This window comes from Flavobacterium sp. ACN2 (assembly GCF_002303885.1).
Taxonomy (GTDB): domain Bacteria; phylum Bacteroidota; class Bacteroidia; order Flavobacteriales; family Flavobacteriaceae; genus Flavobacterium.
Genome location: NZ_MRCM01000012.1, coordinates 57,672 through 115,342 on the forward strand (window position 1 = coordinate 57,672; position 57,671 = coordinate 115,342).

General features: G+C 35.4%; 31 protein-coding genes (2 of these 31 cut by a window edge). 29 read left to right on the forward strand and 2 right to left on the reverse strand.

Annotation, left to right across the window (positions count from 1 at the left end):
- The 17 genes from BSF41_RS15190 to nagB all read left to right on the forward strand — a co-directional run.
- Positions 1-651, forward strand: partial view of a six-hairpin glycosidase gene (locus BSF41_RS15190; RefSeq protein ID WP_095930354.1) — the 3' portion only. The gene continues 1,215 nt to the left of window position 1, outside the view; 651 of the gene's 1,866 nt are visible here — the last part of the coding sequence; its start codon lies beyond the left edge, outside the window; its stop codon occupies positions 649-651.
- 256 nt (positions 652-907) lie between these two features.
- The gene (locus BSF41_RS15195) at positions 908-3,619 is read left to right on the forward strand and encodes a glycoside hydrolase family 78 protein (protein ID WP_253251841.1); all 2,712 of its coding nucleotides are present in this window, start codon (positions 908-910) and stop codon (positions 3,617-3,619) included.
- Positions 3,620-3,819: 200 nt separating this feature from the next.
- Positions 3,820-5,238 (forward strand): acetylxylan esterase, encoded by a 1,419-nt coding sequence (locus BSF41_RS15200; protein ID WP_095930355.1) that lies wholly within the window; start codon positions 3,820-3,822, stop codon positions 5,236-5,238.
- Positions 5,239-5,416: 178 nt separating this feature from the next.
- Entirely contained in the window at positions 5,417-7,867 is a 2,451-nt protein-coding gene (locus BSF41_RS15205; RefSeq protein WP_095930429.1) for a glycoside hydrolase N-terminal domain-containing protein, read from the forward strand.
- A gap of 102 nt (positions 7,868-7,969) precedes the next feature.
- Positions 7,970-9,538 carry a glycosyl hydrolase family 65 protein gene (locus BSF41_RS15210; protein ID WP_095930356.1) on the forward strand — a complete coding sequence of 523 codons (1,569 nt, stop codon included), beginning with the start codon at positions 7,970-7,972 and terminating at the stop codon, positions 9,536-9,538.
- Positions 9,539-9,611: 73 nt separating this feature from the next.
- Positions 9,612-10,700 (forward strand): hypothetical protein, encoded by a 1,089-nt coding sequence (locus BSF41_RS15215; RefSeq protein ID WP_095930357.1) that lies wholly within the window; start codon positions 9,612-9,614, stop codon positions 10,698-10,700.
- 277 nt (positions 10,701-10,977) lie between these two features.
- Positions 10,978-13,728 carry a glycoside hydrolase family 78 protein gene (locus BSF41_RS15220; RefSeq protein WP_095930358.1) on the forward strand — a complete coding sequence of 917 codons (2,751 nt, stop codon included), beginning with the start codon at positions 10,978-10,980 and terminating at the stop codon, positions 13,726-13,728.
- A gap of 143 nt (positions 13,729-13,871) precedes the next feature.
- Positions 13,872-15,017 carry an exo-alpha-sialidase gene (locus BSF41_RS15225; RefSeq protein WP_095930359.1) on the forward strand — a complete coding sequence of 382 codons (1,146 nt, stop codon included), beginning with the start codon at positions 13,872-13,874 and terminating at the stop codon, positions 15,015-15,017.
- 249 nt (positions 15,018-15,266) lie between these two features.
- Entirely contained in the window at positions 15,267-16,151 is an 885-nt protein-coding gene (locus BSF41_RS15230) for a sugar phosphate isomerase/epimerase (RefSeq protein WP_095930360.1), read from the forward strand.
- Between the two features lie 152 nt (positions 16,152-16,303).
- On the forward strand, positions 16,304-19,033 hold the full coding sequence (locus BSF41_RS15235) for a glycoside hydrolase family 20 zincin-like fold domain-containing protein (protein ID WP_095930430.1): 2,730 nt from the start codon (positions 16,304-16,306) through the stop codon (positions 19,031-19,033).
- Positions 19,034-19,398: 365 nt separating this feature from the next.
- A complete protein-coding gene (locus tag BSF41_RS15240; protein WP_095930361.1) occupies positions 19,399-22,926 on the forward strand; it encodes a malectin domain-containing carbohydrate-binding protein in 3,528 nt (1,175 codons plus the stop codon).
- Between the two features lie 159 nt (positions 22,927-23,085).
- Positions 23,086-25,491, forward strand: coding sequence for a sugar-binding domain-containing protein (locus BSF41_RS15245; protein ID WP_095930362.1), 2,406 nt, complete (start codon positions 23,086-23,088; stop codon positions 25,489-25,491).
- A gap of 301 nt (positions 25,492-25,792) precedes the next feature.
- Positions 25,793-27,004, forward strand: coding sequence for a DUF4272 domain-containing protein (locus BSF41_RS15250; RefSeq protein WP_095930363.1), 1,212 nt, complete (start codon positions 25,793-25,795; stop codon positions 27,002-27,004).
- Positions 27,005-27,191: 187 nt separating this feature from the next.
- Positions 27,192-27,749, forward strand: a complete 558-nt coding sequence (locus tag BSF41_RS15255) for a YdeI family protein (RefSeq protein ID WP_095930431.1) — start codon at positions 27,192-27,194, stop codon at positions 27,747-27,749.
- A 47-nt stretch (positions 27,750-27,796) separates the two neighbouring features.
- Entirely contained in the window at positions 27,797-28,444 is a 648-nt protein-coding gene (locus tag BSF41_RS15260; protein ID WP_095930364.1) for a Pr6Pr family membrane protein, read from the forward strand.
- A gap of 138 nt (positions 28,445-28,582) precedes the next feature.
- Complete coding sequence (locus BSF41_RS15265; protein ID WP_095930365.1) at positions 28,583-30,676, forward strand: alpha-L-fucosidase; 2,094 nt, start codon at positions 28,583-28,585, stop codon at positions 30,674-30,676.
- Positions 30,677-30,816: 140 nt separating this feature from the next.
- Positions 30,817-32,730, forward strand: a complete 1,914-nt coding sequence (nagB, locus tag BSF41_RS15270; RefSeq protein ID WP_172426916.1) for a glucosamine-6-phosphate deaminase — start codon at positions 30,817-30,819, stop codon at positions 32,728-32,730.
- 214 nt (positions 32,731-32,944) lie between these two features.
- Here the strand turns inward: nagB and BSF41_RS15275 are convergent, their stop codons facing one another.
- Both BSF41_RS15275 and BSF41_RS15280 read right to left on the reverse strand, forming a co-directional pair.
- Positions 32,945-33,658 (reverse strand): LytTR family DNA-binding domain-containing protein, encoded by a 714-nt coding sequence (locus BSF41_RS15275; protein ID WP_095930367.1) that lies wholly within the window; start codon positions 33,656-33,658, stop codon positions 32,945-32,947.
- Positions 33,659-33,728: 70 nt separating this feature from the next.
- Positions 33,729-34,787, reverse strand: a complete 1,059-nt coding sequence (locus BSF41_RS15280) for a sensor histidine kinase (RefSeq protein WP_095930368.1) — start codon at positions 34,785-34,787, stop codon at positions 33,729-33,731.
- A gap of 130 nt (positions 34,788-34,917) precedes the next feature.
- On the opposite strand from BSF41_RS15280, the gene BSF41_RS15285 reads away from it, so the two are divergent.
- The 12 genes from BSF41_RS15285 to BSF41_RS15345 form a co-directional block, all read left to right on the forward strand.
- Positions 34,918-37,155 (forward strand): GH92 family glycosyl hydrolase, encoded by a 2,238-nt coding sequence (locus tag BSF41_RS15285; RefSeq protein ID WP_095930369.1) that lies wholly within the window; start codon positions 34,918-34,920, stop codon positions 37,153-37,155.
- Positions 37,156-37,177: 22 nt separating this feature from the next.
- Positions 37,178-39,055, forward strand: a complete 1,878-nt coding sequence (locus tag BSF41_RS15290) for a sodium:solute symporter family protein (protein WP_095930370.1) — start codon at positions 37,178-37,180, stop codon at positions 39,053-39,055.
- A gap of 559 nt (positions 39,056-39,614) precedes the next feature.
- Positions 39,615-40,580: a glycoside hydrolase family 130 protein gene (locus BSF41_RS15300; protein WP_095930371.1), complete on the forward strand. Its 966-nt coding sequence runs from the start codon at positions 39,615-39,617 to the stop codon at positions 40,578-40,580.
- Between the two features lie 7 nt (positions 40,581-40,587).
- Positions 40,588-41,655: a carbohydrate-binding family 9-like protein gene (locus BSF41_RS15305; protein WP_095930372.1), complete on the forward strand. Its 1,068-nt coding sequence runs from the start codon at positions 40,588-40,590 to the stop codon at positions 41,653-41,655.
- Positions 41,630-42,748 (forward strand): putative glycoside hydrolase, encoded by a 1,119-nt coding sequence (locus BSF41_RS15310; RefSeq protein ID WP_095930373.1) that lies wholly within the window; start codon positions 41,630-41,632, stop codon positions 42,746-42,748. Before BSF41_RS15305 ends, BSF41_RS15310 begins: the two co-directional genes overlap by 26 nt.
- Before the next feature lie 91 nt (positions 42,749-42,839).
- Positions 42,840-43,862, forward strand: coding sequence for an isoaspartyl peptidase/L-asparaginase family protein (locus BSF41_RS15315; RefSeq protein ID WP_095930374.1), 1,023 nt, complete (start codon positions 42,840-42,842; stop codon positions 43,860-43,862).
- A gap of 232 nt (positions 43,863-44,094) precedes the next feature.
- A complete protein-coding gene (locus tag BSF41_RS15320) occupies positions 44,095-46,407 on the forward strand; it encodes a beta-N-acetylhexosaminidase (protein WP_095930375.1) in 2,313 nt (770 codons plus the stop codon).
- Positions 46,408-46,543: 136 nt separating this feature from the next.
- Positions 46,544-48,397 carry a beta-galactosidase family protein gene (locus BSF41_RS15325; RefSeq protein WP_095930376.1) on the forward strand — a complete coding sequence of 618 codons (1,854 nt, stop codon included), beginning with the start codon at positions 46,544-46,546 and terminating at the stop codon, positions 48,395-48,397.
- A 54-nt stretch (positions 48,398-48,451) separates the two neighbouring features.
- Entirely contained in the window at positions 48,452-49,936 is a 1,485-nt protein-coding gene (locus BSF41_RS15330; protein ID WP_095930377.1) for an alpha-L-fucosidase, read from the forward strand.
- 11 nt (positions 49,937-49,947) lie between these two features.
- A complete protein-coding gene (locus BSF41_RS15335; RefSeq protein WP_253251844.1) occupies positions 49,948-52,191 on the forward strand; it encodes a GH92 family glycosyl hydrolase in 2,244 nt (747 codons plus the stop codon).
- A gap of 12 nt (positions 52,192-52,203) precedes the next feature.
- Positions 52,204-54,864 (forward strand): glycoside hydrolase family 3 protein, encoded by a 2,661-nt coding sequence (locus BSF41_RS15340; protein ID WP_095930379.1) that lies wholly within the window; start codon positions 52,204-52,206, stop codon positions 54,862-54,864.
- Between the two features lie 262 nt (positions 54,865-55,126).
- Positions 55,127-57,671, forward strand: partial view of a SusC/RagA family TonB-linked outer membrane protein gene (locus BSF41_RS15345; RefSeq protein ID WP_095930380.1) — the 5' portion only. Its footprint extends 542 nt past the window's final position; the window shows 2,545 of its 3,087 coding nt (coding positions 1-2,545); its start codon is at positions 55,127-55,129; its stop codon lies beyond the right edge, outside the window.

The following is a 57,671-nucleotide window of genomic DNA, read 5'->3' on the forward strand; positions in this document are numbered from 1 at the left end:
CCTGTTCCTGTAACTTCAGAGGTTAAAGAACAAGCAAATGATGTTTTCAATGCACTTCCAGATGGAGAAGAATTGAAATTATGGAATACGTACGATCTTTCGTGGGCATCAACAAAAATCGAAAAGAAAGCCGATGGTAAAAAATGGCTGACGCTAAGAGATCAGGATTATTTTGATTATGCCCGTGCCGAAAGAGTAATTCCATTTACAGCAAAATTAGAAGCTGTTTTCACTGTAAAACCGGAACAGAATAATCATGGTTTATTGCAGATTGAATTTCAAAATAAACAAGGTTTGCCATCTGTAAGATTGATTTTTGATTCGGATGGAGAATTAAAGGTAAAAAATGGTGCGCGTTTGAGTTCGGTTACAAAATACGAAGCAAACAAAGCATATACAATCACAGTTAAATTAGATGCTAAAAACCGTCAGTACACTATAAAAGTAAACGATGGAAAAGAATCAACAAAGATATTTTATGCGCCAACAGACGGTTTCGAGCGAATTATGTTCCGCACAGGAGAGCAAAGACACACGCCAAATCCAGACACAGCGCCAGACACAGACGATTATGATGATCTGCCTCAAACGGGAAAATTAATCCCAGAAGCAGTATTCAATATCGAATCTTTGATTACTAAAAAGTTGTAATTATTTCACCATTAAGAGATTAAGTAAATTAAGCTGAATGTTTAGTTTGACTTATTTGAGGTCATAAAGTTTTCATATCGAAAGATTAAGTAACGGAAGACTTAATGAACTAAATTAAGGCTTAGATTTTCGACATAGTGAGCTTAATTTACTTAATATCTTAATGGTTAAATTAAAAATTTATAAAGTGAATATTTCAAAATCCATATTAACCTTCATTTTTGTTTTTTTCTTTTTCATTTCAAATGGACAAATTTTGCCTGTACGTTTAACAACAGAAATGGCTGAAAACCCATTAGCTGTAGTTCAGAATCGGCCGAAATTAAGCTGGCAATTGATTTCAAAAGAATCCGATGCATCACAAGTCGCTTATTTAATTTTAGTAGCTTCATCAGAAGAAAAATTAAATAATGACGATGGCGATATATGGAACAGTGGAAGAGTAAATACAGATAAAAATCTCCATATTGTTTACAACGGAAATCCATTAAAAAATGAAACCAAATATTTCTGGAAAGTGAAAGTTTGGAATCAGTCAGGGAAAGTTTCAAAATGGAGTAGAACAGCTTCATTCATAACCGCTCCATTAGAATCAGATTTAAATCCGACTTGGATTGGGGCGATTACAAAAGCCGACAGCCATTTGCCAGAAGGAAGAAATTATCACACAGCCACTTTCAACAGAGAAAAAAAGAACTCGTTTATCAACGCTTCCGATTCTTTGTCAAGAAGAAGTATTATGTTGCGTAAACCTTTCGAAGTTGAAAAAGCAGTCAAAGAAGCTGTCGTTTATATTTCAGGTTTAGGACATTACGAATTGACTATCAATGGTAAAAAAGTGGGTAACAGCCAATTTGCGCCTTTGTGGACAGATTATGATAAAACGGTTAATTACAATGTTTATGAGTTAAGCGCAAAAGAATTTCAAAAAGGCGATAACGTAATTGGTGTTTTGTTAGGAAACGGAATGTACAATACGCTTGCCGAAAGGTATACTAAATTCTTCGTAAGTTTTGGCCCGCCGACTTTATTCTTTAAAATGAAAATCAAGTATAATGACGGTTCAGAAGAAATTATAAAATCAGATAGAACTTGGAAATATAGCAAAAGTGCAATCACATATAATAGTATTTTTGGTGGAGAAGATTACAATGCCAATTTAGAGCAGAAAGACTGGAATAGAAAGGGGTTCAAAGATAGAGATTGGAAAAAAGTAGTCATTCAGGAAGCTCCAAAAGGCGTTTTAAGACCGCAGACTGCATCGCCGGTTACGATTCAGAAACAATACGAAGTTAAAACCGTAAAAGAACTGAAACCGAATTTCTATGTTTTTGATATGGGACAGAATCTTTCAGGATTTCCAACGATCAAAGTAAAAGGAAAAAAGGGTCAGACAATCCGTGTTTGGGTTGCTGAAGGTTTAAATGAAGAAGGCACAATTGCTCAGGGAAGATCTGGAAAACCATATTATTACGATTACACACTAAAAGGTGATGGAATAGAAGAATGGACGCCAAAATTCAGTTTCTATGGTTATCAGTATGTTCAAATTGAAAACATAAATTACAAAGAAGATAAGAATAAAGAGTTTCCAACTTTAGTTGAACTAAAATCGAATTTCATTTATAATTCGGCAGGAGAAGCGGGTAGTTTCTCATGTTCGAACGAGATTTTCAATAAAACGCATGAACTGATAAACAACTCCATAAAAAGTAATTTTCAAAGTGTTTTTACCGATTGCCCGCAACGTGAAAAATTAGGTTGGCTGGAAGAAATTCAGTTGAACGGCCCGGGTTTAATGTTCAATTATAACCTTCAGACTTTCCTTCCTGCAACGATGCAGAACATTTCTGATTCACAGCGTGATAACGGTTTAATTCCGACAATAGTTCCAGAATATGTAATTTTTGGAGGCGATTTTACCGATTCTCCGGAATGGGGTGTTACAGGCGTGATTTTGCCTTGGATGTATTATGAATATTATGGAGATGCTTCATTATTAGAGAAATATTTTCCTGTAATGAAAAACTATGTGGATTATTTGGGAACGAAAGCAACAAAAAATATTGTTTCACACGGATTGGGCGATTGGTACGATTACGGAACACACCCAGCAGGATATTCAAAAAATAGTCCGATTGCGCTTTCTGCTACTTCTCATTACTATTATGGAGCTTATTTAGTAGCAAAAGCATCAAAATTATTAGGAAAAACTGAAGATTTTGAGAAATACAATACGTTGGCTTCAGAAATTAAAACCGCTTTCAACAAGGAATTTTTCAACGAAGAGACCAAACAATACGGAACAAGCAGTCAGTTTAGCAACTCGGTGCCAATTTTTATGGATATTGTAGAACCTCAGTATAAAGAAGCTGTAATGCAGAATTTATTAGCTGATATTAAAGAAAATGGAGATCGTTTGACCACGGGAGATGTTGGAAATCGTTATTTATTCCAAACTTTGGCAAGAAACGGCGAAAACGAAACCATGTACAGAATGCACAATCATTATGATGCGCCAGGTTATGGTTTTCAGATTAAATTTGGCTTGACCACTTTAACGGAACAATGGGATCCGAGAAAAGGAAATTCGTGGAATCATTTTATGTTAGGGCAAATTGAAGAATGGTTTTATCAAAGTTTAGCCGGAATTATGTCCGATCCTGAGAAACCTGGATTCAAGCATTTCTTTATTCAGCCAGAAGTTGTTGGCGATATGACTTTCGCGAAAGCAGATTATCAATCGGTTTACGGAAAAATTGCTTCTTCTTGGGAAAAGAAAGATGGTAAATTTATTTTGGCAGTTCAAATTCCAGTAAATACATCAGCGACAGTAAAATTACCAGTTGCTAAAAATTCAGAGATAAAAATTGATAATAAAAAGGTTAGGGTAGGTTTTGATGAAAAAGCTCAAAAGCCTGTTTTGGAATTAGGATCAGGAATTTATACAATCGAATGTAAATTGTAAAATGTAAAAAGTAATTTGTAAAAATGTTTAATCACTTTTTCCACAAAAAGAAAAATTAATTGCGTCCTGTTTTAGCTGAACGTTCAAAATAAGACAAGTCAATAGGCTTTAGCCAAATAAATAATTTCGGTAAAGCCCATTTTAAAAATCAATTTGTTTTCCTTCAGTTAAATCAGGAGGCAAATCAAAAAAATGTAATAATGAAAAATTTAAAATACATCTTAATAGTTTCCATTTTTGCTTTGACATTTGCGAATGCACAAAGCACTTCTGATACTAATTTTAGAAAGCCAGTATCGGAAACACTGAAAAAGATTGAAACTCTTTTTAAAGTAACAATCAATGATGATAGAGGTTTATTAAAAGGAAAAGAACTGGATTATGCCGACTGGAGAATTGAACCTGGAAATCTGCCTCTTTCGCTGACTAATATTCTAGCGCCGTTTGAACTGATGTATTTCAAACAACCCGACGGAACCTACATTATTCGTAAATATGAAAACCATAAAGTTTCAGTTGATAAAGGAAAAGAACGTTTGTTTTATTTAGAAAACCTTTATTCGACTAAAGAGGAATGGGAGAAACGCAAAACGGAGTTAAAAGCTTGTATGATTGAATCATTTGGTTTGGATAAGGCGCCCCCTACGCCAAAATCTAAACCACTTTTAACTCCAAAGAGAATTTATAAAGACTACAGTGTCGAAAATATTGCTTTGGAAATTCTGCCTGGAGTTTATGCAACAGGATCGATTTACAAACCGTATCCGCTAAATAAAAAAGCAGCTGTTATCTTAACACCAGACGGGCATTTTGGCGACGGAAGATACAGAAAAGACGAGCAGTACCGTTGTGCGATGATGGCCAAAATGGGAGCAATTGTAGTTGGTTATGATTTATTTGCTTGGGGAGAATCGCTATTGCAATTTCCAGAAGAAACCCACAGAAATAGCATTGCATCTACGGTTCAGGTTTTAACCGGAATTCGTTTATTGGATTATTTAGCAACGGTAAAAAACGCCGATATGTCACGAGTTGGCGTTACTGGAGGTTCTGGTGGAGGTTCACATACGATGTTTTTAGCCGCAATTGATGATCGAGTAAAAGTTTCAGCTCCAGTTGTAATGGTTTCTTCTCATTTCTCAGGCGGTTGTCCATGCGAAAGTGGTCGTGGAATCCATCTTTGTGTAAACGGAACAAACAACGCCGAAATCTCTGCTATGATGGCTCCAAAACCACAATTGATTGTTTCTGACGGAAAAGACTGGACATTAGCTGTTCCTGAATTAGAATTTCCTTTTATCCAAAGAACATACGAATTGTATGGAAAGAAAGATTTAGTTGAAAATGCTCATTTTGCAAAAGAAGGTCATGATTTCGGAATTTCGAAACGTATGGCTTTGTATCCGTTTATGGCAAAATATTTAAATTTAGATTTGAATAAAGTGAAGAACGACAAAGGCGAAATCGACGAATCGACTTGTGTAATTGAACCAAAAGAAAAGTTGTTTGTCTTTGGAGATAAAGGAGAAAAACTGCCTGCAAATGCTTTGAAAGACATCAACAAATTATATGAAATGTTTGGAGAAAAAAATCTGAAAGTTTACGAGGTAAAAAAATAGCCACGAATTCACGAATTATTGATCTCCATAATCTGCTCAATCTGCGAGAGTAATTTTTTTCACGCAGATTTAGCAGATTTAGCAGATTTTTAATTATTGGAAAAATAAATTTGAGAAATTAAACGCAAAGAATGATTAGAGTTAATTCGTGAATTCGTGGCGAAAAAAAAATATAAAAATGAGATTAAAAATTAAAATAACGGCGATTTGTCTTGGAGTTTTTTCGCTTGCAACGGCACAAAACAAAGACCTAAAACTATGGTATGATAAACCAGCTGCGATCTGGAACGAAGCTTTGCCTTTGGGCAACGGACGTTTGGGTGCCATGGTTTTTGGTGATCCAGCAGTAGAACGTTTGCAGTTGAACGAAGAAACCATTTGGGCAGGTTCTCCGAATAGCAATGCGCATAATAAATCTATTAAAGCACTTCCAATAGTTCGCCAGTTAATTTTTGACGGGAAGTTTGATGAAGCGCAGGATTTAGCAACGCAGGATATTATGTCGCAGACGAATGACGGAATGCCGTATCAGACTTTTGGAAGCGTTTATATTTCATTCGCAGGACATCAAAAATATACGGATTATTATCGTGATTTAGACATCAGTAATGCGACAGCAAAAGTAAAATACAAAGTAAACGGCGTAGAATTTACAAGAGAAATTCTAACTGCATTTTCAGATCAGGTAATTGTAGTGAAACTCTCTGCAAGTCAGCCGGGACAGATTACTTGTAATGTTTTTATGAACAGTCCAATTGATAAGACAGTTGCATCCACAGAAGGAAACCAGATTGTACTTTCGGGAGTTGGAACTAACTTTGAAGGGGTAAAAGGAAAAGTAAAATTTCAAGGAAGACTTACTGCTAAAAATAAAGGCGGGGAAATCGATGCCAGCAACGGCGTTTTAAGCATCAACAAAGCCGATGAAGTGACTTTATACATTTCGATTGCAACCAATTTCAAAAACTATCAAGATATTTCAGGAGATGAAATTGCAAAAAGTAAAGACTATTTGGCTAAAGCGGAAACCAAAGATTTTGAAACCATAAAGAATGCGCATGTTGACTATTACCAAAAATTCTTCAACAGAGTTACTTTAGATTTAGGTTCGAATGAATTACTAAAGAAACCTACAAACGAAAGAATTAGAGATTTTTCGAAACAGTTTGATCCGCAATTGGCTTCGTTGTATTTCCAATTTGGACGTTATCTTTTAATTTCCAGTTCACAGCCAGGCGGACAGCCAGCAAATCTTCAAGGAATCTGGAACGATATGGTGACTCCGCCTTGGGATAGTAAATACACCACAAACATCAATGCCGAAATGAATTATTGGCCGGCACAAGTAACCAACTTACAGGAAATGCACGAACCATTTGTGCAAATGGCAAAAGAATTAAGTGTAACAGGAGCAGAAACAGCTAGAATGATGTACAATGCAAATGGTTGGGTTTTACATCACAACACCGATATTTGGCGTGTAACTGCTCCAGTAGATTCAGCTGCTTCGGGAATGTGGCCAACTGGTGGTGCTTGGGTTTGTCAGGATTTATGGGAAAGATATTTGTACACAGGAGATAAAAAATATTTAGCAGAAATTTATCCGATTATGAAAGGTGCAGCCGATTTCTTTTTGGATTTTATGGTTATCGATCCGAACACAAAATATTTAGTTGTTGTTCCGTCAAGTTCTCCTGAAAACACACACGCAGGCGGAACAGGGAAAGCGACAATTGCATCAGGAACGACAATGGACAATCAGCTGGTTTTTGATTTGTTTACACATGTTATCGAAGCTTCGGCTTTAGTTTCGCCAGATGCTGCTTATGCCAAAAAAGTGAGCGATGCTTTAGCTAAAATGCCTCCAATGAAAGTGGGTAAACACAATCAGTTACAGGAATGGCAGGACGATTGGGACAATCCGAAAGACAATCACAGACACGTTTCGCATTTGTACGGCTTGTATCCAAGCAATCAGATTTCGGCAATTAAAACGCCTGAATTATTTGAAGCAGCTAAACAATCGCTTATTTACAGAACAGACGAATCTACAGGCTGGTCAATGGGATGGAAAGTGAATCTATGGGCGAGATTATTAGACGGAAATCATGCTTATAAATTGATTCAGGATCAATTACATTTGGTAACAGCGGATCAAAGAAAAGGCGGCGGAACGTATCCGAATATGTTGGATGCGCATCAGCCGTTTCAAATTGATGGTAACTTTGGATGCACAGCCGGTTTTGCCGAAATGCTGATGCAGAGTCAGGAAGATGCAATTCATTTACTGCCTGCTTTACCAACTGTCTGGAAAGACGGAAGTATTAAAGGTCTAGTTGCAAGAGGCGGATTTGTAATCGATATGACGTGGAAAAACAATAAAGTTTCGGAGCTAAAAATCTATTCGAAAATAGGAGGGAATTGCCGATTGAAAGTTGAGAATACACTAAAAGGTTCTTCACTTAAAAAAGCAAAAGGAAAAAATCCAAATCCTTTGTTTTATGATGTAGAAGTGAAGAAACCTATTATTTCTAAAGAAGCAAAATTGCCTAAAGTACAGTTGCCAACTTACAATATTTACGATGTGAATATGAAAGCAGGGCAGACGTATACTTTTACAGGGAATTAAAAATATTTTAAAACCATATAAGTGATATAAGAAAATATAAAGGAAAACTTAATTGAACTTATATTGCTTATATGGTTTAACTTTAAAAAGACTGAATTTTAAATGTTGACAAATTTCAAACATAAAATAATAACACTTTCAATTGTAATCGCTTGTATAAACAGCGGTTGTAAATCTGGTGCAGTAGAATCCCAAAAAGGAAAATCGTTTATTTTAAAAGAAAAAAACTTCAAACATTATGTTGATTATTTCAACACGATGGAAGATGAAAACTTAAAATTTGCGATTCCGAATGATAGTGCCTGGACTTGGATGGAAAAGAATATTCCGTTGTTCGAATGTCCACAGCAGAATTTTGAGGAGATTTATTATTTCAGATGGTGGAGCGTTCGCAAACATATTAAGAATACACCACAGGGATTTGCAATTACTGAATTTTTAGTAGATCGTTCGTATGCCGATAAATACAATATGATAAGTTGTGCTTTAGGTCATCATATTAATGAATTCAGATGGGTTCATGATCCGAAATATATTGAACAGGATGTGAAACTTTGGTACAGAGGAAATGATGGAAAACCAATGAACAAATTGTATAAATTCAGCAGTTGGACAGCCGATGCTTTGTACAATCGTTATTTGGTGAATAAGGATGAAAAATTCTTATTGGATTTATACCCAGACATGGTTGCCGATTATGCTGTTTGGGAAAAAGACCGTCAGCGTAAAGATGGTTTGTTTTGGCAGCATGATGTAAAAGATGGAATGGAAGAATCCTTAAGTGGCGGGCGTAAAGTACAAAATGCAAGACCAACGATTAACAGTTATATGTACGGGAATGCTGTAGCGATTTCTAAAATGGCTGAATTGAAAGGCGATAAAGAAGTTGAAGCAAAATTCAAAGCTAAAGCTGACGTTTTACGACAATTAGTTGAAAACAAATTATGGAATCCAAAAAGTGAGTTCTTTGAAACTTTAACAGAAAAAGATACTTTAGCACAAGTTAGAGAAGCGATCGGATTTATTCCGTGGTATTTTAATCTGCCGGACCAAAACAAAGGTTTTGAAAAAGCTTGGGAACAGATTAAGGATGAAAAAGGATTTTCGGCTCCATTTGGTTTGACAACGGCTGAAAGAAGAAGTCCAAGATTTAGAACGCATGGAACAGGAACCTGCGAATGGGATGGTGCGATTTGGCCATTTGCAAGTTCGCAGACGTTAACTGCTTTAGCGAATGTTTTGAATAATTACAATCAGAATTTTGTAGCCAAACCCGATTATTTCAAACAAATGTCATTGTATGTTCAATCGCAATATTACAGAGGGAAACCTTATCTTGGCGAGTATTTAGATGAGACAACAGGCTATTGGTTAATGGGTGACAGAGAAAGAAGCCGATATTATAATCATTCGACTTTCAATGATTTAGTGATTACAGGTTTGGTTGGTTTACGCCCAAGAACTGATGAGAAGATTGAAGTAAATCCGTTGATTCCGCAAGAGAAATGGGATTGGTTTTGTTTGGATAACGTTTTGTACCATGGCAATATTATTACGATTCTTTGGGATAAAACAGGAGAGAGATATAAAAAAGGAAAAGGTTTCAGAATCTTTAAAAACGGAAAAGAAATTGCAGTTTCTGAAAGATTGGAGCGTGTGATTTCAAACTAATTATAAATCCGACAGGTTTTTAAAAACTTATCGGTTTAATAGTCATGCAAGTTATTTTAGTTAAGAATAAAATTTGGAGAAAACAGTATTAAATTATTCAATCAAAGGTGGTGTATTTCATATTGTATGGAATATGGTATTTGTGGTTTTAGGTATTTACTTTTTATCACTCATAAATGTTGAAAAGATTACATTTAAATTTACCGATTTAGTATTACCAATTGTTGCTATTTTATTTATTATCGTTTATGGAAAAAAAGCGGTAATGACGCTCTTTAATTTTCATAAAAAAATAATATTCTCGCAAGAAGGATTAGAACTAAATGAGATTTTTTATGAATGGAAAGATATTGTATTTCCAAGAGTTATTGCCAAAACAGAACACACGGCAAAGTACAATTTGTCATATAAGGAGTTTTACCTCACTTTTATTTATAAGCAGAAAACAATCGAAATAAAAATAGATGATTACGATGTATCTGAATATGAAATTAAGGAACTTCTAAAAAAGTATACTCCAAAATTTACACCAAGCACTATGAGCGAAAATAAAACAGTTTACAAACCAATACATAATTTTGACCAGATCATAACTTTAGATGAGTATTATGATCTTGAACATGAGGATTCAGAAGAAGCAATAAAAGATATTCAGAAATTAGCTGTAAAAGATCTCGATGGATTAAAGCGTTTCTGTGAAAATCAACTTTTTACTCAGTCTGATAAAGTTAGTTTTGTTTATTATTCACTAAGTGAAGATGAAGAGATCGATAAATGGGCAGATTTTCTATCTGATGAATTCAATAGAGTTTATCAAATTGCATTAAACCAAAATAAAATTAAAGCACTTTCTCCTGTTTTGACCGAGATTTTTGTTGAAAATATAACTTCATATAATGCAGATCGGGTTAGAGAAACATTGTTAAAAGGTTTGGATCATAAGAATGTAGAAATTCGTTTGAGCGCTTTGGAATTTCTTCCAGATTGGATTGATGAACAGGTTTTGAAGAGTAATCCAACTATAGTATCGAAGCTGAGACAAAAACTGAAAGATCCTGAATGGAAAATACGATGGGAAACAAGTAAATTATTAGAACAAAATAAAATTGCTTTTGAGAGTTTAAGCACATTGGATAAATTAAGAAGATTTATTAATCCTTAATTTTTTAAAAGTAGTTGGATCTAGTTTGTCATTTCGACGTAAGGAGAAATCTTCGCAAGAAACTCTACAATCAAAATCGACAATCTTTGTCGAGCTGCTAACGAAGATTTGCTTCGCCTGTTTACTATAGCTCGGGTCTCCTTAGGTCGAAATGACAAAAATGAGCATAATTTACTCCCGCAGATTTAGCAGATTTGGGAGATTTAAAAAATAGAGTAAAATAATCTGCAAAATCTGCGAGAAAAAAAAATAAAGCCAAAAGCTTAAAAATATTACCATGAAAAAGTTTTTTTTACATCTGACAATAATCATTTCACTTTTCACAATTTCGGCGAAAGCCCAAAACAAAATCATTGTGAGTGATTTAAAATGTGAAATGCTGACAAATCCAGAAGGCATTGACGTTTTACAGCCAAGATTGAGCTGGAAAATAAAAGCAGGGATAAATGATTTAAAACAAACGGCTTATCAAATCACAGCTTCTTCATCTTTAGATAAACTAAATGCAGGAAACGGAGATTTATGGGATAGCGGAAGAGTGCAAAGCGATGAATCGGTAAATGTAATTTATAATGGAAAAAAACTAAAAGACAGACAAGACGTTTACTGGAAAGTAGTCGTTTTTACTAATAAAGGCGAAGTTCAATCAAAAGAAGTAGCACATTTCAGTATCGGGATTTTAACGTATGCCGATTGGAAATCAACTCGCTGGATTGGATATGAAAAAACGTCTCCAGGAGATAGTATTTCGCAGTATTCTCGATTATCAGCGAGATATTTAAGAAAAGAAATTGACTTAAAAAAGAAAGTCAAAAGTGCCAAGGTTTATATCATGGGAATGGGCTTGTATGAGTTGTACATTAACGGAAATAAAATTGGTGATCAAGTCTTAGCACCTGTTCCGACAGATTATACGAAGAATGTAAAATACAATGTTTTTGATGTGACTTCACAATTGAAGGAAGGCAAAAATGCATTGGGAACCATTTTAGGAAACGGACGTTTTTTTACGATGCGTCAGGATTATAAACCGTATAAAATCAAAACTTTTGGTTACCCTAAAATGGCTTTGCAATTGTTTGTAGAATATACAGACGGAAGCAAAGAGGTGATTAGAACCGATGATACTTGGAAAATCACAACTGACGGACCAATATTATCGAATAACGAATATGACGGTGAAGAATACGATGCCCGTAAAGAAATGAAAGGCTGGAATACCATTAATTTTAATGATAAAAAGTGGCTTTCAGCAGAATATGTTCAGGAACCAGGCGGATTCTATGAAGGGCAGATGTCGGCCAATATGAAGATTAAACGTGAAGTAAAACCTATTTCGATTAAACAGACACTCAAAGGAACTTATATCTTGGATATGGGGCAAAATATGGTGGGCTGGTTACAATTGAAAGTGAAAGGAAGCGCTGGCGATAAAATCACCATGAAATTTGCAGAGTCTTTACAGTCTGACGGTTCGTTGTATATTGCCAATCTTCGTGATGCCAAAACGACGGATATTTATACATTAAAAGGTGAAGGCGAAGAAGTCTGGGAACCTCGTTTTATTTTTCATGGATTTCGATTTGTTGAAATTTCGGGTTTCAAAACAAAACCGACTTTAGAAAACTTTGTTGGAAAAGTCGTTTATGATGACATTGCCACAACGGGAACTTTTGATTCTTCGAACCCAATTATGAATCAGATTTTTAAAAATGCATGGTGGGGAATCAGCGGAAATTATAAAGGAATGCCAATCGATTGTCCGCAGCGGAATGAACGTCAGCCTTGGTTGGGAGATAGGACAACAGGAGCTTACGGCGAAAGTTTCTTATTCGACAATCAGACATTGTATGCAAAATGGTTGGATGATATTAGAAACTCACAAACTATTGATGGAGGAATTCCAGATGTAGCACCTGCTTTCTGGCGTTATTATGGCGATAATGTGACTTGGCCGGGGACTTATATTACAGTTGCGGATATGTTGTATCAACAATTTGGAGACAAAAAAGTAGTAGAAAAACAATATCCGTCTATGAAAAAATGGATGGATTATATGGAAGAAAACTATTTGGTTGATGATATCATGACCAAAGATAAGTACGGCGACTGGTGCGTTCCGCCAGAATCTTTGGAATTAATCCGTTCGAAAGATCCTTCTCGTTTAACAGACGGCGAATTGATTTCGAGTGCGTTTTATTACCAGCTTTTAAATATCATGAAGAAATTTGCTGTAATCGCCAATGCGCAAAATGATATCAAATATTATGACGAATTAGCTTTGAGAATAAAAAAAGCATTTAACGCTAAATACTTTAATTCAGCCAAAAACAACTATGCTAATAATACCGTAACAGCCAATTTACTGCCTTTGACTTTCGGAATGGTTCCAGAAGAATTCCAGCAAAAAGTTTTTGAAAATTTAGTTCATGAAGTGGAAGTGACTAAAAACGGTCATGTAAGTACGGGCGTTATCGGAACACAGTTTTTGATGCGAACGCTGACTAATTTCGGCCGTGGCGATTTGGCTTTCAAATTAGCTTCAAACAAAACGTATCCAAGCTGGGGTTATATGGTCGAAAACGGCGCAACTACGATTTGGGAACTTTGGAACGGAAACACTGCAGATCCAGCAATGAACTCGCAAAATCACGTTATGCTTTTAGGCGATTTGCTGATTTGGTATTACGAAAATATGGCAGGAATCAAGAGCAATCCTGAAACTCCGGGCTTCAAACAAATTATCATGAAACCAGATTTTAATGCTGGATTGACTCATGTAAATGCTTCGTATGAATCGATTTACGGATTGATAAAAAGCGATTGGAAAAAAGATAAAAAGGCTTTGGTTTGGAATATTACCGTTCCCGCAAATACATCTGCAGTTGTGTATCTTCCTGCAAGCGATATTTCAGCTGTTTCAATCAATAAACAGAAGCTGGATAAGACTTCTTACGCTTATTCTGTAGAAAAAAATCAAATAATTGTCACACTTTCGTCAGGAAATTTTGCTATTAGCGTTAAATAATCTACATTTTTAATAATTCGGGACAGTACAGGATACATTGTTAATTTTTTGGTGTTATTTTTACACTTATTAAATATTTTTACCTAAAAAAATGTTGGGTATGTATTTATAGTCAAAAAAAATAATTCATAATTTAATTAAGAATGAAAGTAACAAAATTAGCATTTGTCTTGTTTGGACTTTTCCTTTTAGGAAGTTGTAAATCGGCTTTAGAGAAAAAGACTTGGAAAGAGGGGATTTTAGTAGATCAATTTGTTTACGATAAAGCGCCTTATCCGTCTTGCCATGCCATTACAATCGTCGAAGCTACAAATGGTGATTTAGTGGCCTCATGGTTTGGAGGAACTCACGAAAGAAATCCTGATGTTTGTATTTACGTTGCGATTAAACCAAAAGGAAGCGATACTTGGAAGGAAGGCGTAAAAGTAGCTGATGGTGTGATGAAAGAAGGGCCGAGATTACCAACATGGAATCCCGTTTTGTACCAAATTCCAGGTGGCGATTTAATGTTGTTTTACAAAATCGGACCAAAACCATCAGAATGGTGGGGCGTAATCAGAACTTCATCTGATGGCGGAAAAACTTGGTCTGAAGCACAAAAGATGCCTGATGGTTTCTTAGGGCCAATCAAAAATAAACCAGTTTTATTAAGCAACGGAACTTTATTATGTCCGTCAAGTATAGAAGGCGATGGCTGGAGACTTCGTATGGAATCTACTCCAGATTTCGGAAAAACTTGGGTAATGGGCGATACGCTTCCAAGAGGAAAACAAAAAATCAATGCGATTCAGCCAAGTATTTTATTTCATAAAGACGGAAGCATCCAAGCTATTGGAAGAACTAGAAATAGAGCTATTTTCAGCACATTCTCAAAAGATAACGGAAAAACGTGGTCGGATGTAGAGTTAATCGGACTTCCAAATAACAACTCAGGAACCGATGCTGTAACGTTAAAAGATGGTAGACATTTGTTAGTTTACAATCACGTTCTTCCTCCGGGAAAAGAAGCAAAAGGACCAAGAACGCCTTTAAACGTTTCGGTTTCTAAAGACGGAATTCACTGGAACGCGGCTTTGGTTTTAGAAGATTCAAAAATTAGTCAATATTCTTATCCATCGATGATTCAAGGTTCAGATGGAATGGTGCATATTGTGTATACTTGGAGAAGAGAAAAACTGAAATATGTAAAAGTGGATCCAAGTAAATTGGTTGCACTCCCAATCAAAAACGGAATCTGGCCAGGCGAAGAAGGAAAAGTGGTAACAGCAGTAAAAGCTGAAGAAGAGTAAAATAAAGTTCGCCACGAATTTCACTAATTTCCACAAATTTTTTAAAATACTAATTCGTGAAAATTCGTGGAAATCGTGGCAAAAAAATATAAAGCCACAGATTAAAATGATTAGAAAGATTTTCTTCTAATTAATCTCCAAAATCTGCTCAATCTGCGAGAGTTAAATTTTTCTCGCAGATTTAACAGATCGAGCAGATTTTTTTTAATCTATTTAACCTTTATAATCTGTGGCAAAAAAAATATAAGCATGAAATCTAAAAGAAATTTACTTATTGCAATGCTTGTTGTTATGTCGACAACATTTAATAGCTGTGCAACGGCTCAGTCTTCCAATAAAAAGCAAAAATATAAAGTGGCAGTTTGCGATTGGATGATTTTAAAAAGACAAAAATTAGGCGCTTTTGGTTTGGCTGCTGAAATAAAAGCTGACGGAATCGAACTGGATATGGGAGGTTTAGGAAATCGTCCCACTTTTGACAGCAAATTGGGTGATCCAGTTGAAAGACAAAAATTCTTAGATAAATCGAAAGAAACCGGAGTTGGAATCAGCTCGATTGCAATGTCTGGATTTTATGCACAGTCTTTTGCCACAAGAGAAATTGCACCAATGATTGCGGATTGTATTGAGGCTATGAAAAACATGAAAGTAAAAGTGGCTTATTTGCCGTTAGGAACTCAAACCGATTTGGTTAAGAATCCTGAATTACGTCCCGAAGTGATTAAAAGATTGCAATGGGCAGGAAAGGAAGTAGGGAAGATTGGTGGTGTTATCGCAATTGAAACTTCTTTAAGTGCTACTGAAGAGAAAAAACTTTTAGAAGAAGTAGGTTCAAAATATATTAAAAGCTCTTTCAATTTTGCTAATGCTTTAGATAATAAAAGAGATATTTCATCAGAATTAAAAATCTTAGGAAAGAAATATTTAGCGCAGATTCACGCTTCCAACACCGATCAGTTTTGGTTGGAAAATGACAAGGCGATCGATATGCCAAAAATCAAACAAACTTTGGATGAAATGAAATGGAGTGGATGGCTAATTGTAGAGCGTTCTCGAGACGTGACACAAGTGCATAATGTAAAAGCCAATTACGGCGCAAACGTAGCTTATTTGAAGAAGATTTTCCAGAATTAAACAATAAACAGTGATCAATATGTAATCGTTAAACAACACAATTTTTCACTATAAATCTGCCTAGTCTGCTAAATCTGCGAGAGATATTTTTCACGCAGATCGGGCAGATTTAGCAGATTATTTTTAGAATGAATACCCAAAAACAGCATACTATGAAATATTTACAATTACTTTTTTTATGTTTTTATGTCTCTTTCGCGACAGCGCAAAACATCACTGTTGTTAGTGATCCGAGTTCGCCAAGAGCAAAATTTGGAGCAGAGAAATTATCTGAAACACTTTCAGCAAAAGGATTCAGTGTAACTTCTTCTGATAAATTCAAAAAGTCAAAAGATAAAATAATTGTAATTGGAGAAAAAGGAACTGATTTCTGGAAGAAAAATGCTAAAAGCGCTAAAATCGATGACAGCAAATTAACCAAGAAAGAAGGTTTCCAGATTCGCACTCAAAATAATGTAATTTATGTTGAAGGAACAGATGCTTCTGGTACTTTATACGGAGCTTTGGAATTAACAGATATAATTAAAGCTTCAGGAAAACTTCCTTCAGAAATTAATATTGAAGACAGTCCGGAAATGGTTTTGCGTGGAGCCTGCATCGGAATGCAGAAACCGGTTTATCTTCCAGGACGCGATGTTTACGAGTATCCGTACACGCCAGAAACTTTTCCATGGTTTTACGATAAAGCTTTATGGGTAAAATATTTAGATATGCTGGTAGAAAACCGCATGAACTCGCTGTATTTATGGAACGGACACCCGTTTGCTTCTTTGGTAAAATTGAAAGAATATCCGTTTGCGGTTGAGGTAAGCGACGAAGATTTCAAAAAGAATGAAGAAATCTATAAATTCTTAACGGTCGAAGCGAACAAAAGAGGAATCTGGGTCATTCAGATGTTTTATAATATTATTGTTTCTAAGCCTTTTGCAGAGCATTACAACATTAAAACGCAGGATCGTTCAAGACCAATTACGCCTTTATTGTCAGATTACACCAGAAAATCTATTGCTGCATTCATTGAAAAATATCCAAATGTTGGATTATTAGTTTGTTTAGGAGAAGCTATCAACACGATTGATGATGATGTAGAATGGTTTACCAAAACGATTATTCCAGGAGTTCAGGACGGATTAAAAGCATTGGGAAGAACAGACGAGCCGCCAATTATTCTTCGTTCTCATGATACAGATGGGCCTTTGGTAATGGAAAAGTCACTGCCATTATACAAAAACCTTTACACAGAAAGTAAATATACAGGAGAATCGTTAACGACTTATACGCCAGGCGGTCCTTGGGGAGAAACACATAAACAGTTGAGTTCCCTAAAATCAATTCATATTGAGAACGTTCATATTTTGGCCAATTTAGAACCCTTCAGATACGGTTCGCCAGATTTTATCCAAAAAACAGTAAAAGCGATGCACAGCGTTCACGGAGCAAATGCATTACACCTGTATCCGCAAGCTTCGTATTGGGATTGGCCGTATTCGGCAGATAAAACTAAATCAGGTGAGCGTTTATTAGAAATGGATCGCGATTGGATTTGGTATAAAGCTTGGGCAAGATATGCTTGGGACAGTAAAAGAGATCGTACTGAAGAAGTTAAATTTTGGGATAAAGATTTAGCAGATAAATTTGGAACGACTCAGGAAGCGGCCAATAATATTTTAAAAGCGTACGAAGAAACGGGAGAAATTGCGCCAAAAACCTTAAGACGTTTCGGAATCACAGAAGGAAACCGTCAAACCTTATTGCTAGGAATGTTCGAAAGCCAATTGGTGAATCCGTCAAAATGGAGAGTTTATCCAGGATTCCATGAATCTTGTGGACCAGCAGGAGAATTGCTTTTGGAATATGCTAAAAAAGAATGGAACAAAGAACCACATTCTGGCGAACTTCCAACTCAGATTATTGCCGAAATTACCGAACACGGAAGATTGGCTGTCGAAGCAATTGACAAAGCTGAAGCCAGCGTAACCAAGGATAAAGAAGAATTTGAACGCCTTAGAAATGATATTCATGCGTATAAAGCGTTTGCTGATTTCTTCTCAGAAAAAGTAAAAGCTGCTCTATTGGTTTTAAGATACAGTTATTCAAACGATATTGCCGATTTAGACAAAGCGATGCCTCATTTAGAAAAAAGTATCGAATACTATGAGTTATTGGTAAAACTAACAAAAGATACCTATTACTATGCCAACAGTATGCAGACGGCTCAACGTCGAATTCCGATTGGAGGAGACGACGGAAACAACAAAACTTGGGCTGAATTATTACCGCATTACGAGCGTGAATTGGCTAATTTTAAAAGAAATCTTGAGAAGCTAAAATCTTCAAAAGATGGTAAGATCGAAACCAAAGAAGGGAAACCTTGGAAAACAGCTGAAGTAACTTTCATCGACGAAAAACCGGGAACGTATTTAGTAAAACCGGGAACAAAAGTCTACGGAACAGATATTTCTGAGTTAACTAAAATTGCTCCTGAACTTCAAAACCTAAAAGGATTCTCGTTCGTAGAAAATGATCAAAACGAAAAAGGAACACATTTGAAGTTTAGAAATACAAAAGCGGTTAAATTAGTGGTTGGGTATTTCAATTCAGATCAGAAGAGATTTTTATTACCACCAAGTTTAGAAACCGATGCTGCAGGAAATGCGCACGGTCAAGCCGAAGTGATTCTGGCAAGTGCAATGAATTTAAAAGATTTACCACGTGTAAACATTCACACCTATACTTTTCAGGCGGGTGAGAATAAATTAGATTTAGGAAAAGGAAAAGTATTGATTTTAGGTTTCATCGACGCAGATCAAACCATAACACCACGTGATGTTGGATATATTGATGCAGGAGAAAAAGCGGCTATCGATTGGTTGTTTTATTAATTTTTTGGGCGTGTCCCTTCGGGTCGGGCTGTACGTTCCCGCTTCCCGATGAAAAATCGGGAGAGCTCCACTGCCATCCCTCACGCAAATAAACGTGAAGTTAGACCTGACAGGTTTTCAAAATTCGTTAGGTTTGCTCAAAGCATAAACACAATCTTGTCATCCCGAGGAACGAGGGATCTCCGCAAGAAGCTCTGGATAGTTTGTCATTTCGAGGAACGAGAAATCGCACTAGAAATTCCGTCCAGAAATTTGCCAATCTTTGTAGAGTTCCGTGTGTGATTTCTCCTTACGTCGAAATGACAAAAAGGGGAGTAAAATAGAAACTTAAACAACCTTATAATCACTTATATGGTTTTAAAAATATGAATAGAATAGTTTTTTTTATTTTTTGTTTTTTTTCAAGCCTTTGCTTTGTTTGGAGTCAGAGCAAAGATTCGGGGAAGTTTCGTAAAGAAATTTCGCTGAATTCGTCTTGGGAAACCGTAATACTGGATAATCTTCCGCTGAAAGAAGAAGATTTTGTAGAAAATCCAAAAACTGATTCCAATTGGCAAAAGGTTAGTGTGCCTCACAATTGGGATCAGTATTATGGTTTCAGAAGAACAAAACATGGAAATTTACATGGTACTGCATGGTACAAAAAAACGCTAAAACTTGATAAAAAAGAGAGTTCAAAACAACATTTTCTCTATTTTGAAGGTGTAAGTTCGTATGCCACAGTTTGGGTAAACGGTAAAAAAGTGGGCGAACACAAAGGCGGAAGAACCACTTTCACCTTAGATATTACAAAATCGGTTTCTTTCGATAAAGAAAATATCATTTTAGTAAAAGCAGGGCATCCATCTTTTATTGCCGATTTACCTTGGGTTTGCGGTGGCTGTTCTGGAGAATGGGGATTTTCAGAAGGTTCTCAGCCAATGGGGATTTTCAGGCCAGTTTCTTTGGTAATTACAAACGATATTAGAATTCAGCCGTTTGGTGTTCATATCTGGAATGATAAATCAGTTTCCAAACAAAAAGCAATTCTTCATACTACAACAGAAATCAAGAACTACGGTACTTCACAACGCAACTTAACTATCGAAAATATCTTTCTTGATGCTTCAGGAAAGAAAGTTGTTGTCAATAAAAGCGATAACAAAATCAATTCGGGAGAAACAAAAGAAATAGCACAGACACTTCCTGAGATTCAAAATCCGAAATTATGGTCGCCATCCGATCCGTATTTGTACAAATTGGTTACTTCAGTTTACGAAAACGGAAAAATAATCGATCAGTTAACAACGCCTTACGGAATCCGTTGGGTAAGCTGGCCAGTTAGCCGTGACGGAAAAGACAATCGTTTTTTCATTAATGACGAGCCTGTTTTTATAAACGGTGTGTGCGAATACGAACATTTGATTGGAAAAAGCCATTCATTTTCAGACGAAATGATTCATTCTCGAATCGAGCAAATCAAAGCAGGCGGATTTAATGCTTTTAGAGAAGCGCATCAGCCTCATAATTTATTATATCAAAAAGAATTAGACGAAAACGGAATCCTGTTTTGGAGTCAGTTTTCGGCGCATATTTGGTACGATACGCCTGAGTTTAAAGAAAACTTTAAAACCTTATTAAGAGAATGGATTAAAGAACGCAGAAACAGTCCTTCGGTTGTTATGTGGGGATTGCAGAATGAAAGTACCATTCCGAAAGAATTTGCCGAAGAATGCACACAGATTATTCGTGAAATGGATCCATTATCAGCTTCACAACGTATTGTAACAACTTGTAATGGTGGAGAAGGAACAGATTGGAATGTCGTTCAAAATTGGTCAGGAACTTATGGTGGAGATCCGTTGAAATACCATCTGGAAATGACCACTCAGTTATTAAACGGTGAGTACGGAGCATGGCGTTCAGCCGATTTACATACCGAAGGAGAATTTGACCAAAAAGGAACTTTAAGCGAAAACCGTTTTTCTCAATTAATGGAAATTAAAGTTCGTGAAGCAGAATCGGTAAAAGATAAAATTGCAGGACAATTCAACTGGCTTTTTGCTTCGCACGAAAATCCGGGACGTGTACAAAACGGAGAAGGATTTAGAGATATTGACAAAGTTGGGCCAGTCAATTATAAAGGACTTTTTACGATTTGGGGCGAACCTCTGGATGCTTTTTATATGTACCGAGCCAATTATGTTTCGAACAAAACTAATCCGATGGTATATATCGTTTCGCATACCTGGCCAAGTCGTTGGAAAACAACTGGAATCAAAAACGGAATCGATATTTACTCAAATTGCGATGAAGTAGAATTGTTCAACGATGTAAATAAATCTTCTTTAGGAAAACTAAAAAATCCAGGAATCGGACAGCATTTTCAGTTTAATAATGTCGACATTAAATACAATGTTTTATATGCCGTTGGGTATGTAAACGGAAAAGCGGTTGCCAAAGATTATATCATTTTAAATAATCTGCCAAAAGCGCCAAATTTCGATGCTTTAACAACAAATAAAGCAGATATTACAAAAGCTAAAAGCGGTTATAATTATATTTATAGAGTTAATTGCGGAGGTTCTGAACTAATTGATTCTGCTGGAAATACGTGGTTTACGGATACGCACAAAAACGGACAAAATACTTGGGGTTCGCTATCATGGACCGATAATTTTGAAAAACTTCCAGACTTTTTTGCTAGTCAAAGAACGACTTTCGATCCGATAAACGGAACAAAAGATCCTGAATTATTTCAAAGTTTTAGATACGGAGTTGATAAACTACGTTATGAATTTCCTGTGCCAAACGGAGAATATTTGGTAGAATTGTATTTTACAGAACCTTGGTACGGAACTGGAGGCGGAATGGACTGCAAAGGCTGGCGTTTGTTTGATGTGGCCATCAACGATAATGTTGTTTTAAAAGATTTTGATATTTGGGCAGAAGCAGGACATGACAATGCATTGAAGAAAACATTCAAAGTAAAAAGCACAAACGGAAAAATTGTGATTTCGTTCCCGAATGTAAAAGCTTCGCAGGCGATTATCTCGGCAATTGCAATTGCGACAAAGGATATTCACGCAAGACCAGCATCAGAATCTCCAAAAAACATTCAAAATCTAGTTTTAGATTCTTATGAAAAAATCAACAGAATAGCTTCATGGCTGGATATTAATTCAAAACAATATTCAGATTCTGATGTTGTTTTTACCGAATTGCCTTCAGAAATTTTTGGAGCAGATTATTTACAGTTTTCATCTCATTCTAAAAATAAAGGATCGTTTACCGCTAAAGAAGAATCGACTATTTATTTTTTAGTTGAAGATAAAACAAAGACATTAAAAGAGCTTTCAGATTATAAAAAAATAGAAGAAAAAGCGAAGAACAGCAACGGAATTTCGTTTGATGTTTTCACTAAAAAAATAAAGAAAGGCGAGAAAATTCTTTTTCATAATGCTGAAACAATTTCTACAATTGTCGTTGTTCCAACTTATGATATGGGCGAAAAAGACGATTCAAGACCTGTCGTAATCATTGAAGCCGAAAAAGCAAAAACAACAGGAACCGGAATAGAAAAAGGAAATTTCAAAAAAGCCGATTATATTGAGTTCACTAAAAAGACAAACAACAGCATTGAGTTTGAAGTAAAACCAGGAGTTGCGGGAATTTATTTAATGCGTTTCCGTTTTATGAATAGAAATGAAACGCCTTTAAAAGTGAAATTCAAAATGGAAGATGCGTACGGGATTTTAATGCGAAACGATACGATTGAGTTTTTCCCTTCGCCTGAAAAATGGAAGATTTTGAATACGACGTCAGGAGGTTATATCAATGCTGGAACGTATAAAATAACATTGGAAGGAGATGATTTGAAGGGATTGATGTTGGATAATTTTGAATTTCAGTAAATAAAAAATTAATCTCGCAAAGTCGCAAAAGCGCAAAGTTTTTTCTTAACCATATAAGTAATATAAGTTCAAGTAAGACAAACTTAAATTATCTTATATTACTTATATGGTTTAAATTTCTTTGCGTCTCCGCGCCTTTGCGAGAGAAAACTAAAGAATATGATTTTAAAAAAAATTACAATTGCCTTATTGTTTTCGGTATCAGTTTTTGCACAAAAACAAGCCAGAATTGTCGAAGACTTTAACAAAAACTGGAACTTCAAATTAGGAGATTATCCAGAAGCAATTCAATCTAATTTCAATGTGTCAGATTGGAGAGCACTTCAATTGCCGCACGACTGGAGCATTGAAGGTACTTTTGATAAAGACAGTAAAACCAAACAAGCACAGGGATTTTTACCTGCAGGAAAAGGCTGGTATCGTAAAGTTTTTACAATTCCTGCGAATTGGAAAAACAAAACAGTTTCGATTGAATTTGATGGTGTTTTCAAGAACAGCGAAGTTTTTATAAATGGAAAATCTTTAGGAATTCGTCCAAATGGTTATATTTCTTTTGGTTATGATTTAACGCAGTATTTAAACTTTGGAAAAGAGAATTTGATTGCCGTAAAAGTTGATAACGATTCTCAGCCCAATTCGAGATGGTACACAGGTTCTGGAATTTACAGAAATGTACGTTTGGTTGCAAGCGAAAAACTTCACGTTGGAAAATGGGGAACTTATGTTACTACGCCTGAAGTTTCGGCAGTTAAATCAAAAATACATTTAGAAGTTACCATTGATAATGATAATGCTTCGGCAAAAGAATTTAAACTCGTTACTTCGATTGTAAATGCAGAAAATAAAGAAGTTGCCCATTATACTTCAACAGAAAAAATCGGTGCTAAAACATCAGAAAAAAAGTTTCATGATTTAGAAGTAAAACAGCCAAAATTGTGGAGTACAGAGAATCCGTATTTGTATAAAGTTATCACTAAAGTGTATGAGAAATCGAAATTGGTTGACAATTATGAAACACCGCTTGGATTTAGATATTTCAATTTTGATTCCGAAAAAGGATTTTCATTAAATGGAGTTCCAACTAAAATTTACGGCGTGTGTCTGCATCACGATAATGGCGCTTTGGGTGCGGTAGAAAACATTCATGCGGTTCGCAGAAAACTAGCTTTAATGAAAGAAATGGGAGCAAACGCTATCAGAATGTCTCATAATCCGCATTCTTTGGAAATGATGCAATTGTGCGACGAAATGGGGTTCATCGTTCAGGACGAAGCTTTTGACGTTTGGAAAAAGAAAAAAGTAACCAACGATTACCACAAAGATTGGGATGCTTGGCACAAACAGGATTTAGAAGATTTTATCAAAAGAGACCGTAATAATCCGTCGGTTATGATGTGGAGTATTGGAAACGAAATCAGAGAACAATTTGATTCGACTGGAATTGCAATTACCAGAGAATTGGCTAAAATAGTAAAATCATTAGACGCAACTCGTCCCGTAACTTCGGCTTTGACGGAAAATGTAATTGAGAAAAACTTCATTTACCAATCGGGAGCTTTGGATCTTTTGGGATTCAATTACAAACATGAAGATTATAAAGATTTTCCAACGAAATTTAAAGGACAAAAGATATTAGCATCCGAAAGTGTTTCGGCTTTAGAAACGCGTGGACATTATGATTTTCCTGACGGAATTAAAGCTTGGCCAACAAAACATGGTGCTCCGTTTGACGGAAATGCAGATTGGACCGTTTCGGCTTACGATCAGGTAAAATCGTATTGGGGAGCAACCCACGAAGAGAACTGGAAAACAATCAAAAAACAGGATTTCATGGCAGGGACTTTTATCTGGACGGGTTTTGATTATATCGGAGAACCAGATCCGTATCCTTTTCCTGCAAGAAGTTCTTATTTCGGAATCGTCGATTTAGCCGGACTTCCAAAAGATGTTTATTATATGTATCAAAGCGAGTGGTCGAATAAAACAGTTCTGCATATTTTACCGCATTGGAACTGGAAAAAAGATCAAGAAGTAGAAGTTTGGGCCTATTACAATAATGCTGATGAAGTAGAATTATTCTTAAACGGAAAATCTTTAGGAAAAAAAACCAAACAAAATGATGATTTGCATATTTTTTGGCGTGTAAAATTTGAACCAGGAACATTAAAAGCTGTTTCAAGAAAGAACGGAAAAGTAGTTTTAGAGAAAGAAATCCGAACTGCAGGAGAAGCTTCTAAATTAGATTTGCAAGCTGATAAAACTGCAATCAAAAATGATACTTACGATTTGGTTTACGTAACCGTTTCTATGACTGATAAAGACGGAAATTTAGTTCCAAATGCCATGGATTTAATCAATTTTGAAGTTTCTGGCGGAGGAAAATTAGTTGGTGTTGATAATGGTTATCAAGCCAATTTGGATTCGTTTAAAGCTAATTTTTGTAAATTGTTTAATGGGAAATGTATTGCGATTATCCAGTCTAATGGGAAGAAAGAGAATATTAAGTTGAAAGCGACAGCAGGGAATGGAATTTCGGTTTCAACGATTCAGATAAATGTTAATTAATTTTATATGTCGCTCCGCTGGAGCTTTTATTCTGTAATGAGGTGGATTTCTATAAATATTAAGCTTCTCCGAAGCTTTGTTTTAGATAATTATTCGATTTCAATTTTAGCTCTGGGAGAGCGAAATATTTATAGAAAAATGAGTCTCACATAAGAATAAAGCTCCAGAGGAGCGAAATAATACAAACAATCAAAATCCGTTTCAAAATAGATGCGGATTTTTTGTTTTTTGCTCATTTAGAATATTTATTATTCTTGTAGAATTAAACTTATATTTGCCCTAATAACATAAAAGCCGAAAAATGATTTGTACAATTTATTCGCATCATTTAGGACTGGAAAAAATCAAACAAATATTTCTTTCTCATGTACCTAAAGGTGTTTTTTCTACTAATGGTGAAAACCTTGAATTTGAAGTGAAAGGTGGAATTTTAAGTCCATCAAAAAAAGTAACTATTTTTTACAGAGAAAGAGCTATTCCTTCTTATCAAATTCCACAAATAGACGATTCTGAATTAACTGCAAATTTGAAAGGTTTGTATGGTTTTGTAGATTCGTTACCTACTGAAAATGAAAAGGTAAAAGAATTATTTCTTCATAAAATACAAACACTAAATTCTGAATTTTCGATTCGTAAAGACAAGGGAGAATTGAAAGAATTAGACATTATTATAGCCGATCTTGCAAAGGAATTTGATGCAGTTTTATTTGTTCAGCCAAAAACTATAATAAGTAAATCTGAAACGCAACATTTTTTAGATAAAGATTTAAATCTAATTATTGATACAGAAGGAAGATGTGAAATTGAAGAATTAAAGGTTAATATAAATTCGGAATATTTTGACAATGATCAGACAGAATTAGACGAAGATCAAATAGAAAGAAAAGCTCAAAACGAAGAAATTCTTGAAAAAGAAAATGTAAAAATCAATAAGCATTTGCCTTGTGTTGAATCGGAAAGAGAAACTACAATTCGATCAGCAAAAGAAATAGCCGAAAGAGCGAGTGTTTTGGCTGTGACGAATTTAGTTGCCTTTAACACCATTTCGTCTGAAGAAGCTGTTGATTATTTACAGAATTATAAACTTTGGGAATTTGTAACAGAAGGCGAAAAAGAGTTTCTGGCGAATCCAACGGATGACAAAAAAAGCTATGAAACTTGGAAATGCGAGGGTATTTGGACTTTAATGTGGGCTTTGAAAAAATTCGATACACTTGATTTTCCAAATGAATTTTGCGATCTCGGAAATATTAGTGAAGAAAATTATCCTGTTGCAAAAGACAAAGATCCTTTTGAATTTATTAATACAGTTCATGAAGTTCGTTCTAAAAAAGAAATTTTAGATGCTGCAGATTTGTATTACAGATACAATTGGGCCTGTGTAGACGAAAGGATTAATGGAAGACAAATAGAAAACATTAATCCAGGAATTGTTTACGAAAGACAATATGCGCTCAATTGGCTGATTCATTATATGGATCAAGATTGGGATAATGTGACTTGTGATACTTAATATAAATGCAAGACTTGTTGCTCGCAAAGTCGCGAAGCTGCAAAAAAATTAAACCATATAAGTTATGTAAGTAATTTAAGTTTTGACTTAATTGAACTTAAATTACTTATATGGTTTGTTTTTTTTAATAAACTTTGCGACTTAGCGTCTTTGCGAGATTCTTTATACATTTATGAAAAAAAACAAAATGACTCCAACATTCTTTGCAGATCAGAAAGACTTTAGAAAATGGCTCGAGAAAAACCATCAGAAAGAAAAAGAACTTTTGGTTGGTTTTTATAAAGTTACAAGTAAAAAGCCTTCTATGAGCTGGTCAGAATCGGTTGATCAGGCGCTTTGTTTTGGATGGATTGACGGCGTTCGAAAATCTATTGATGTCGAAAGCTATACGATACGCTTTACTCCAAGAAAACCTTCCAGCATTTGGAGTGCTATTAATATTCAGAAGATGGAAGATTTGACTAATGCTGGACTTATGACAGATGCAGGTTTGAAAGCATTTAGTTTTAGAACTGAAAATAAGTCTAAAATTTATTCGCACGAAAAAGAACCAGTTTCGCTGTTAGAAGTTTACGAAAAACAGTTTCAAAACAATAAAATCGCTTGGGAATATTTTGAGAAGCAAGCGCCTTCTTATAAAAAAGTGATAATTCATTGGATTATGAGTGCCAAACAGGAAAAAACACAACTGTCAAGGCTTGAAAAAACTATTGCTGAGAGTGAGAAACAGAAAAGAGTGCTGTGAATATTTCGAATAAAATCCTTATTTTAGTAATCTGACTTTAGCGAAATATGGAAAGAGAAAATACCACAAAAATTAAAGGGGAGATTTTGCTGGGTATTATTTTTGCCCTAGAGTTATACGCCTTACCTGTACAGTTTTATTTGCTGCTAAAAAATCCTGAATTTACTTTTTTCAGTGCAGCAGTCCGCTTTTTTAGTTTCTTTACCATTACAACAAATACAATCGTTATTATTTGCAGTGCTTTGTTATTATTTGGAGGAAGAAGTTCGGCAAATGCTTTCTTTAGAAAATGTACTACTATTACGGCAATTACAGTTTATATATTGATTGTCGGAATTGTTTTTAATTTGCTCCTTCGTCCAGTTTTAGATTTACAAGGACATCATCTTATTGTAAGCGAAATTTTCCATACCGTTGTGCCTGTTCTATTTTTCTTTTTCTGGCTGTTTTTTGTAAGTCCAGAAAAGATCTCTTTTAAAGTTATTTCATCTTGGCTGATTTATCCAATTATCTATATCATTTACACTTTGTTTCACGGACTTGCAACCGAATTTTATCCGTACCCTTTTATAGATGCAACCCAATTAGGTTTTCAAACGGCAATTATAAACGGATTTTTTGTTTTACTGTCCTTTGTGATTTTATCTATTATTCTGATTTCTATTTTTAGAATCAAGACAAAAAGTTTGACCTAATTCTAGATAAGATATATATACTAAAAATCCACTTTTGACCAAAACGCTTTAAAAAATGTTGTTGGTCGAAATTCTATTCGAAAGATTTCAATTTATACTACATTTATGCTTTATAGACCATTTTAAAGCAGATCAGCAATGAAAAAAATATTCCTTTCCTTATGTCTTTTGGGTGTGATTTCTAATGCTTCAAGTCAGGAATTCGCTAATGCACCAAAGCCTTTTGGACCGCTTCCCACACAGAAACAAATCGATTGGCAGGAGATGGAATTTTATGCTTTTGTGCACTTTTCATTAAATACATTTACCAATAAAGAATGGGGTTACGGAGACGAGTCGCCAGAACTTTTTAATCCATCACAATTAGATGTTCGTCAATGGGCGCGCGTGGTAAAAGAAGCCGGAATGAAAGGCATTATTCTGGTCGCTAAACACCATGACGGATTCTGTTTATGGCCTTCAGCTTACACAGAACGTTCAGTTAAGAATTCACCTTGGGAAAATGGAAAAGGGGATTTGGTTAAAGAATTGGCCGAAGCTTGTAAAGAATACGATTTAAAACTCGGATTATATCTTTCGCCTTGGGATAGAAATCATCCGCAATACGGCAAACCTGAATATATAACGTATTTCAGAAATCAGTTAAAGGAATTATTGACGAATTATGGAGATGTTTTCGAAATGTGGTTTGACGGTGCAAATGGCGGAGATGGTTATTATGGCGGTGCAAACGAAACCAGAAAAATCAATTCGTTGACTTATTACAATTGGGATGAAACGTATAAATTGATTTACGATATCGCACCAAAAACGCTAGTTTGGGGTGTTGGCCCATCAGAAGCGCGATGGATTGGAAACGAAGAAGGGCGTGCAGGAAAAACCAATTGGTCGTTATTACGCCAAAAAGATGAGTTGGCTGGAAAAGTGCATTACAGCGAATTCATGTCTGGACATGAAGACGGGGAAAAATGGGTTCCTGGCGAAGCCGATGTTTCGATCAGACCGGGATGGTTTTATCATTCGGTTGAAGACGATAAGGTTCGTTCGCTTGACGAAATGGTCGATATTTATTATGAATCGATTGGACGTAATGCCACTTTATTATTAAATCTTCCTGTTGATACTCGCGGTTTGGTTCATGAAAATGACGAAGCGAGATTGAAAGAATTGGTTGCTACAATTAAAGCAGATTTTAAAACCGAATTATTAGCAGGAGCAAAAGTGCAAGCTTCAAACACAAGAGCAGTCGATTCTAATTTCGGACCTGAAAATGTGATTGATGGAAATAAAAATACGTATTGGGCAACCGACGATAAAGTAAAACAAGCTACAATTGAATTTACATTTAAAAAGCCAACTGCAATCAATAGAATTTTGCTTCAAGAATATATCAAGCTTGGGCAACGTGTAAAAGAATTTTCTGTTGAAGCAAAAGTGGATGGACAATGGAAAACGATTGCCAACGAAACTACAATTGGTTACAAAAGAATTCTGCGTTTAGATCGTGTCACAGCTTCTGCAATTAGAGTTAATATTTTGGATGCAAAAGCTGGATTTGTAATCAGTACAATTGAAGCTTATAATGCTCCGACTTTTGTAAAAGAGCCGCAAATTCTTCGTGATAAAAATGGTTTGGTTACGATTAAATCGGAAAGCGGTAATGCAGTTTATTATTCGCTTGACGGAAAAAATCCTTCAGAAAAAAGTACTTTATACAAAGCGCCATTCATATACAATAAAGCAGTAGAAATTAAGGCCATTTCGAGAAATACAAAAGAGAAAATCAATAGTGCAGTTAGAACAGCCAAATATGGTGTTTCTAAAGAAAAATGGAGCGTGATTTCTATTTCAAGTGGAGATGATAAATCGGTTGAAAGAATTATTGACGGAGATGCCAATACCGATTGGGGATTTGGAAATGATCAAAACAAACTGCCTCAAGCAATCATTATCGATATGGGCGAAGCAAGAGAAATAAAAGGCTTTACATACACGCCACAGCAAGTTGGAAATAATTTGAATTTGATTTCGAATTATGAATTCTATACTAGCGAAGATAATATTACTTGGACAAAGCAATCAGAAGGAGAATTCTCTAACATCAAACACAATCCTATTGAGCAGCTTAAGAGTTTTACTGCAGTAAAAGCAAGATTTTTACGATTTGTTGCTACAGCTGCTGTAGGAAAAGGGCAGACAGTTTCAATTGCTGAAATTGGGGTAATTGAATAAAAACTTTTTTGCGAAGTATTAAAATAACTTAGCACATCTTATTTTGTCTTTTGCCGAAGCGCAGTCGTTATTAGTCGAATTTTTGAGAGGAACGGATAATTTAATTCTACTTTTATTTTAGAAATTAAATGACAAGGCAAATGATTAAAGAAGATATAGGTTTTAGAGAAGCAGGGAAATTTGAAGAAACTCGTTTTGAGAAAATTCACAATGTTATTTTCGAATCGTCGCAAGAAGCTTCTTTACTTGTTGCGCAAGAAATTGCCAATTTAATTCAGAGAAAAAATGAGCTAAACGAACCTTGTGTTTTAGGTTTGGCTACAGGTTCTTCGCCAATTAAGGTATATGAAGAATTGGTTAGAATGCACAAAGAGGAAGGTTTGAGTTTTGAAAATGTGGTGACTTTTAACTTAGATGAATATTATCCGATGGATAAAAATGATATTCAGAGTTATTATCATTTTATGCACGAACATTTATTTCATCATGTAAATATTCTTCCTAAAAATATAAATATTCCAGACGGGCAGGTGAGTGCCGAGGAATTACAGCAATATTGCATCGATTATGAGATGAAAATTAAATCGTACGGCGGATTAGATTTTCAGCTTTTAGGAATCGGAAGAACAGGACATATTGGGTTTAATGAGCCAGGTTCTCATGTGAATTCAGGAACCAGAAGTATTACTTTGGATCATATCACGAGAGTCGATGCGGCTTCTTCTTTTTTAGGAATTGACAATGTTCCAAGAAAAGCCATAACAATGGGAATTGGAACCGTTAGAAATGCAAAAAGAATTGTTTTGCTAGGCTGGGGAATCAGTAAAGCAGGAATTATAAAAAAGACAATCGAAGGGGGAGTTTCTTCGCAAGTTCCAGCTACGTATTTGCAAGAGCATAACAACACAACATTTGTTCTAGATACAGAAGCTTCGTCTGAACTAACAAGAGTAAAAACACCATGGTTGGTAAAGTCTTGTGTTTGGACAGATGAATTAAAATTAAAAGCGGTGGCTTGGTTAAGTGAGTTGACGAAGAAACCTTTCCTGAAACTGACGGACAAAGATTATAACGACAACGGAATGTCGAGTCTTTTGACGGAAGAAGGAACTGCATACGATTTGAATATTAAAATGTTCAATAAAATGCAGCAAACCATCACGGGATGGCCGGGCGGAAAACCCAATGCTGATGATACGTACAGACCGGAGCGTTCCACGCCGGAAAAGAAAAGAATTATCATTTTCAGCCCGCATCCAGATGATGATGTGATTTCGATGGGAGGAACATTTGACCGTTTGGTAGAGCAAGGACACGAGGTTCATGTAGCCTATCAGACTTCTGGAAATATTGCCGTATCAGATGTTGAAGCTTTAAAGTTTGCAGAAATTTCGAAAGCATTGCATCCAGATTCTAGAATGTCTGATAAAATAATCGATTTTCTTCAGAACAGAACTGGAAATGAAATTGACTCGTTAGAAGTTAGAAAATTAAAAGGCTTGATTAGAAGAAGCGAATCTTTTGGAGCAACTCGTTACATTGGTTTGCCAGATTCTAACGTAAACTTTTTGGATCTTCCGTTTTATGAAACAGGAACGGTTAAAAAGAATAATCTTTCAGATGCAGATGTCGACATTATGTGTGACATTATTGAAAGAATAAAACCGCATCAAATTTATGCCGCTGGAGATTTAGCAGATCCGCATGGAACTCATAAAGTATGTTTAGACAGTTTGTTTGAAGCTTTAAAAAGACTAAAACACAAAAGCTTTATGGATGATTGCTGGGTTTGGTTGTACCGAGGCGCATGGCATGAATGGGAATCGTACCAAATTGACATGGCAGTACCAATGAGTCCTGATCAAGTTTTAAAGAAACGACATGCTATTTTTTATCACCAGTCTCAAAAAGACGGCGTTATGTTTCAAGGTGACGATAGCAGGGAGTTTTGGGTTCGAGTTGAAGATAGAAATAGATTGACTGCAGAAAAATATCACAGCTTAGGTTTAGCAGATTATTCGGCTATTGAAGCGTTTAAAAGATATCACTTTTAGTTTTTTGCAGCATAAAGATAATAGACTATTTCATGGTTTATTTTGGTTAGTTACCTATAATTGAGAGAAAATGCGGTCGTGGTTGGCCGCATTTTCGTTTTTTATTGTTTTGTAAAATGTGAAATGTTATTTGAAAAAGTTATAAGCAAGAAGTTAGACATTTTGTGTCTAACTTCTTGCTTATAACTTTTTACTTTTCACTAATTACTTCTCACTAGATCGAAGAATTAAGGATTTTTTGTTTTACCTCGTCAATATAAGATCTTCCTATAACGTATCTAAGTCCTTCAATTTCAATGCTGTTTCCTTCAACGGCGTCAATTTTGTCAATTGCAATCGTATAAGATCGGTGGATTCTGATAAAATCTCTCTCTGGCAATAAACTTGTAAAATCAGATAAAGTGCTGTGAATGATAAACTTTCCAGAAGTTGTACTGATTTTTAAATAGTCTTTTAAGCTTTCAATTACTAGAATTTCGTTCAAGAAAATCTTTTTCATTTTTTTCTTGTCGATTTTCACGAAAATAAAAGGATTCTCTTTGCTATTTTCCTGCGGAAGCTTAACTGCGTTATTAAGACGTTTGTTGATTTTGTTTACCGCTTTCATTAATCTAGGAAACTCAATTGGTTTTACTAGATAATCTAAAACATCAAGCTCGTAAGTTTCAATCGCAAACTGATCGTAAGCACTTGTAATAATAAGTAAAGGAGGGTTTTCTAAACTTTTAATAAAATTAATACCGTCCAAAACAGGCATGTTAATGTCTAAAAAAATTACATCTATAGTATTGTTTTTTAAGAAATTTAATCCTTCGATAGAATTGCTAAAAGTATTTACTAATTCTAAATCTTCAATCTGTTCAATATAATTTTTAATAACGTTTATTGCCAATGGCTCATCATCGATAATTAAACACTTTATTTTCATTTGTACTGTTATTTTTGGCCGATATGTGGTTTTTTGTAGGTATAGTTTTCTAAACTTATAAAAGGTGGGGTTATGTGACTTTTATAACTAGTTTAACGACAAAAATATTCTTTTTATTTTTAAATGAAAGCTTATAGTCACTTTTATTATATCCTAATTCAAGTCTTTTTTTTACGTTTTCAATACCTATACCACTTGACTTGTTAAAATTATCTTTATGTACGGTAAATTCGGGCATTGGGTTTGAAATGGTGAAATATAAAAAATCTCCTTTTACTTTAAAGTTGATGTCAATTACAACATTTCCAGTATTTTTGTTCACGCCGTGCTTAAAAGCATTTTCGACGAAAGTCAAAAGAAGGACTGGAGAAATTTCTTTATCATGAATATCTCCAGAGATATACATATTGACTTCCAGGCGCTCTCCGTTTCTAATTCTTTCCAGATCCAGATAATTCTGAATGCACATAATCTCATTTTCGAGAGTTTGTTTTTTGCCTTTTGTTTCATAAAGCATGTAGCGCATCAATTCGGACAGCTTTAAAACAATTTTTGGCGTTTTGTTTGATTTTTCTACAGAAAGAGAATAAATATTATTTAAGGTGTTAAAGAAAAAATGCGGAGAAATCTGTGACTTCAAAAACAACAATTCGGTTTCTAGCTGAGATTTTTCTAAATCTGTCACACGTCTTTGTTCTTTTAAGAAATCTAAAGTGATTTTAATGGCAGTAACAAAAGTCATTACATACAATTCACCCATCATCATATCTATCGTATAGTTGAGTGTAAGTGTACTGATGGTCTGCGGACCTTCGGGCCAAACATCGTGTGTAATCAATAAATAAGTAAGATTAAATTTTAAAACAACCATGACAAAAATCGCCGACAATACACTTATTATATATAGGAAGTACTTTTTGCGATAAATAAACAAAGGCATTAAAACTAAAATATTGAGATAACACAATGCCATGTGAATTGGAAATCCGAGTAAAGTGGTTTTTAAAGAATAAACATAATCGTTAAAATAGCTTCCCCAACGGAATGTATTGAATACAAAATAGGTTAACCAAAAGTAAACATGATAACGTATAGGTAAACTATAAGGTTTGTTTGAGTTGAAAATCATAATCGTAGAATAGAATGTCGTTTGTTACTATTTTTTGATGTTTAGAGCTGTTTAAATGTCGTCCGTCTAAAAATATTTTGGTAAAAGTTGAATTTATCTAAATTTAAAGTTAAATTAATATTGTTTTGATATGAGGAATATTACTCTGCTTTCTCTGACGGTAATTTTAACTGCAAGTTGCAAAATAAATGTAGATAAAAATCAACATAAGCAAAGTTTTGCAACAAATTATGTAGATCCTTTTATAGGTACAGGCGGGCACGGACATACATATCCGGGCGCAACAGTTCCGTTTGGGATGCTGCAAGTGAGTCCAGATAATGGGGTTTCTAGCTGGGACTGGTGCTCAGGCTATCATTATTCTGACTCGATAGTTTCTGGATTTAGTCATTTACATTTAAGCGGGACAGGAATCGGTGATTTGGCAGACATTTTATTTATGCCGACAAACAAAAAGTTAGACTTAACCGCCAAAGCCGCTTCACGCGATTTCTTACCGTATAAATCAAAATATAATCATGTTAACGAAAAAGCAATACCGGGTTATTACCAAGTTTTTCTTGAAGATCCTAAAATCAATGTAGAATTAACTTCTACGCAAAGAACCGCATACCATAAGTATACCTATAATAATAACGATACACAATCTGTTATCGTAGATTTAGGTTTTGCCATTAACTGGGACAAAGCGGTAAAAACTGCCATTACAGTTGAAGACCAAAATACCATTAGCGGATACCGTTATAGTACAGGTTGGGCAAAAAATCAGAAAGTGTTTTTTGTTGCCAAGTTTTCTAAGCCCATTACAGAATCTATTATTACAGCTGATAAAAAAGTAGTTTCAGGTAAGAATGCTGAAGGCGAAAACACGGCTTTACAATTATTCTTCGATTCTAAAAACTCGAAAGAATTAGGCGTTAAAGTGGCGCTTTCTTCTGTAAGTATCGCTAATGCGAAAGACAATTTAGATAAAGATCAGGAATTTGAAAAAGTAAAAACAGATGCATCTTTAGATTGGAAAAAAGCTTTAAGTAAAATTACAGTTGAAACTCCTGTTGATTCTTTAAAAACCATTTTCTATACCGCTTTATATCACGCTCAAGTTGCGCCTGTGACGTACAGCGATAAAAACGGACAATTTAGAACGGAAGACGATAAAATTGTTACTTCAAAAAATTATACCGCTTATTCTACTTTATCTCTTTGGGATACTTTTAGAGCTGAAAATCCATTACTTACCATTTTAGATCCGAATAAAGTTTCTGATATGGTTAACTCCATGTTAGCATATTACGAGATTAAAAAGATACTTCCGGTTTGGACATTATACGCAAATGAAACCAATACCATGACAGGATATCATTCGATCCCCGTTATTGTTGATGCATATATGAAAGGTATTAAAGGTTTTGATGCTGAAAAAGCTTTTGAAGCCATGAAAGCAACGATGATGCAGGACGAACGCGGATTGAATTTCTACAAAAAATACGGTTATATTCCATATAATTTATTAGACGAATCGGTTACCATTACTTTAGAATATGCTTATGATGACTGGTGTGTGGCTCAAATGGCGAAAGCTTTAGGGAAAACAGCTGATTATGAGTTTTTCTCGAAACGTGCAAAAGCTTACGAATATTTATTTGATGCCAAATCGGGTTTCATGAGAGGAAAATCGGAAGATGGAAAATCTTGGAACGAACCTTTCGATCCAAAACACTCCAATCACAGAGAACATACCGATTATACCGAAGGAAATGCTTGGCAACACAGTTGGTTTGTGCCTCATAATGTAGATCAATTTATTAAACTTCATGGCGGAAACGACATTTTCACAAAACGATTAGAACAATTATTTACAGAGAGTTCTGAGATTACAGGAAACAACGTTTCTGCAGATATTTCTGGTTTGATCGGACAATATGCACATGGTAACGAGCCAAGTCACCACATTGCTTATATGTTTAACCACGCTGGTCAGCCTTGGAGAACGCAATATTGGGTGCGCCATATTTTAGACACACAATATAATACGACTGCAAACGGTCTAAGCGGGAACGAAGACTGCGGACAAATGTCGGCTTGGTATGTATTCAGCTCAATGGGGTTGTACCCAATGAATCCAGCTTCTGGTGAATACGAAATTGGAAGTCCGATTTTCGAAAAATCAACTTTAAATCTTCCAAATGGGAAAACTTTTGTAATTGAAGCAGAGAATGTTTCAAACAAAAACTTCTATATCCAATCGGTTACTTTAAACGGAAAAGCATTTAATAAAACAGCCATTTCTCACCAAGAAATGCTAAAAGGCGGTGTACTTCATTTTGTAATGGGAGCACAGCCAAACAAAAACTGGGGTCTGAACTAACTAATTCAAAATAAATAATTTAATGAACATAATAGACGTATCAATCATTTTAATCTATATCGTACTCTCGGTCGGTATCGGAATCTGGATTTCAAGAAAAGCATCAAAAGGACTTGACGATTATTTCCTTGGCGGGAAATCAATCAAATGGTATTTTTTAGGATTGAGCAATGGCTCGGGAATGTTTGATGTTTCGGGAACTTCCTGGATGATTGGAGTTTTATTTTTATATGGAGTAAAAAGCTTCATGTTTATGTGGCTTTGGCCAATATGGAATCAGATTTTTGTGATGATGTTCCTTGCGGTCTGGATTAGAAGATCAAAAGTAATGACAGGTTCCGAATGGATTTTAACTCGTTTTGGAAGCGACAAAGCAGGAAAAGCATCTCATATTATTGTGGCTATTTTTGCCATCATTTCTACAATTGGTTTTATCGCTTATTTCTTTGTTGGAATTGGAAAATTTGTAACCATCATTCTTCCTTGGGATTTAACGGTTCATATGAACGGTGGCGTTTTATTAACCTCAGAACAAGCTTATGCCTTGTTAATCATTTTTTTAACTACCATTTATACAGTTAAAGGCGGAATGTTTTCTGTTGTAGCGACAGAGGTTGTACAATATATTATTATGATTGTTGCGGGAGTTTTAATCGCGGGTTATGCATTCATTAATTATACAGATATTCAAATCAATTCGGTAATTACGCCAGAATGGAAAAATGTTTTCTTCGGATGGGAATTTGAAACGCAATGGAGCGATAAATTCGAAACGTTCAATAGATTAATTGATACGGAAGGTTATAAAATGTTTGGTGCTTTCATCGGAATGACGCTTTTCAAAGGATTCTTCGCGAGTGTTGCAGGACCAACTCCAAGTTACGATTTACAAAGAGTTCTTTCTACAAAATCGGTTAAAGAAGCAGCTTACATGAGTGGTTTTACGAACTTAATTTTATTCATTCCTAGATATTTATTAATCACAGGAATTGTGGTTATTGCTTTAGTGAATTTAGCTCCAGAATTAAACGCAAACGTAAATTTAACGGGCGCAGATTTAGAATTATTAATGCCTAAAGTGGTCAATCTTTATATTCCAGTTGGTATTAAAGGAATTCTTCTAGCAGGTTTATTAGCGGCTTTCATGTCTGGATTCTCCGCTTTTGTAAATGCAGGGCCAGCATATATTGTAAATGATATTTATAAAAAATACTTTAAACCAGTTGCTTCAAATCAGCACTATATTAAAGTAAGTCAGATTTCTTCTTTCTTGGTTGTTGGTCTTGGAGTTTTCATGGGATTCTTCGCAGATTCGATCAACTCATTAACACTTTGGATTACAAGTGCTCTTTACGGAGGTTACGTTGCAGCGAACTTCTTAAAATGGATTTGGTGGCGTTTTAACGGATGGGGCTATTTCTGGGGAATGGTCGGCGGATTAATCGCAGCTTCTCTTCAATTCGTTTTAGATCAAAACAAAGGAAATCTAGCAGCAGGAACATTCTTGCATGATCTTTCGCAAGTGCCATCCATTTACTTATTCCCATTAATTTTCGGAATGTCAATTTTAGGTTGTCTTTTAGGAACTTACTTAAGCAAACCAACAGATATAGAAGTACTGAAATCTTTCTACAGCAATGTGAGACCTTGGGGATTCTGGGGTCCAGTTTACAAACAGTTAAAAGCGGAAGATCAGTCTTTCCAAAAAAATAATGATTTCTATTTGGATATGATGAATTGTGTAATTGGAATTGTATGGCAGTCAAGCATGATTTTGCTTCCAATTTACTTCATTATTAGAGATTATCCAAAAGCGGCTGTAGCATTGGTGGTTTTCTTAGTGACGACTACAGTGTTGAAGTTTACTTGGCTGGATAGAGTTAGAAAGATTGAAGAGTAGATTTTAGATAATAGAGAATAGAAGAAAGAGAATAGAAGAAAGAGTATAGAATAAAGAGTATAGAATAAAGAGTATAGAATAAAGAGTATAGAATAAAGAGTATAGAATAAAGAGTACAGAATCAGGATTTTAGAGGAGATTATTTTGATTCGATAAATTTTAAACACATAGAAACATAGACTTTTTTTAATTTGAAAAAGGAAAAAGAAAGAAACTAGTTTCTAACACATAGATTTAAACATAGCCCGTAGTTTCAACTACGGGAACGCAAGATTGGCCGTGCTGTTATGTACAGCAACTTTGTAAAAGTTCAAAAATTTGACAAAGTTTAACAGTGCAGTTTGTCATCCTGAGAAACGAAGGATCACACACGTAACTCGACAAAGATTGGCGACATAGATTGCGGAGCTTCTAGTGTGATCCTTCCTTCGTCAGGATGACAAAATAGAGCTATGTGATTTATTCAAAGTAAAATGCCTTTTAAGCGTTCCAAAAAACTATGATTCTATGTGTTTAAAAAAGAATAAAACAAAAAACTAATACATAAAAAGAGCAAAAAATGAGTACTATTCCTTGGCAAGACAGACCCGAAAACAGTAAAGATGTAATGTGGAGATATTCTGAGAATCCAATTATCGACAGATATTCGATTCCTTCATCAAACAGTATATTCAATAGTGCAGTTGTACCTTTTGGAGACGGATATGCTGGGGTTTTCAGATGTGATAATAAAGCAGTTCAGATGAATATTTTTGCTGGTTTCAGTAAAGATGGTATCAATTGGGACATTAACCACGAACCAATTGAGATGAAATCTGGAAATACAGAAATGATTGAATCGGCTTATAAATACGATCCGCGAGTGGTTTGGATCGAAGATCGTTACTGGATTACTTGGTGTAACGGTTACAACGGACCAACAATTGGTATTGGTTACACTTTCGATTTTAAAGAATTTTTCCAATGTGAAAATGCCTTTTTACCATTCAACAGAAACGGAGTCTTATTCCCACAAAAAATCAACGGTAAATATGCTATGTTAAGCCGTCCAAGTGATAATGGCCACACGCCATTTGGAGATATTTGGATTAGCTACAGCCCAGATATGAAATATTGGGGAGAACATAGATTGGTTATGAAACCAAGTCCGTTTGAAAAAAGTGCTTGGCAATGTACAAAAGTTGGAGCAGGACCAATCCCGATTTTAACTGAAGAAGGATGGTTAATGATTTACCACGGAGTTATTAATACTTGCAACGGTTTCCGTTATGCAATGGGTTCAGCGCTTTTAGATGTTAATTCGCCAGACCAAGTAAAATACAGAACGCAACCTTATTTATTAGGCCCAGCAGAGACTTATGAAATGGTTGGAGATGTGCCAAACGTAGTATTCCCTTGCGCTGCTTTACACGATATTGAAGAAGATAAATTAGCAGTTTATTACGGTGCAGCAGATACACATGTTGCTATCGCTTTCGGAAAATTAAGTGAAGTAATTCAGTTTACAAAAGATAATAGTTTATAATATAAAGATGCATAGTAGAAGTAAATTATTGTCCCTTGCCGTTTTTTTTGTTGGTTTGATGGGTTATTCGCAATCTGAAAAAGAGGTTACACCAAAAAGTTATATTGCGTATAAGACTTCAAAGGAAATTGTTATTGACGGAGACGGGGCAGATAAAGACTGGGAAAAAGCAACTTGGACAACACCTTTTGTCGACATAGAAGGCGTTGAAAAACCAAAATACAATACTCAGGTCAAAATGCTTTGGGACGATAATTACTACTATATCCTGGCAAAAATGGAAGAGCCTCACGTTTGGGCAAACCTAAGACAACGCGATACGATTATTTTTTATAATAATGATTTTGAGGTTTTTATTGATCCAGATAATGATACTCACAATTATTATGAATTAGAAATAAATGCGTTAAACACCGCTTGGGATTTATTTATTAATAAACCTTACAGAGAAAAAAATACGGTTTTAAACGATTGGAATATTACAGATTTAAAATCGGCTGTAAAGATTGATGGAACTTTAAATAATGCTTCAGATATTGATAAAGGCTGGACATTAGAAATTGCAATTCCGTGGTCGGTTTATAAAACATCTTATTTCGACGATATTGTTCCGAAAGATAAATTTTGGAAAGTCAATTTCTCTAGAGTGAATTGGCAGCATTCAGTTATCGACGGAAAATACGAACGCAAAAAAGATTCAGAAGGAAAATTTCTCCCAGAATACAATTGGGTTTGGTCGCCTATGGGAGTGATAAATATGCATGAGCCCGAAAAATGGGCTTATGTATACTTCTCTTCTAAAGAAAGCGATGATAAATTTTCAATTCCGCAGGAAGAAAAAGTAAAATGGGAACTGTATACTTTGTACCGCGCTCAAAAAAGATATTTCGAAAAGAATAAATCTTGGGCAAAATCGTTGCAAAGTATCAGTAAAAAAAATATAGTGGTTGACGGAAAGACTTTAAAGCCAATTTTAGAAAATCATTCATCAGGATTTAATATCTTGGTAAAAAGTCCTTTTTCAAACAAAACCTTAATAATTAAAGAAGATGGTAAAATTATTACGAACGAATAAGTTTCAAAAACTATCAAAAGTTTTAGTATTAGCGCTATCGCTGAGTTTATTCTCTTGCGGACAAAAAGAAACCAAAGATCAGGAAAACGGTAAATTCACTTTTGGTGTTTGGACCACTGCTGACGCTAAAAAGTCGGATTCAGATTATTCTAAAGAATTCAAAAAATACAAAGACGGCGGAATCGATGAAGTTTTAATTAACACGCAAACCGATCCGAAACTATTAGCAAGATTAGTTCCGCTTGCAAAAAAAGAAGGACTAAAAGTTCACGCTTGGATTATGGCAATGAATCGTCCAAACGATTCAATTGCTTTACAGCATCCAGATTGGTATCAAGTAAGCAAAGAAGGAAAATCTTGCTTTGACAATCGTCCGTATGTAGATTATTACCAATGGCTTTGCCCAACTAAAGAAGAATCTAGAAACCACGTTTTAGGTTTAGTAGAAGGTTTAGCAAAAGTAGAGGGAATTGAAAGCGTACATTTAGACTACATTCGTTTTCCGGATATTTTCTTGCCAATCAGTTTATTGCCAAAATATAACTTGGTGCAAGATGTAGAATTGCCACAATTTGATTTCTGTTATTGTGATGCGTGCGTAAGCAAATTCGAAAAAGAACATCATAAAAATCCAAAAAAGAGCCATAATACGTCAATTGATATGGAGTGGAAAAACTTCAGATTAAATGCAGTAAAAGCGGTGGTTGACGATGCGTATAAAATTGCTCATAAACACAATAAAAAATTAACGGCAGCAGTATTTCCTTATCCCGAAATGGCAGATCATATGGTACGCCAGCGTTGGGATAAATGGAATATTGATGGAGTGTATCCAATGATTTATCATAGTTTTTATGATGAAGAAATTGACTGGGTAGGTTATGCAACCAAACAAGGTGTAGCCGATTTAGAAGGAAAACAAACGAAAGTAAATACAGGAATTTATATTCCAGGTTTAAAATCGGATGCAGAATTGAAAGAAGCGATTTTAGAAGCTAAGAAAAATGGTGCAACAGGAGTTTCATTTTTTGACGGAAATGCTTTATCAGACAGTAATTTAAAAACAATTAAGTCGGTAAAAGCGTCGTTGTAGTCGATTTTACTGGGATTAAAAATTATTACTGATTAATTTAGCAACATGAAGAACAATTAGTTTCTGAAAGTTGAATTAAAACCAAAAAGACATGTCAAATAGAAGAGATTTTATTAAGAAAACCACTTTAGGCACTTTAGCCATTAGTTCTGTTTTGGGTGTAAGCGGATTTGCTGCAAATCACGAAAATGAACCAGAAGCTGAATCAAAAGATAAAAAACAGACCAAACCAATTATCATCTCGACATGGAATCATGGTTTGCCTGCAAATAAAGAATCTTGGAAGAATTTAAAAGAAGGAAAATCAGCTTTAGATGCTATCGAAGCTGGAATGAAAATACCTGAAGCCGATCCAACTGTTCGCAGTGTGGGTTATGGAGGATATCCTGACCGCGAAGGGAAAGTGACTCTTGATGCGTGTATCATGGATCATAACAGTAATTGCGGATCTGTTTGTTTCTTGCAAGGAATTAAACACCCCATTTCTGTTGCGAAAAGGGTATTACAAAACACGCCACACGTAATGTTAGCAGGGCAAGGAGCCTTGCAATTTGCCTTGTCTGAAGGTTTTAAAGAAGAAAATTTATTAACTCCAGAATCTGAAAAAGACTGGAAAAAATGGCTGGAAGATTCTAAATACAAGCCAGTTATTAATATAGAAAATCACGATACCATAAGCATGCTAATGTTAGACCAAGATGGCAATCTTTCTGGCGGATGTACGACAAGTGGTGCTGCTTGGAAGATGCACGGACGCGTCGGTGACTCCCCAATAATCGGCGCGGGTCTTTTCTTGGACAACGAAGTGGGAGCCGCAGCGGCAACTGGTTTGGGCGAAGCGGTTATTAGAACTGCTGGAAGCGCTATGGTTGTCGAACTGATGCGTCAGGGAAAATCGCCTTATGATGCCTGTAAAGAAATCACAGAACGTATTTACAACAAACATAAAAACCACAAAGACATGGAATACCTGCAAGTTGGTTTTATTGCTTTGAATAAAAACGGAGAATACGCAGGTTACAGCCTAAGGTCAGGATTTAATTACGCCGTTTCTGATGACGCAAAAGGCCACAGAATGGAAGACGCGAAATTTAAAATGTCTTGGGATAAATAATTATACCGTTTAGAACTTTGTCAAAGTTTGAAACTTTGACAAAGTTTAACGACACAGTTTTGTCATCCTGAGGAACGAAGGATCACACTAGTTGATCGACAAAGATTGACGAATTTCTTTGAGGAATTCCTAGTGTGATCCTTCGTTCCTCAGGATGACAAACAAAAACTAAAAAAGTATATCTCTAAAAGTAGCTTTATAAGTAACTGTTAGAGAAACCAAAAAACAAAGAATGAAAAAATTACTATTCCTATTAACCGTAATCACTTCAATTTTCTCGGCGAATGCACAGAAAGTTTATACGGAAAATGATATTCGGATCATTCCAAAACCGAGTCAGACTTTTATTAAAACGGGGGTTTTTGAATTTACAAGAGATACAAAGTTTGTAGTAAACGGTGATTTCCAAAAAGATGCTGCAAATGCTTTGGCATCAAAATTTGAGACCGCTGCAGGATGGAGACCAGAAGTTACCACAAAAGCTCCTGCGAGTAATTATGTTTTATTAAAAACAGATCCGAACTTAAAAAATGAAGCTTACGTTTTGGATGTAAATCCAACTAATATTGTGATTTCTGCTAAAGGAAATAATGGATTTTTATATGCTTTAGAAAGTGTTAGACAATTGCTTCCTGAAGCCATCGAAAGTAAATTTGCGATTAGTTCTGCAAAATGGCAAATTCCAAGCTTGACCATTAATGATGAGCCTCGTTTTAAATGGAGAGGTTTAATGTTGGATTTATCACGTCATTTCTTCGATAAAAATTATGTTTTAGCTACAATCGATCGTTTGGCAGCCCATAAAATGAATGTTCTGCACATGCATTTAGTTGACGATCAAGGCTGGAGAATTGAAATTAAAAAATATCCAAAACTAACAGAAGTTGGGGCTTGGAGAGTAGATCAGGAAAATGTTTCTTGGAATGCCAGATTAACGACAAATCCAGATGAAAAAGGAACTTACGGCGGATTTTTTACGCAAGACGAATTAAAAGAAATCGTAAAATATGCAGCAACAAAAGGAGTTGAAGTAATTCCAGAAATCGAAATGCCGGCTCACGTGAGCAGTGCCATTGCAGCTTATCCAGAATTAGCTTGTTTCAACCAGAGAATTGGTGTGCCGTCAGGCGGAGTTTGGCCTTTAACAGATATTTATTGTGCTGGAAAAGAAACTACGTTCGAATTTTTACAAAATGTAATTGATGAAGTAATTACCATTTTCCCTTCAAAATACATTCATATTGGTGGAGACGAAGCGACTAAAACCAATTGGGCAAAATGTCCACACTGCCAAAAAAGAATCAAAGACGAGCGTTTGAAAAGTGTTGACGAATTACAGAGCTACTTTGTAAAACGCATGGAAAAATATATCAATTCAAAAGGTAAAAAAGTTATCGGTTGGGATGAAATTTTAGAAGGCGGTTTAGCTCCAGATGCGACAGTAATGAGCTGGAGAGGAACGAAAGGCGGAATTGAAGCAGCAGATCAAGGTCACGATGTAATTATGACACCAGAAACGCCTTGCTATTTCAACTTTTACCAAGGGCCTCAAAACGAAGAACCTTTGGCTTTTGATGCTTATAATCCGTTAAGCGAAGTATACAAATTTGATCCTGTAGTTTCAACTATGACACCTCAGGAAGCTGCGCACGTATTAGGAGGACAAGCCAATTTATGGGCAGAACATATCGCGGGACCAAAAGATTCTGAATATATGATTTTCCCGAGATTAGCGGCTTTGTCAGAAACCTTATGGAGTCCGAAAGAGAAGCGTAATTGGAATGATTTTACAGCAAGATTGTTTTCAATGTTTAAACGTTATGATTATCAGGGATTAAATTATGCAAAAAGTGCTTATTTGGTAACCGCTTCTTCAACAGCAGATTTGGCTAATAAACAAGTGAAAGTGGAATTGAAAAATGAATTTCCAAATCCAGATATTCGCTATGTTTTAGGAAACCAAAGTATTGATCATCATGCTATAAAATATACGACTCCAATTGAAATCAAAGAAACAACAGTTTTAAAAGCTTCTTTATTTCAAGACGAAAAACCAGTTGGAAAAACATTTACAGATACGATTGTTTTCCATAAAGGATTTGCAAAAAAAGTGAAATACTTAACACCTTTCAACCAGAGTTATAAAGGAGATGCTAATACAATGGTAAATGCCATTCGCGGAAGCAAAAATTTCCATGACGGACAATGGCAGGCTTGGCTGGTTAATGATATGGAATTGGTAATTGATTTGGAGAAAGTAGAAAGTATAGAACAAGTTACAGTTGGGGCTTTAGAAAGTCAAGGCGCTGGAGTTAATTTCCCAATTCAAGTAAAAGTGTTGATTTCTACAGACGGAATTAAATATACGCAAGTGGGTAAAATAATGCGTCCGTATGCGGTAAATCCAGTTCCGGAATTGAAAGATTTCAAAATCAATTTCCAAAAACAAAATGCACGTTTTGTAAAAGTAATTGGAGGCAACTTAAAGAAAAGTCCAAAAGGAGAAAGCTCTTGGTTGTTTGTAGATGAAATTTTGGTGAATTAAATATTTTTAAACACATAGAAACATAGATTCTTTTTCTTTTGAAACTTGGTATAAGAGTTTAGAAAGAAACTAGTTTCTAACACATAGCTTAACGTGAAATGCTTGTTAAGTTTATAAATGTATAATCTGAAAAAGAATGAATAAGATATTATTTAAGCTCGGAGTATTATTGATTTGCTTGATGCCGTTTTTTACTATGGCACAAAGCAAAGGATTTTCTATTTCTAATGGAGAATTTAAACAAGATGGGAAAATTATTAAAATACATTCGGGAGAAATGCACTATGAGCGTATTCCTAAAGAATATTGGAAACATAGGTTGCAAATGATTAAGGCTATGGGATTGAATACCGTGGCAACCTATGTGTTTTGGAATTATCACGAAGTAGAGCCAGGTGTATGGGATTTTAAAACAGGAAATAAAAATTTAGCAGAATTTGTACGTCTTGCTAAAAGCGAAGGATTGTATGTGATTCTTAGACCAGGTCCGTATGCATGTGGCGAGTGGGAATTTGGAGGATACCCTTGGTGGTTGCAAAATAATCCAGATTTAGTAATTCGTACCAATAACAAAGCATTTTTAGAAGCTTGCAAAACCTATCTAGAACATTTGTATGCAGAGGTAAAAGGACTTTTTGCTAACCAAGGAGGACCTATTATTATGGTTCAGGCTGAAAATGAGTTTGGTTCTTATGTTTCACAAAGAACCGATATTAGTGCTGAGGATCATAAAGCGTACAAAACTGCAATTTACAATATGCTTAAAGAAACGGGGTTTCCAGAGCCTTTTTTTACTTCTGACGGTACTTGGCTGTTTGAAGGCGGTGCTGTTGAAGGCGTGCTTCCAACTGCAAATGGGGAATCTAATATAGAAAATTTAAAGAAACAGGTTGATAAATACCATAAAGGGCAAGGGCCTTACATGGTAGCAGAGTTTTATTCTGGCTGGTTGGATCATTGGGCAGAACCATTTATTAAAATTGGATCTGAAGAGATTGCAAGTCAAACTAAAAAGTACCTTGATGCAGGTGTTTCTTTTAATTATTATATGGTTCACGGTGGTACTAATTTTGGATTTACCTCTGGAGCAAATTATAATGAGGAAAGTGATATTCAGCCAGATATTACAAGCTATGATTATGATGCTCCTATTAGCGAAGCAGGTTGGGCAACACCAAAATTCATGGCTATTCGTGAAGTAATGCAAAAGTATTCTAAAACAAAATTAGCTCCGATTCCAGAGAAAATACCAGTTGCAAAATATCCTAATCAGCCGATCAAATCGAGTATGGATGTTTTGAGTTGGATCAAAAAAGAAAAAGCGGTTGTAAATGACCAGCCTTTAACATTTGAAAAGTTAGGTCAGGGAAATGGATATGTTTTGTATCGAAAAAGATTTACACAACCAATTTCTTCTGGCAAATTAAAGATTGAGGGATTGAGAGACTTTGCTACAGTTTATGTAAACGGAGTTAAGGTGGGTGAATTGAATAGAGTTTTCAAAAATTACGAGTTGACAATTTCTATTCCTTTTAACGGTATTTTAGAAATTCTAGTTGAAAATATGGGACGTATTAATTACGGAGCCGAAATAGTGCATAATACGAAAGGAATTATTTCTCCAGTATTTATTAATGAATATGAAATTAGTGGTGGATGGGAAATGTATAAAATGCCAATGAGTGAAGTTCCTGTTATTAAAAATGAAACGATAAAGCCAGGACGTCCAGTTTTATATGAATCTACAGTTAACATAGATAAACCAGCCGATACTTTTCTTGATATGTCTGCTTGGGGAAAAGGAATTGTATTTGTTAACGGCCACAATCTTGGTCGCTACTGGAAAGTAGGCCCGCAGCAAACGCTTTATGTACCAGGATGCTGGTTGAAAGCGGGCGAGAATAAATTTGTTGTATTGGAGCAGCTTAATGAAAATAACCAAACAGAATTAACTTTTACAGATCAACCGATACTTGATAAATTAAATTAAGATTACCTATTAAACCAGAAAACAAAGAATAATAAATTATAAATTAGATTAAAGATGAAAAAAGGAATATTCATTATCGCCCTTTTATTTTCAGCTCAGATATTCGCTCAGGCGATTTACGAAGATGAAAGATACGTACCAGAAACAGATCCGTTGGTTTTGAAAAACTTAGACGAGTGGCAAGGCAAAAAATTTGGTTTGCTAATGCACTGGGGAACTTACAGCCAATGGGGAATTGTAGAATCTTGGTCTATCTGCCCTGAAGATTACGGATGGTGTGAACGTAAAAAAGGAAGCAATCCGTCTAATTATAATGATTATATTAAAGATTACGAAGGTTTAAGAAAAACGTTTAATCCTGTAAAATTTGATCCTGAAAAATGGGCTAAAGCGGCTAAATATGCTGGAATGAAATACATGGTTTTCACTACAAAACACCATGACGGATTCAACATGTATGATACTAAATATTCTGATTACAAGATTACTAGTAAAGATGTTCCTTTTCATACCAACCCTAAAGCAGATGTGTTAAAAGAGATTTTCAACTCGTTTAGAGGAGAAGGTATTTCAACAGGAGCTTATTTCTCTAAACCAGACTGGCACAACGAAAATTACTGGGATCCTTATTTTCCTCCATTCGACAGAAACGTAAATTACGATCCGTCTTTATACCCAGAAAAATGGCAGAAATATGTTGATTTCACTCATAACCAAATCTTAGAAATTCTTTCTAACTACGGTAAAGTTGATATTTTATGGTTAGATGGAGGATGGGTTAGAAAAAGAGACCAAGTAAACATCAAAGAAAACTACGAGGAGAAATTTACTGAAAACGAATCTAAAAACGGTTTCATTAAACACAGAGTGGTAGATCAAGATCCAAAAATGGATGAATTGGTTGTAAAAGCGCGTCAGAAACAACCAGGTTTAATTGTGGTTGATAGAGCGGTTCATGGTAAAAACCAAAACTATTTAACTCCAGAAGGACGTGTTCCTGCTAAAACGTTGCCTTATCCTTGGGAATCTTGTATTCCTGCAGGCGGTGGATGGTCTTATTCTCCAGGTGCTGAATATATGACTGGGAGACAAGGTATTCATATGTTGATTGATATTGTAGCTAAAGGCGGAAACTTATTATTAAACATTGCTCCAAGTCCAGAAGGAGAATGGGATAAGGGGGCTTACGATTTATTGCAAGCTTACGGAGATTGGATGAAAGTAAACAGCACAGCGATTTACAATACAAAACCAATCGAGCCTTACAAAGAAGAAAACATTTGTTTTACACAAAATAAAGCAGGTAATGTATTTGCATTTTATTTAGCTAAAGAAGGAGAAGATAAAATTCCTGCTGCAGTTACTGTAAAAGCTATCAGTCCTAAAAAGGGAACTAAGATTACAATGTTAGGTTCTAAAACTTCTTTAAAATGGACCAAAGAAGGAAACGGATTTAAAGTAATTATTCCAGAAAGTTTAAGAAACAATCTTCCTGCAAAAGAAGCTTGGACTTTAAAAATTGAAGCGATTAACAGATAAGAATGAAGCCTATGGTTTTAAATATTAAAAATAAATTTGAAACAGCATGTATTTTATACATGCTGTTTTTTAGCATTACTATTTTTGCGCAGGGACCTGCCGATTTTGTCAATCCGTTTATTGGAACTTCCAATTATGGTGCGGCTTTTCCGGGACCAATTGCACCACGCGGAATGGCAAGTATTAGTCCGTTTAATGTGGCTGGAGTAAAAAATACGCCTATGGAAAAAGACAGTCAGTGGCTTTCTAATCCGTATGTGAATGAAAATACTTTTTTGACAGGATTTAGTCAAGTGAATTTAAGCGGAGTTGGCTGTCCAGATTTGGGTGTTATTTTATTGATGCCAACAACTGGAAATGTAGAAATCGATCATTTAAAATACGGTTCAACGTATTCTAATGAAGTTGCCAAAGCAGCGTATTACAGCGTAAACATCGACAAATACAAAGTAAAAGGCGAATTTACCACTTCAAAACGAGTGGGCGTGAGCAGATTCACTTTCCCGAAAGGGCAATCTAATATTTTATTAAATCTTGGTTTAGGATTAACAAACGAAGAAGGCGCAATGATAAAAGTGGTTTCTTCGACAGAAATTGAAGGAATGCGTTCTGTTGGTTCGTTTTGTTACAATAGTCCAGAAGATGCTTATCCGGTTTATTTTGTGGCTCAATTTTCTAAACCTGCCCATAAATTTGGAGTTTGGAAAAAACCTGCAAAATACGACGGCGTTGAAGCGCAATGGATGGGGTACAACGGAAAAGCGAGAATAATGGAAAATACCATTAAAACCGTAGTAGGTGATAGTATTGGAAGTTATTTTACGTATAAATTCGACAAACAAGAAACGGTTGAAGTGAAGATTGGAATTTCGTATGTAAGTATCGAAAATGCCCGCGAAAACTTAGCAAAAGAAGTTGGTAACAGATCTTTTGATGCAATTTACAAAGAAACCTACAACGAATGGAACGAAGAATTGTCTAAAATTTTGGTTGAAGGCGGTACCAAAGATGACAATACGATTTTCTACACAGCTTTGTATCACACTTTAATTCACCCAAATATTTTAAATGATATTAACGGACAATATCCCGTAATCAAAAGAAGTAAAATTGCTAAAACCGATGACACCCGTTATACCGTATTTTCTTTATGGGATACGTACCGAAATGTACATCCATTGATGTCTTTGGTTTATCCAAAACAGCAATCTGACATGGTAAAAAGTATGTTGACTATGTTTGATGAAAACGGCTGGTTACCCAAATGGGAACTGAATTCGACTGAAACTTTTACGATGGTTGGAGACCCTGCAAGTATTGTAATTACAGATACTTATATGAGGGGAGTTCGTGATTATGATGTTAATAAAGCCTATTATGCGATGTTGAAAGGCGCAGATAATATTGAAAATAATCCGCTTCGTCCTGGATTGAAAGATTATATCAAAGAAGGATATTTAACAACCGACAACAAAGGCCCAGTTTCTACAACTCAGGAATATAATATTTCAGATTATTCTATTTCGCTTATGGCCAACGAGTTCGGTGACAAAGACAATGTAAAACGTTTTAAAGAACGTTCATTATCCTACAGAAAATTATTTGATAAAAACTTAAATCTGCTTCGACCAAGAACGGCTGACGGAAAATGGTACGAACCTTTTGATCCTGCTTCTGGAGCTAATTTTGAAGAAAATGTTGGTTTTATCGAAGGAAATGCTTGGCAGTACGCTTTTATGGTTCCGCATGACATTATTGGATTAAAGAAATTAATGGGTGGTGATCAAGCTTTTTCGGCGCAATTGCAGAAAATCTTTGATATTAAGCAATTTGATATGGCAAACGAACCAGATATTGCCAATCCGTATTTATTCAATTATGTGAAAGGCGAAGAATATAAAACTCAGGAAATGGTAAAGAAATTGGTTCGCGAATATTTCAAAAATGAACCAAAAGGATTACCAGGAAATGACGATACAGGCACAATGTCGGCTTGGTTGGTGTATTCGATGATGGGAATTTACCCAATTTCTCCAGGAGATCCAATTTACACCATTACAACGCCAATGTTTCATAGAGTGACGATCAAATTAGATCCAAACTATTATAAAAAAGAAAGCATCGTAATTGAAAGACAAGAAAATAATGGTGGGAAAATCAATTCGATTGAGCTAAACGGAAAAACACGTAACAGCTTCTTTATCTCACATGATGATTTTGTGAATGGAACAAAGCTTAAAGTGATTCAAAACTAAACACACACAACTATGTTACAATTAAGAATGAGGAAAACGGCCATTATTTTTGTAATGGCTGTTGGTTTTTTTAACCAGACCAACGCCCAGAAAAAGTATCCGTATCAGGATGCCAAATTACCAGTAGAAGAGAGAGTACAAGATTTGCTAAGCCGTATGACACTTGAAGAAAAAGTGCGTCAGATGGATATGTATAGAGGAGATTTTTTTAAAGATAAAGAAGATTTTGCTAAAGCTAAATCGGCAGAAAAAATCGGGAAATTAGGAATTGGAGCGATTCATGATCTTTATCCGCGTTCAGCGAAAATGATCAACGATCTTCAAACCAATGTAATCAAAGGAAACCGTTGGGGAATTCCAGCTTTGATTATGTGTGAAATGCTTCATGGATATTTAGACGAAGGAAGTACCGCTTTCCCAATGAACATTGGACTTGGAGCAACTTGGGATGTTGCCGTGATGGACAAAGTAGGTAAAGTAATTGGTATGGAAGCCAGAGCTCATGGAGTTCATTTTGGATTTGGACCAAATTTAGATTTAGGGCGCGAACCAAGATGGGGACGTGTTGCTGAAACTTTTGGTGAAGATGCTTTCTTGAACAGCGAAATTGGTTTGGCTTTCATTAAAGGATTGCAAGGAGACGATTTAAAATCGGATCGTTCTATTATTGCAGAACCTAAACACTTTGCCGTTCACGGTATTCCGCAAGCGGGAGGGAATTCTTCGCCAATTTTAGTTGGAGAGCGTTCAGCAAGAGAAGATCATTTGCCATCTTTCCAAAAAGCATTTACAAAAGGCGGTGCTTTAGGAACAATGTGTGCGTATTCTGAATTGGACGGAATTCCTTGTGCTGCAAATCACTGGTTATTAACAGATGTTTTAAGAAAAGAATGGGGCTTTAAAGGAATTGTAGTTTCAGATTTAGGAGCTATTAAATACATTCAAACGACTCATAAAGTGGCTGATTCTCCAAAAGATGCTATTAGAGAAGCAGTTTCTTCTGGAGTTGATATGCAGTTTTATGATTTTAGCAATGAATTTTGGCAAAATACCATTATTGAATTGGTAAATGAAAAGAAACTGACAACTGAAAATATCGACCGTGCGGCGGGAGGCGTTTTGCGTTTGAAATTCTTGTTAGGATTATTTGAAAATCCGTACACAGAAAAAAATCTAATTAAAGAGCGTTTTCATACTCCAGAAAATCAGAAAGTTGCTTTAGAAGCGGCTCAAAAATCAATGGTTTTATTGAAAAATGAAAACAATATTTTGCCTTTAAGTAAAAATCTTAAAAACATTGCGGTTATCGGGCCAAATGCAAATGCTTCAAGATTGGGAGGTTATGCTCCGAAGAACAGTGTCGGAATGACAGTTTACGAAGGAGTTAAGGAATTGGTTGGAAAAACGGCTAATGTAGTTTATGAAGAAGGAGTTCCGCTGATTGTAAAAGGACAAATTATTCCATCTAAATATTTATTTACTCCAGACGAATCTCAAAACGGATTAAAAGGAGAATATTTCAATAACAGAAATCTGGAAGGAACACCAGCTTTAACTCGTATTGATAGCCAATTAGAGTTTGACTGGCCTTGGGCACCTGGTGATGGTGTGAATGTGGATGATTTTTCTATTAGATGGACAGGATTCTTAAAATCGGATCAGGCATTGGATGGTTGGTTAGGTTTAAGTTCTGATGACGGAATCAGAATGTATATCGATGACCAATTGGTAATCGACAACTGGACAAAAGGTGCGACAAGCATGGTTACAGTTCCAAAAAATATCGAAAAAGGTAAAAAATACAAAGTCCGCATTGAAATGTGGGAAGGAGGCTGGGGTGCCAGAGCTCATTTCCGTTGGAATTTAGAAAAAGTAAACTTACAGCCAGCAATTGAAGCAGCTAAAAAAGCAGATGTTGCGATTGTAGTTTTAGGAGAATCTAACGAATTGGTAGAAGAAAACAGAGACGTTGCTTCTTTAGACTTATTCGGAATCCAACAGCAATTGATTGAAGAAATTCAAAAAACAGGAACTCCTGTGGTTTGTGTGTTATTAAATGGCCGCCCGCTTTCTACAAATTGGATTGCTGAAAATATTCCAGCAGTTTTGGAAGGATGGTTTCCAGGAGAATTAGGAGGAAGAGCTGTAGCCGATGTTTTATTTGGAGATTATAATCCGGGTGGAAGATTACCAATCACAGTTCCGAAATCGGTAGGACAGTTACCTATATATTATAATCAAAAACCATCTGCAATACATAAATATGTAGCAGAAAGCGAACATCCTTTATATTCGTTTGGTTACGGATTAAGTTACACGAAGTTTGAATATTCTAATTTAAAGCTGAATACTTCTGAAATTAAACCAAATGGAGAAATAAAAGTTTCTGTTGATGTTAAAAACATTGGAGACAGAGATGGAGACGAAGTGGTTCAGTTGTATGTAAATGATGTATATAGTTCTGTAACGACACCAGAGAAAACTTTAAGAGGTTTCAAACGATTAAATATTAAGAAAGGAGAAACTACAACTGTTGATTTTACACTTACTAAGGACGAGCTAGGCCTTTATAACAGGGAAATGAAGTATGTTGTAGAGCCTGGAGACTTCGAAGTAATGGTTGGCGGAAACTCATCGGATCTTCTAAAAACCAAATTCAAGGTTTCGAACTAAAAAGTGTTAAATACCGAATAATTTTAAACGATTTTTAGTTAAAAAAATGAATACAACTAAAAAAGGTCAAAATCTATTAGATTAATAGATTTTGGCCTTTTTTATAAGGCAGAGTAGGATTACAAATGAAAACGTTTTCTTTCAATAAATGACCAAAGATTTACCAACACCTGCGAAAAATTGTCATTTGTCGAAATTATATTTTGTTAACAGAATGTATTCTTAAGTTTAACATGTTATTAACTCTAAAAAAACAACTAATATGATTAAAAGCGTACTAAAATTACTGTTTGTCATATGCCTTTTTGGGTTCCAAGGCCTACAAGCGCAGACAACAGTAAAAGGAACGATAACAGATGCTCAAAGCGGAATTCCAATTCCTGGAGCAAATATTATTGTTAAAGGAACTAAAACAAGTGCTTCATCAGATTTTGATGGTAAATACAGCATTAGCGTTCCAAATCAATCAGCAGTTTTAGTTTTTACTTACGTAGGATCTTCTACAAAAGAAGTTGCTGTTGGATCACAAACTACAATTAACGTATCATTAGGTCCAGATACGCAGCAATTAGGAGAGGTAGTCGTTACAGCTCTTGGTATTAAAAGAGAGAAAAAAGCAATTACGTATTCTGCACAAAACGTTTCTGTAGACGAACTTTCTGAAGCTAGATCATTAAACGTTGCCAACTCACTTTCTGGTAAAGTTGCAGGTCTTAACTTCTCTACAACTTCAAATGGTGTTGGTTCTTCTTCTAGAATTACTTTAAGAGGTAACAGATCTCTTAACGGAAACAACCAGCCTCTTTATGTAGTAGATGGTGTGCCAATTAGTAACGGAACAACGAATACAAATCCTGATATTGATACAGGAGGAACTACACAACCTGATGGTATTTCTAACATTAACCCAGAAGATATTGCTTCGATGACTGTTTTGAAAGGTCCATCTGCAGCAGCTCTTTACGGATCTAGAGCATCAAATGGTGTAATCGTAATTACAACTAAATCTGGTAAATCTGGAAAAACTTCAGTTTCGTTATCATCTAACTTTATGGCTTCTTCTGCTTATAACTTGATGAATTTACAAAACGAGTACGGACAAGGTACAAATGGAAATTATGTTTCTAACTCAAGCTCAAGCTGGGGTGCGCCTTTAGACGGACGTCAGGTATCTGCTTGGCAGTTGGTTCGTAATCCAAATTATGCAGGACCAGCTACACAAAGCTATTCTCCACAGAAAAACAACGTTATTGATTTCTACAAAACAGGATATAACTTAGCAAACACTTTGACTGTTACAGCTGGTAACGAAAAAGCGCAAGGATATTTCTCTTATACTAACACACGTGCTGAAGGTATTGTTGGCGGAAACCAATTGGACAGACACAATCTTAACTTAAGATTGACTAGTAAAATTACAGACAAATTAACTTTAGACGCAAAAACAAACTACATCGTTCAAGATATCGATAACTTATTGAGAACTGGTGAAGAGTCTATCGGAACATCTGCTTATTTATTACCTCGTAGTATCGCTTACAACGATTACAAAGATTTCGAATATATCGATGCTGCAGGACAAAGACAAGTAAACTATTTCCTTGACGAAACTGGAGCTCCAGGAGGAAACCCATTCTGGTCTGCTTTAAGAGATGATGCTCGTACAGATAAAAGAAATAGATTTATTGGTTTAGCTTCTCTTAAATATGAGTTTACAAAAACTTTAAGTTTACAAGGTAGAGCTGGTTTAGACCAAATGACAAACAAAAATGTAAGAAACAGATATGCAACTGCAGCTTTCAACAGCAACATGGGTTCATACAGTGAATCTTATGAAACAGTAAGCGAATTAAACATTGATGCTTTACTTTCTTACAATGAAAAATTCGGAGATTTCTCTATCGGTCTTAATGCTGGTGCGAGTTCATTGCAACAAAATAGTTCAGCTTTAAATTCAGGTGGTGTATTAAGTAAAAGAAACTTCTTCGCGTTATCAAACGTGCAAACAGTTCAATCTACTTCTACAGCTTCAGAGAAAAGAATTAACTCTGTTTACGGATTTGGTCAAATTGGTTTCAGAAACTATTTATTCTTAGATTTAACAGCTAGAAATGACTGGTCTTCTACTTTACCAGAAGATTATTTCTACCCATCTTTCGGACTTTCTGCTGTTCTTTCTGATATGTTTACATTGCCAGAAGTAATTAGTTTTGCAAAATTAAGAGCTTCTTATGCACAAGTGGGTAACGATACAGATCCTTATCAAACACAACAGAGATTCTCTTACATTGGTGGTAATGGTGGTATGTTATACGGACAAAACACAAAAGCAAATCCAAACTTGAAACCGGAGATTTCTTCTTCTAATGAGTTTGGTGCTGATGTTAGATTTTTCAACAATCGTTTAGGTTTAGATTTCACATACTTTAAAACATTAACTAACAACCAAATTTTCTACATCAACACTCCTGAACCTTCTGGATATTCTAGAGCAATTGTAAACGGTGGAGATATCGAAAATAAAGGTTTTGAGTTCACGCTTAGTGCAACTCCAATTCAAACACAAAACTTCTCTTGGGATATTACAGCAAACTACGCTTCTTATAAGTCAAAAGTAAAATCTATCTTTGAAGGACGTGATGAATTAGTAATCGGTGAAGGACGTTTAGTTAGAAGTAAAGTAGTTAAAGGTGGAGAATATGGTGATTTATACATCAAAGGTTTCCAAAGAAATGAAGCTGGAGAAATTTTAGTAAACAGCGCTGGTATTCCATTAGCAACAAATGGTTTTGATGTTCGTGCTGGTA

Bases quoted from the DNA above. Each gene is read 5' to 3' on its own strand.
- BSF41_RS15235 (WP_095930430.1), top strand. From the start codon at position 16,304: ATGAAATATTTACAATTACTTTTTTTATGTTTTTATGTCTCTTTCGCG.
- BSF41_RS15260 (WP_095930364.1), top strand. From the start codon at position 27,797: ATGGAAAGAGAAAATACCACAAAAATTAAAGGGGAGATTTTGCTGGGT.
- BSF41_RS15275 (WP_095930367.1), bottom strand. From the start codon at position 33,658: ATGAAAATAAAGTGTTTAATTATCGATGATGAGCCATTGGCAATAAAC.
- BSF41_RS15310 (WP_095930373.1), top strand. From the start codon at position 41,630: ATGGTAAAATTATTACGAACGAATAAGTTTCAAAAACTATCAAAAGTT.
- nagB (WP_172426916.1), top strand. From the start codon at position 30,817: ATGATTAAAGAAGATATAGGTTTTAGAGAAGCAGGGAAATTTGAAGAA.
- BSF41_RS15320 (WP_095930375.1), top strand. From the start codon at position 44,095: ATGAAAAAATTACTATTCCTATTAACCGTAATCACTTCAATTTTCTCG.
- BSF41_RS15220 (WP_095930358.1), top strand. From the start codon at position 10,978: ATGAAAAAGTTTTTTTTACATCTGACAATAATCATTTCACTTTTCACA.
- BSF41_RS15340 (WP_095930379.1), top strand. From the start codon at position 52,204: ATGTTACAATTAAGAATGAGGAAAACGGCCATTATTTTTGTAATGGCT.
- BSF41_RS15325 (WP_095930376.1), top strand. From the start codon at position 46,544: ATGAATAAGATATTATTTAAGCTCGGAGTATTATTGATTTGCTTGATG.
- BSF41_RS15250 (WP_095930363.1), top strand. From the start codon at position 25,793: ATGATTTGTACAATTTATTCGCATCATTTAGGACTGGAAAAAATCAAA.
- BSF41_RS15265 (WP_095930365.1), top strand. From the start codon at position 28,583: ATGAAAAAAATATTCCTTTCCTTATGTCTTTTGGGTGTGATTTCTAAT.
- BSF41_RS15330 (WP_095930377.1), top strand. From the start codon at position 48,452: ATGAAAAAAGGAATATTCATTATCGCCCTTTTATTTTCAGCTCAGATA.
- BSF41_RS15300 (WP_095930371.1), top strand. From the start codon at position 39,615: ATGAGTACTATTCCTTGGCAAGACAGACCCGAAAACAGTAAAGATGTA.
- BSF41_RS15315 (WP_095930374.1), top strand. From the start codon at position 42,840: ATGTCAAATAGAAGAGATTTTATTAAGAAAACCACTTTAGGCACTTTA.
- BSF41_RS15305 (WP_095930372.1), top strand. From the start codon at position 40,588: ATGCATAGTAGAAGTAAATTATTGTCCCTTGCCGTTTTTTTTGTTGGT.
- BSF41_RS15240 (WP_095930361.1), top strand. From the start codon at position 19,399: ATGAATAGAATAGTTTTTTTTATTTTTTGTTTTTTTTCAAGCCTTTGC.
- BSF41_RS15285 (WP_095930369.1), top strand. From the start codon at position 34,918: ATGAGGAATATTACTCTGCTTTCTCTGACGGTAATTTTAACTGCAAGT.
- BSF41_RS15230 (WP_095930360.1), top strand. From the start codon at position 15,267: ATGAAATCTAAAAGAAATTTACTTATTGCAATGCTTGTTGTTATGTCG.
- BSF41_RS15245 (WP_095930362.1), top strand. From the start codon at position 23,086: ATGATTTTAAAAAAAATTACAATTGCCTTATTGTTTTCGGTATCAGTT.
- BSF41_RS15205 (WP_095930429.1), top strand. From the start codon at position 5,417: ATGAGATTAAAAATTAAAATAACGGCGATTTGTCTTGGAGTTTTTTCG.
- BSF41_RS15255 (WP_095930431.1), top strand. From the start codon at position 27,192: ATGACTCCAACATTCTTTGCAGATCAGAAAGACTTTAGAAAATGGCTC.
- BSF41_RS15335 (WP_253251844.1), top strand. From the start codon at position 49,948: ATGGTTTTAAATATTAAAAATAAATTTGAAACAGCATGTATTTTATAC.
- BSF41_RS15210 (WP_095930356.1), top strand. From the start codon at position 7,970: ATGTTGACAAATTTCAAACATAAAATAATAACACTTTCAATTGTAATC.
- BSF41_RS15225 (WP_095930359.1), top strand. From the start codon at position 13,872: ATGAAAGTAACAAAATTAGCATTTGTCTTGTTTGGACTTTTCCTTTTA.
- BSF41_RS15280 (WP_095930368.1), bottom strand. From the start codon at position 34,787: ATGATTTTCAACTCAAACAAACCTTATAGTTTACCTATACGTTATCAT.
- BSF41_RS15200 (WP_095930355.1), top strand. From the start codon at position 3,820: ATGAAAAATTTAAAATACATCTTAATAGTTTCCATTTTTGCTTTGACA.
- BSF41_RS15290 (WP_095930370.1), top strand. From the start codon at position 37,178: ATGAACATAATAGACGTATCAATCATTTTAATCTATATCGTACTCTCG.